The following is a 56,842-nucleotide window of genomic DNA, read 5'->3' as shown; positions in this document are numbered from 1 at the left end:
CTCGGCCAGGAGCGCGCCGAGGCCACCCGCATGCTGACCGAACTGGAGCGCAGCAGGGCCGCCGTGGGCCGCCACAAGCGCACGGTGGAGCGCAAGCTCGCCGACGCGCGGGCCCTGCTGAACTCCCTGCCGGACGCAGAGCGCGACGCCTTCGACCGGGCCTCGCGATCGGGCCGGGACGGCCTTCTGCCCCCGCTCTCCGGAGAGGCGGCCTCCCCCCGTGCGGCGGCCGCGGTGCGAGCCGCGATGTCGGCCGTCGGCAAACCGTACGTGTGGGGCGCCAACGGCCCCGCGGGCTTCGACTGTTCGGGCCTGATGCAGTGGTCGTACGCACAGGCGGGCGTCGGCCTGCCACGCACCTCGCAGGCCCAGCGCAACGCCGGACAACACGTCCCGCTGTCCCAGGCGCGCCCCGGTGACCTGGTCACCTACCGGTCCGACGCCAGCCATGTGGCGATGTACATGGGCAACGGGCAGGTGGTGCACGCGCCCTACCCCGGGGCCCGGGTGCGCTACGACCCCGTCGGCATGATGCCCGTCTCGGCGGTCACCCGCGTCTGACCGTACGATCGGGAGGATGGCGGGACGGAGACGGGCGGCGGCGGGAGCACCCGCGCGCGTCCTCGCGCTCGTCCTCACCGTCCTCCTGGGGCTCTGCGGGGGCCTCGGCTGTACGCCCCCGGCGGCGACGGACGACGCCACCGAGGACGGGATCGCAGCGGCGCTGGACCGGAGGGCCGCGGCCGTCCTCGACCGTGGCACCGGACCGCCGGCCGACCCGGCCGACCCGGCCGCCCGGGAGTTCGCGAACCTCGCCGACGTGCCTCTGGACTCCTGGTCGTACCGGGTGGAGCGGGTGACCCGACACGGCGACCGGGCCACCGTGCGGGCGGAGCTCGGGTACCGCATCGCGGGCCACGACAGCGGGCAGGTGACCAGCGGGCGCCGGCTGGAGCTGACCGAGCGGGACGGCCGGTGGCACGTGACGGCCGACCGGCCCGAGGAGGGCGCCGCGCAGCAGCTGTGGGAGCAGGGCCCCGTACGGGTCGTACGCGGTGAGAACAGCCTCGTTCTCGGCGTCGGCCAGGACCGGGTGCGGCTGGCGGCGATCGCGGCCATGGCCGACCGGGCCGTGCCCGCCGTGTCGGCCGCCTGGCCCGAGCGGTGGGCGGGGCGCGTCCTGCTCCTCGTGCCCGCCTCGCTGGACGCCATGGGCGCACTGCTGGGCGCGCCCGCCGCGGGCTACCGGGGGATCGCCGCGGTGACCACGGGCGCGAGCGGTGGCGGGGCCGGTGCGCCGGCCGACCGGATCGTGGTCAACCCGGAGGCGTACGGAACGCTGGGCGAGCCCGGGCAGCGGGTCGTCCTCACCCACGAGACGGCCCATGTGGCGACCCGCGCCCACACCACGCCCGCCACGCCCCTGTGGCTCTCCGAGGGCTTCGCCGACTGGGCGGCGTACCGCGCCTCGGGCGAGGAGGCCGCGCAGGCGGCCCCGGAACTGCGCGAGGCGGTCCGCTCGGGCGCGGCCCCGCCCGGGCTGCCGGAGGACCGGGACTTCGCCTTCAACGGGGACGCGGACGCGCTGGCCCGCGCGTACGAGGGCGGCTGGCTGGCCTGCGAGCTGATCGCCGAACGGTGGGGCGAGGAGAGGCTCAGGGCCTTCTACCGGGCCGTCGGGGCGCACGGCGCGCGGCCGGGCGCGGTGGAGAAGGCCCTGCACGACGTGCTGTCGACGACGCCGGACGACTTCACCGCGAGGTGGCGCGAGCACCTCCGGGCGAGGCTGGGGTGATCCTTCGTGCCCGCGTCGCGCTCCGGACGCGCCCGGGGCCGTCCGGTGCGGCGCGCCGGAAGCCCCGCGCGGTGGGGCACGGAGCCGTTCAGGAGCTGAGCAGCTCCCTGTCCCGGGCCGCCTGGGCGGGTACGTCCATGAGCTCGCGCCGCCGGGGCTCGGTGACCGTCTGGAGCCACAGCTGCCGGCAGGCGGTCAGCGTGGCCGCGACGAGCAGCCCGTTGCGCACCGTCAGCAGCAGCAGGCCCAGCGGGTCGCTGTCGACCACGTGCGAGAACCAGATCGGGAACTCCAGCAGTGTCACCCCGGTCGCCATCAGTACCAGCCGCGCCGCCTTGCGCATCCGGCTCGCCCGGAAGACCAGGCAGACGGCGGCCAGCCCGACCAGCCAGATCATGTACTGCGGGCTGATCACCCGGCTCGTCGTGGTGAACAGCAGCACGGCCGCGAACGCCGCGTCGGCCGGCGTCGTCGACCCGAACGCACGCGCCCGCAGCCGCCACAGCAGCAGCCACCCGAAGGCGGCCACGGTCAGCGCGAGGGCGGCCGCGGAGACGACCGGCACGTACGGCCCGAGGAACTCCACCGACCCGTAGTTCAGCAGCACCTCGCCCCGCCAGCCGAAGTGGCGGGCCACATGGAAGACCAGCGCGCCCAGGGACTCGACCTCGGTGCCCCGGTCGCGCTGGAACGACAGGAACGCCAGCGCCCCCGGCATCGCCGCCATGCAGAGCAGCAGCACCCCGGCCCCCGCGACCGCCGCCGTGATCCAGGACCGCAGGGTGGCGCTCCCGCGCCGGGTCCCCGCCAGCAGGAGCACCGGCCAGACCTTCAGCAGCGCGCCGAAGCCGACCAGTGCGCCCAGTATTCTGGGGTGCCGCACCCCGGCGAGCAGCGCGGCCACGGCGATGGCGGTGACCATCAGGTCGTAGCGCGCGTACGCCGTCGGCCCCAGGAGCGGCAGGCCCACGACCCACACCCAGGCGCCGGACAGGCACTTCCCCGGCCGCCGGCCCGCGTACAGCAGCAGGCCGAGGACGAGCGCGTCGCAGAGGCAGGCCAGCACGAAGAACGCGGAGGTGTACCCGAGGAAGGGCAGCAGTCCCGGGGAGAGCACCGCGAGCGCCGCGGCGGGCGGGTACTGCCAGGTGACGTCGTCCAGCGGGTACGTGCCGGTCCTCAGCACCTCGTACCAGCCCTGGTAGATCACCGAGATGTCGGTGGTGACGTCCGGTCCGGGCAGGACCAGCACCCGGTAGGCGCAGAGCAGCAGGAAGGCTCGGGTCAGGAGCCAGATGGCGATCGGGAGCCGGGTGCCGCTGGGGCCCTTCATGCGTACCTCGTCCGGTCGGGGCTGAGAGGGGATGGGGTGGTGCCGGGCGGGACTGTGCGTGAGCGGTGGTGCAAGGCCGTTCGGTACTGTCGGCAGCGATGTACAAGACCTTGATCGTAACCAACGACTTTCCGCCCAGACCCGGCGGTATTCAGGCGTTTCTGCACAACATGGCGCTCAGATTGGATCCCGAGCAGATCGTCGTCTACGCCTCCACCTGGAAGCGCGGACACGAGGGCGCGGAGGCCACCGCCCTGTTCGATGCCGGACAGCCGTTCCAGGTTGTCCGGGACCGTACGACGATGCTGTTGCCCACGCCACGCGTCACCGCCCGCGCCACCGCGCTGCTGCGCGAGCACGGCTGCGAGTCGGTGTGGTTCGGGGCGGCCGCCCCGCTGGGACTGATGGCTCCGGCCCTGCGGAAGGCCGGGGCGCGGCGGCTGGTGGCGACCACGCACGGCCACGAGGCGGGCTGGGCGCAGCTGCCGGGGTCGCGGCAGCTGCTGCGCCGGATCGGCGAGGGCACCGACACGATCACCTACCTCGGTGAGTACACCCGCTCGCGCATCGCGGCCGCGCTGACGCCGGAGGCGGCCGGGCGCATGGTCCAGCTGCCGCCCGGGGTCGACGAGAAGACCTTCCATCCCGGCTCGGGCGGCGACGAGGTACGCGCCCGGCTCGGTCTCGCGGACCGGCCGGTGGTGGTCTGCGTCTCCCGGCTGGTGCCCCGCAAGGGACAGGACACGCTGATCAGGGCCCTCCCCGCGATCCTGGCCAAGGTGCCCGACACCGTCCTGCTCATCGTCGGCGGCGGACCCTACGAGAAGGACCTGCGCGCCCTCGCGCAGGCCACCGGGGTGGCCGGATCCGTGCGGTTCACCGGCGCGGTGCCCTGGGAGGAGCTGCCCGCGCACTACGGCGCCGGGGACGTGTTCGCGATGCCGTGCCGTACCCGCAGGGGCGGCCTGGACGTCGAGGGTCTCGGCATCGTCTACCTGGAGGCGTCGGCGACCGGTCTGCCGGTGGTCGCGGGCGACTCGGGCGGCGCGCCCGACGCGGTACTGGACGGGGAGACCGGCTGGGTCGTGCGGGGCGGCCCCGAGGCCGTCGCCGCGGGCGAGGCCGCCGAACGGATCGTCGCCCTGCTGGAGGACCCCGGGCTGCGGCGCCGGATGGGGGAGCGCGGCCGGGCGTGGGTCGAGGAGAAGTGGCGCTGGGACCTGCTCGCGGAGCGGCTCAAGGCGCTGCTCTGAGGTGCGGCGGGCCGGCGCCGCCGGTGGCCGGGCCGCGCATGCGGCGGCCCGGCGGCCCCGGCGCGGCAGAACGGCCCGGTCCGGTTTCCCGGGGCCGGGCCGCATGGGCGCGAAGGGCACCGGGGGCTCCGGTGCGGGCCGCGACTACGAGCGGTAGATCGCCTCGATCTCGTCGGCGAAGTCCTTCGCCACCACGTTGCGCTTCAGCTTCAGCGACGGCGTGATGTGGCCGGCCTCCTCCGTGAACTGGGCGTTCAGGATGCGGAACTTGCGCACCGACTCCGCCTTGGAGACCGCGGCGTTGCCGTCGTCCACGGCCTGCTGGACGGCCGCCAGCAGATCCGCGTCCTCGCGCAGCGACGCCGCCGTGGAACCGGCCGGCTTGCCGTTCTCCGCGGCCCAGCGGCCCAGGAACTCCTCGTCGAGCGTGACCAGCGCGCCCACGAACGGGCGGCCGTCGCCCACCACCATGCACTCGGCGACCAGGGCGTGCCCGCGGATGCGGTCCTCGATCACCGCGGGGGCGACGTTCTTGCCGCCCGCCGTGACCAGGATCTCCTTCTTCCGGCCCGTGATGGCCAGGTAGCCGTCCTCGTCCAGGGTGCCGATGTCGCCGGTGTGGAACCAGTTGTCGGCCAGCGCCTCGGCCGTGGCGGCCTCGTTGTTCCAGTAGCCCGAGAAGACGTGCTCGCCGTGGACCAGCACCTCGCCGTCGTCCGCGATCCGCACCACCGAGCCGGGCAGCGGCTGGCCGACCGTGCCGATCTTCTGGCGGTCCCACGGGTTGAAGGCGGTGGCCGCGCAGGTCTCCGTCAGGCCGTAGCCCTCCAGCACCGTGAAACCGATGCCGCGGTAGAAGTGCCCCAGCCGCTCGCCCAGCGGGGCGCCGCCCGAGATGGCGAACTCGCCGCGGCCGCCCAGCACCGCGCGGAGCTTTCCGAAGACCAGCTTGTCGAAGACGAAGTGCTTCAGCTTCAGGCCGATCGACGGGCCCTGCGGGGTGTCGAGGGCGCGGCTGTAGGCGATCGCCGTGTGGGCGGCCTTGTCGAAGATCCTGCCCTTGCCCTCGGCCTGCGCCTTGGCGCGCGCGGAGTTGTACACCTTCTCGAAGACGCGCGGCACACCGAGGATCATCGTCGGCCGGAAGGAGGCCAGTTCGTCGGTGAGGTTCTTGATGTCGGAGACGCAGCCGAGCTTGATCGGCGCCATCGCCGGCGCCAGCGCGACCATCCGGCCGAAGACGTGCGCGGCGGGCAGGAAGAGGAGGACGGAGCTCTCACCGGTACGGAACAGCGGTTTGAGACGCTCCACCAGATTGCCGCACTCCGCGAAGAAGGCGCGGTGGGTGAGGACACAGCCCTTGGGGCGGCCGGTGGTGCCCGAGGTGTAGACGATCGTCGCCGGGTCGTCGGCCTTGGCGACGGCGCTGCGCTCGTCGACCGTCTCGTCCGGGATCTCCGCCCCGGCGGCGGTCAGCTCCTCGACCGCGCCCTTCTCGATCTGCCACACCCGGCGCAGTTCCGGCAGACCGTCGCGCACCGACTCGACGGCGGCGGCGTGCGCGTCGCTCTCCACGATCACGGCGACCGCGCCGGAGTCGCCGAGGATCCACTGGACCTGCTCGGCCGAGCTGGTCTCGTACACCGGCACGGTGATGGCGCCGGCGCTCCAGATGGCGAAGTCCAGCTGGACCCACTCGTAACGGGTACGGGACATCAGGGCGACGCGCTCACCGGGCTGCACGCCCGCGGCGATCAGGCCCTTGGCGGCGGCCCGCACCTCGGCGAGGAACCGGGTGGCGGTCACGTCCGTCCACGCGCCGGCCACCTTGCGGCCCATGACGGCCACATCTGGGTGCTGAGCGGCGTTGCGGCGGATGAGATCCGTCAGATTGCCGTCCGCGGGGACCTCGTACAGGGCCGGAAGGCTGAACTCGCGCAAGACTGCTGCTCCTCATCGGGCTCCGGCGCCACGGCTCTGTGTGATGCACCGGCTGCGGTCCAAGATCGGGCAGGTGCTCAGTGGGGGTGAGCACGACTGGACTGCCCGGACGTTACCCACCAGTACTCGGTTCCGGATAGGGGCCCTGGCCAGATGTTCTATGCGTCACACGTGATTGGCGGTGCTTCGCGCACAGTAGTCCACTCCCGTCACGACTCGAAAGTAACCGCAGGTCCGGCCCCTTGCGGACCGCTTAAGGTGGGGTCTCATGCGAGGCATGAGGGTCAACGTGATCAGTGACGTGCACGGGAACGCCGAAGCCCTGGTCAAGGCGGGGAACGGGGCCGACGCGCTCATATGCCTGGGCGACCTGGTGCTCTTCCTCGACTACGCCGACCACTCACGGGGCATCTTCCCGGACCTCTTCGGCGTCGAGAACGCCCACCTGATCGTCGAGCTGCGCACCGCCCGCCGCTTCGACGAGGCCCGCGCACTCGGCCGCAGGCTGTGGGCGGAGCTGGACATCGACCGGGACACCGCCATCGAGTCGGCGGTCCGCCGCCAGTACGCCGCGATGTTCGCCGCCTTCCCCTCCCCGACGTACGCGACCTACGGGAACGTCGACATCCCCGCCCTCTGGCCGGAGTTCGCCCGCCCCGGCACCACCGTCCTGGACGGCGAGCGGGTCGAGATCGGCGGGCGCGTCTTCGGCTTCGTGGGCGGCGGGCTGCGCACCCCGATGCGCACCCCGTACGAGATCTCCGACGAGGAGTACGCCGCCAAGGTCGAGGCCATCGGCGAGGTCGACGTGCTGTGCTCGCACATCCCGCCGGACGTCCCGGAGCTCACCTACGACACGGTGGCGCGGCGCTTCGAACGCGGCAGCCGCGCGCTGCTGTCCGCGATCCGCCGCACCCGCCCCCGGTACGCGCTGTTCGGCCACGTCCACCAGCCGCTGGCCCGGCGGATGCGGGTCGGCGCGACGGAGTGCGTGAACGTGGGACATTTCGCGGCGACGGGACGGCCCTGGACCCTGGAGTGGTGAGCGTCGCCCACGCGATAGCCTTCACACCACATACACCCCGTCGGCACCGCACCGGAGGAGCCACAGCGATGGCGGAACACACCAGCTCTAGCATCACCATCGAGGCGGCACCGGCCGACGTCATGGGCGTGATCGCCGACTTCGCGCGCTACCCGGAGTGGACCGGCGAGGTGAAGGAGGCCGAGGTCCTGGCGACCGACGAGGCCGGCCGCGCCGAGAAGGTGCGCCTGCTGCTGGACGCCGGTGCGATCAAGGACGACCACACGCTGGCCTACACCTGGACCGGTGACGACCAGGTCAGCTGGACCCTCGTCAAGTCCCAGATGCTCCGCTCCCTGGACGGCTCGTACAGCCTGGCGCCGCTGTCCGGCGGCGACCGCACCGAGGTGACGTACCAGCTCACGGTGGACGTCAAGATCCCGATGCTGGGCATGATCAAGCGCAAGGCGGAGAAGGTCATCATCGACCGCGCGCTGGCGGGCCTGAAGAAGCGCGTGGAGTCCGCCCCCCACGCCTGACGCCCCCACCGCCCGGCGGGCGGCGGCGTCCTCGCCGGTAGCGTGTCCTTCCATGCGCACCCTTCTCGTCACCGGCCCCGGCGGTGCCGGTCGGACCACGGTCGCCGCGGCGACCGCCTTCGACGCCGCCCGTCAGGGGCAGCGGGTCCTGCTGCTGACCGGCGATCCGGCCGACCGGTTCACCCCCGACGAGGAGGGCGACGGCCCCGTCGTCCGCCGCATCGACTCCGGCGCCCACTTCCGCGCCGAGATCCTCGCCTTCCAGGAGCGCGCGTCCGCCGCGCTCGACCTGCTGGGGGCCGCGCGGCTGGAGGAGGCCGAGCTCACCGAGCTGCCCGGCAACGACCGGTTCGCCCTGCTGCGGGCCCTGCGCGACGCCGCGGCCGAGGACGGCTGGGACCTGCTCGTCGTCGACCTGCCACCCGCCCTCGACGCCATCGCCGTCCTGGCCCTGCCCGAGCAACTCCGCCGCTACCTGCGCCGGCTGCTCCCGCCCGAGCGGCAGGCGGCCCGCGCGCTGCGCCCCATGCTCGCCCAGCTCGCGGGCGTCCCCATGCCCGCCGCCTGGCTGTACGAGACCGCCGCCCGCTGGGACGCCGAGCTCGCCGCCGTGCAGGCCCTGTTCGAGGCACCCGCGACCACCGTCCGGCTCGTCGTGGAGCCCGGACCCGCGGCCGCCGGCACGCTCCCCGCCGTCCGGGCCGGCCTCGCCCTGTACGGCCACGCCCTCGACGCGGTCGTCGCGAACCGGCTCCTTCCCACCGCCTCCCCCGACCCGTGGCTCGCCGCGCTCGCCGCCCAGCAGCAGACGCACCTCAAGGCGCTGTACGACGAGTTCGACGAGGTCCACGAGCTGGCGCACCTCGGCCGGGACCCGCGCACCCCCGGCGACCTCGCCCGGCTGGCCGTCCCCGGCCCCGCCGCGGCGCCCGTCACGGCGCCCGGCTGGAGCGTGGAGGACCGGCGCGGGGAGGACGGCGTGCTGGCCTGGCGCATCCCCCTGCCCGGCGCCGCCAAGCGCGACATCGGCCTGGTCCGCCGGGGCGATGAACTGCTCCTCACCGTCGGCTCCCTTCGCTCGTTCCGCCGGATCGTGCCCCTGCCGTCCGCCCTGCGCCGCTGCACCGTCTCCGGCGCGGGCCTGGCCGACGGGGTGCTGAGCGTCCGGTTCACCCCCGACCCGGATCTGTGGCCGCGCGGGCGCTGAACCCGCCGCGGGCGTTCGGGTAACGTCGTTGGTACAGAGCCAGAGCCAGGGCGGTGACGCAGCCCGTGCCGCCCGCCTTCCCGCAGGAGTACGCCATGAGCGATGCCACCGAGCGCCCCCCGCGCCCCGACGTCGACGCGGACGCCTGGGCGAGGGCCTGCGCCGAGGATCTGGAGGCCGAGAAGGCCCGCCGCCGCGGACCGGGCGCCCCGCCCCCCGGTGCCGCCGCCGAGGAGCTGCGCAAGCTCGTCGACGCGGTGGCCGAGAAGGTCTCCTCCCTGCGCGCCCCGCTGCTGGGCCTGGGAGCGCAGGGCGCCGTGCAGCAGCTCGTCGACCAGGCGAAGGCCGCCGTCGAACCGGTCATCGAGCGCAACCCGCAGGTCTTCGACCATCTCGCGGCCGCCGGCAACGAGCTGCTCGCCGCCTACCGCTCCGCCGTCGAGGGGCACGAGCGCCGCTGGACGCGGGGCCGGTCCGGGGCGCCCGGCGACACGGGCAACGACCCGCGCGCCGACGCCGGGAGCGACGGGAGGAAGAACGACGGGGGTCCGGAAGCCGGCGAGCACATCGACCTGGACTGACAGCTCCGTGCCCGCCCTCGGGTACGGTTGGCCCTAGCGGGGCTCGACCGAAAACTGAGGGACACATGGGACTCACCATCGGCGTCGACATCGGCGGCACGAAGATCGCGGCCGGCGTGGTCGACGAAGAGGGCACCATCCTGGACACTCACAACGTGCCCACTCCGTCCACGCCCTCCGGCATCGTCGACGCGATCTGCGCGGCGGTCTCCGAGGCCGGCCGGGGGCACGAGATCGAGGCCGTCGGCATCGGCGCCGCCGGCTACGTCGACGACAAGCGCGCCACCGTCCTCTTCGCGCCCAACATCGACTGGCGGCACGAGCCGCTGAAGGACAAGGTCGAGCAGCGCGTGGGCCTCCCGGTGGTCGTGGAGAACGACGCGAACGCCGCGGCCTGGGGCGAGTACAGGTTCGGTGCCGGCCAGGGCCACGAGGACGTCATCTGCATCACCCTCGGCACCGGCCTCGGCGGCGGCATCATCATCGGCAACAAGCTGCGGCGCGGGCGCTTCGGCGTGGCCGCCGAGTTCGGCCACATCCGGGTGGTCCCGGACGGACTGCTGTGCGGCTGCGGCAGCCAGGGCTGCTGGGAGCAGTACGCCTCCGGGCGCGCCCTCGTGCGGTACGCCAAGCAGCGCGCCAACGCCACTCCCGAGAACGCCGGGATCCTGCTGGGCCTCGGCGACGGCACGCCCGAGGGGATCCAGGGCAAGCACGTCTCGGAGGCCGCCCGTCAGGGGTGTCCGGTGGCGGTGGACTCGTTCCGTGAGCTGGCCCGCTGGGCCGGCGCGGGGCTGGCCGACCTCGCCTCGCTGTTCGACCCGTCGGCGTTCATCGTGGGCGGCGGTGTCTCGGACGAGGGCGAGCTGGTGCTCGACCCGATCCGCAAGTCGTTCCGGCGCTGGCTGATCGGCGGCCAGTGGCGTCCGCACGCCCAGGTCCTCGCCGCCCAGCTGGGCGGCAAGGCCGGGCTGGTCGGCGCCGCCGACCTGGCACGCCAGGGCTGACGGCCCCGTACGCACGACGGTGCCCGCCGCGTCCTCCCCGGACGCGGCGGGCACCGTCGTTCCCGGCCGGGAGACCCCGCCACGGATCGGGTCCGCCCGTTGCCCGTTGCCCGTTGCCCGTTGCCGGACCCGGCCGGTCCGGTCCGGGCCCGGTCGCCGGCCCGTACCCGCCGCGCTGCCCCCGTACCCGCCTGTCGCCCGCGATCACACGCGGCCGTCCCGTATGTTGCTGCGCATGGTGATCTCCCCGCTGCCCAACTCCCGGACCGAGCCGGACGGTTCGGCCGTGATCCGGGTGCTCGCCTACAACATCCGGTCGCTGCGGGACGACGAGGACGCAGTGGCGCGAGTGATCAGGGCCTGCCGGCCCGACCTCGTCCTCGTACAGGAGGCGCCCCGCTTCTTCCGCTGGCGCAAGCACGCCGCGCGACTCGCGGCGAAGAGCGAGCTGGTGGTGCTGAGCGGCGGCGCGACCGCCGCGGGGCCGCTGCTGCTCTGTTCGCTGCGGGCGACCGTCGAGCGCACCGAGGACGTACTGCTGCCCCTCACGCCCGGACTGCACCGCCGGGGCTTCGCGACGGCGGTGGTACGGTTCGGAGCCGCCCGCCTGGGCCTGATCAGCTGCCATCTGAGCCTTCGGGCCGACGAGCGGTACGCCCAGGCCGGGATGCTCCTCGACCGGCTCGCCGCGCTGGACGTGCCGCACGCCGTCGCGGCGGGGGACATCAACGAACGGCCGGGCGGACGCGCGTTCCGCCGGCTGGCGGCCGAGCTCCAGGACGGCTGGGCGGTACGGCCCTGGGGAGGTGAGAACACCTCGACCTCCGGAGACCCGCACCAGCGGATCGACGCGATCTTCGCGACCCCGGGGATCGAGGTACTGGGCTGCGGCGTCCCGCGGGGTCTGCCGGGCCTCACGGACGCCGACCTGAGGGCGGCGACGGACCACCTCCCGGTACTGGCGGCCCTGCGGGTGCCCGCCGCTCAGGTCTGAACCGTCCGGCGGGAATCAGACCACCGCGCCGCGGCCCGGGTCGTCGTCCTCGTCGTCGCCGTGCTGCATCCGGGCCACCAGGGTGGCGAAGCCGCCCAGGAAGCCGCCGATGCACAGCGTGGTGAGCCACCAGGTCATGTCCCACTGGAGCAGCACGGCCACCAGCATCAGGACCGGACCTCCGACCACCGCGAGCCAGGCGAACCTGGCGGTGGTGTCGGCCTCGGGAAGCGGCGGCGGCTCCGGGGGCACGAAGTGGCCCTCGTCGCTGTCGTCGTCGGTGTCGTCGCCGTCACCGGGCTGGGCGTCTCGCGCCTCTGCCAGGCTGTAGTCGCGCGGCCCGCCCATGCCGACGCCGGGCGCGAAGACGACGGAGCTGCCCAGCGGCTTTCCCGGCTCCCGGTCCTGCTCGCCGCCGTCCACGTCCTCGCCCCCTTCGGGGTGCGTGTCCTTCTTCTTGCGGCCCGCCCGGTTCTCCGTTCCGCCGTTGACGTCGCTCTCCAGCAGGGCCAGATCCTCGACGGGTTTGAACGGCTTCACGCCCGGCGGGTCGGCCGGCTCCTCGCCGTACCCCGCGACGATCGCCGCCCAGGCCGCCTCCTCGTCCACCGGCGGTCCGCCGCGCTCCTTGCGGGCGCCGAAGCCTTCCAGACCATCGACATTATCCCGTTTGTCCCGGTTGTCGCGATTTTCCTCGCGGTCCGAGTCATGCTGCTCAGCCACCGGCGGTGCTCCCCTTCTCTACGGCACTCGGAGCGAGCCGGCCGATGAACGCGTAACTCTCCTCGAAGATCCGCCCCGCATCGTGGTCCAACGTCGCCACGTGGTAGCTCTGTTCCAGCAGGATCTCCCGGACGTCCGTCGACGAAACCCGGCTGAGGACGCGGGCCGAGTCGGCCGGCGGCACGACATGGTCCTGCGGGCTGTGCAGCAGCAGGAGAGGCTGGGTGACCTGCGGCAGATCGGCGTCCACCACGCGCAGGAACTGCCGCAGCGCGTACGCCGCGTGCAGCGGAACGCGGTCGTACCCGAGCTCGGTCGCGCCCTCCTTGGCGATGTCGTTGGCCACCCCCCTGGTCGTGGGGACGAGATGACGGACGACGGGCAGCGCGTGCGCGGCCAGGCCGTGCACCTTGTTCGCCGGGTTGACCAGCGTGATGCCCTTGATCGCGTCGCCGTGCCTGGCCGCCAGCCGCAGGGCGAGCGCTCCACCCATGGAGAGCCCGAAGACGAAGACGTGGCGGCACCGCGCCACCAGCGACCGCAGCTCGCGGTCCACCTCGGCGTACCAGTCCTGCCAGTTCGTGACCTGCATGTCCTGCCAGCGAGTGCCGTGTCCGGGCAGCAGCGGCAGCGACACCGTCAGACCGCGCTCGGCCAGAAACTCGGCCCAGGGGCGCAGCGACTGCGGCGAACCGGTGAAACCGTGACACAGCAGCACGCCGACCTCGCCGCCCTCGTGGCGGTAGGGCTCGGCTCCAGGGAGGACCGGCACCGGGGTCTCCTGTTCGGGGGTTCGATGGGGCCGGGCCCTGACCGACCGTGACAGGTGTCGACCGAGACAGGACCCGGGGAAGGTGTACTTCACCGTACGCGACCGGGCTGACACCGACCAGAGCCGTCGCGCCCCACGGGACCGGGCGCGGGCGCCGTACGGGTTAAGGTCTCATCGACGGAACACAGGAGGCATTCGAGTTGATCTACGGCGCAATGAAGTTCTCCATCGGAGGGTCACTGAAGCTCGCCTTCAGGCCCTGGGTGGAGGGCCTCGAGAACGTTCCCGCCGAGGGGCCGGCGATCCTCGCGAGCAACCACCTCTCCTTCTCCGACTCCTTCTTCCTCCCCGCGGTCCTGGACCGCAAGGTCACCTTCATCGCCAAGGCCGAGTACTTCACCTCGCCCGGGGTGAAGGGGAAGCTCACGGCCGCCTTCTTCAAGGGGGTGGGCCAGCTGCCGGTGGACCGCTCCGGAGCTCGCGGGGCGGGCGAGGCGGCGGTCAAGAGCGGCATCGACGTGATCGAGCGCGGTGAGCTCTTCGGCATCTACCCCGAGGGCACCCGCTCGCCGGACGGCCGCCTCTACCGGGGCAAGCCCGGTGGCCTCGCGCGGGTGGCCCTGGCCACCGGCGCGCCCGTCATCCCGGTCGCGATGATCGACACCGAGAAGATCCAGCCGCCCGGCAAGGTGATCCCCAAGCTGATGCGCCCGGGAATCCGGATCGGCAAGCCGCTGGACTTCAGCCGCTACCACGGCATGGAGGGCGACCGTTTCATCCTGCGCTCGGTCACCGACGAGGTGATGTACGAGATCATGAAGCTCTCCGGCCAGGAGTACGTCGACATCTACGCCACCGCCGCCAAGCGCCAGATCGCCGACGCGGAGAAGGCGGCGAAGGAAGCCGCGAAGGAAGCCGCCAGGGAAGCGGCCAGGGCGGAAGCGAGGGAAGACGCCGGCACGGCGGGGCGCGAGCAGCCCCGCGCGTAGCCGCGGGCGGCCCACGGGCTCCGGCCCGCGGGCTCACGGACCGCCGTCGAGCGGTCGGGGCGGGGGCGTGCGCCCGGGGGACGCCCGTCCCTTCCGGCGCCTTCCGGCCGGCACGGGCCCGTACGGTTCGTACGGGCCCTCAAGGGGGTTTCTGCATTCGGGGGTGGGGAAGCGTGGCCGGACGCGAGCGCGTCGTACGCATGTCGGTCGAGCAGCCGTTGTGGCGTGCACTGACCGCCTATCGCGTGATCACCATGGCGTACGCCGTGCTGCTCTTCGCCTTCCACCGCGATCAGTACGAGCACCCCTGGGTGGCCGTGGGCTTCCTCGCGGCGCTGTGCGTCTGGACGCTCGCCACCCTCCCCAAGGTGGCCAACGCCGCCAGCTGCACCAGGCGCTTCCTCATCGCCGACCTCACCGTCGCCCTGGCGGGCATCCTGCTCACCCCGCTCGCCGACGCGCACGCCCAGGTCCAGGACGGCCCCACCCTGCCGTCGATATGGACCGCGGGCTCGGTCCTCGCGTACGCCATCAAGGGCGGCTGGCGCTGGGCGGCGTTCGCCTCCTCGCTGGTGGCCGCCGCCAACATCGTCGAACGCGGCCAGCCCAGCCGGGACACCGTCCACAACGTGCTGCTGGTGTGGGTGGCCTCCATCGCGATCGGCTACGTCGTGGAGGTCGCCCGGGCCTCCGAGCGCACCCTCGCGCGCGCCCTGGAGATCGAGGCGGCGACCCGCGAGCGGGAGCGCCTGGCCCGCGACATCCACGATTCGGTGCTCCAGGTGCTGGCCATGGTGCAGCGCAGGGGCACGGCGCTGGGGGGCGAGGCGGCGGAGCTCGGCCGGATGGCCGGCGAGCAGGAGGTCGCTCTGCGCACCCTGGTCACCGGCGGTCTGACGCGCCCGTCACTGGTCTCCGAGGACGAGTCGCAGGGCGCCGTCGTCCGCGTCGTGGAGGAGCCGGACGACGACGGGCCGAGCGATCTGCGCTGTCTGCTCGCCCCGCACGCCGGGGCGCGCGTGACCCTCTCGGAGCCGGGGGCGCCGGTGCTGCTGGCGCCCGACGCGGCGCGGGAGCTGGCGGCGGCGGTCGGTGCCGCCCTGGACAACGTCCGCAGGCACGCCGGCGATGACGCCCGGGCGTGGATCCTGGTCGAGGACTGGCCGGACGAGGTGATCGTGACGGTGCGCGACGACGGACCGGGCATACCGGAGGGCCGCCTCGCGCAGGCCGAGGGGGAGGGGCGCATGGGGGTCGCCCTCTCCATCCGTGGCAGGCTCCGGGACCTGGGGGGTTCGGCCGAACTCCTCTCCGTCCCCGGCCAGGGCACGGAAGTCGAACTGAAGGTCCCACGGGGGAAGGCGAACCGATGAGTGAGCAGCAGATCAAGGTCATGGTGGTCGACGACCATCCGATGTGGCGGGACGCGGTCGCCCGCGACCTGGCGGAGGCCGGGTTCGACGTGGTCGCCACGGCGGGGGACGGCGAGCAGGCCGTGCGCCGCGCCCGGGCCGTCCGCCCGGACGTCCTGGTCCTGGACCTCAACCTGCCCGCCAAGCCCGGCGTCCAGGTCTGCAAGGAGCTGGTCGGGGGCGACGCCGCGCCGCGGGTCCTGGTGCTCTCCGCCAGCGGTGAGCACGCCGACGTACTGGAGGCGGTGAAGTCCGGCGCGACCGGCTATCTGCTGAAGTCGGCCAGCACGGACGAGCTGATCGACGCGGTACGCCGGACCGCGGCCGGGGACCCGGTGTTCACCCCGGGCCTCGCGGGCCTGGTGCTCGGCGAGTACCGCCGGCTCGCCTCCGAGCCCGTACCCGCCGCGGAGACCGACGGGCCCAAGGCACCCCGGCTCACCGAGCGCGAGACCGAGGTGCTGCGGCTGGTCGCGAAGGGCCTGAGCTACAAGCAGATCGCCGAACGCCTGGTCATCTCGCACCGCACCGTCCAGAACCACGTCCAGAACACCCTGGGCAAGCTCCAGCTGCACAACCGGGTCGAGCTCGTGCGGTACGCGATCGAGCGCGGCCTCGACGACGCCTGATCCGGCGCCGGCCACGCCTCCGCCCGCCCGCGCGGGCGGACGGGGCGGGGCGGGGAGCGAGGGCCCGGGACGGGGCCGGAGTGGCCCCATCGGCCGCTCCCGCGCGGCGGGGCAGCGCCCCGGGCCGTATATTCGCGATGACCGGCCCATGACGCGCGCAGCTCGCTTTCAGGGGAGAAGTCGTGGAAATCCTGGCTTTCGGTGTACAGGCCGATGAGAAGGAGCTCATCGAGAGGGCCTTCGCGGGGCACCACGACGTCCGCTGTCTGAAGGTGTTCCTCACCGAGGAGACCGCGCCCGTCGCCGCCGGGTACGAGGCCATCTCCACCAGCGTCAACGCGGACCTCGGCGCCCGGGTGCTGCGCACCCTGGCGGCGGGCGGGACGAAGATGATCGCCCAGCGCTCCACCGGCTTCAACAACATCGACCTCGGCGTCGCCCAGAAAGTCGGCCTGACCGTCGCCCGGGTCTCGTCGTACTCGCCCTACTCGGTCGCCGAATTCGCCTGGACGCTGGCGATGGCCGTGAACCGCCGGATCGTCCGCGCCTCCCACCGCACCCGAGACTTCGACTTCCGCCTCGACGGGCTCCTCGGCCGCGACCTGCGCGGCCGCACGGCCGGCGTCGTCGGCACCGGCAGGATCGGCCTGGCCTTCAGCCGCATCGCCCGGGGCTTCGGCATGAACCTGCTCGGCTGGGACCTGTCCCCGAACCCGGCCTGCGCGGACCTGGGCATGCGGTACGTCGACAAGGACGAGCTCTTCGCCGAGTCGGACCTGATCAGCCTGCACGTCCCGCTGCTCCCCTCGACCCACCACCTGGTCGACGCCGCCGCCCTGAAGACCATGAAGGACGACGCGATCCTGGTGAACTCCAGCCGGGGCGGCCTGGTGGACACCGAGTCGCTGGTCACCGAGTTGCGCGCGGGCCGCTTCACCGGGGTCGGGCTGGACGTCTACGAGGCGGAGACCGGACTCTTCTTCCAGGACAGGTCCATGGAGGTCGTCGACGACGACACCCTGGCCCGGCTGATGACCTTCCCCAACGTCCTGGTCACCTCCCACCAGGCGTACTACACGGTCGAAGCGGTCACCGAGATCATCGAGACGACCGTGCGCAACGTCACGGACTGGGCGCAGGGCCGCCGCGGCGAGAACGTGCTGGTCCCCGCCGCGGACGTGGCCGACCTCAGCTCCGACTGACGCACACCCGCCCCACCAGCTCCCGCACGAGCGCCGCGCCGCGCAGCGTCAGCACCGACTCCGGGTGGAACTGGACGCCGGCGAAACCGGGGCCGCGCAGGGCGTGCACCTCGTCCGTCGCCGGGTCGCGGCAGACCTCGACCCCCTCCGCCGCCAGCGCGGCGGCCGTCGCCCCGTCGCACCGGGCGGTGAAACTGTTGTAGAAGCCGACCGTCTCCTCCGTGCCGAAGAGGTCGATCCGCAGCTGCGAGCCCTGGAAGGGGGTCCGCTTGCGGACGATGTCCAGACCCAGCTCGGCGGCGATCAGCTCATGGCCGAGGCAGACCCCGAGCAGCCCGTGCCGGTGCTCGCGCACGAGGGTGGCGGCGAGGGCGCGCAGCGCGCGCATCCTCGGATCGGCGAGGTCCGCCGGATCGCCCGGTCCCGGCCCCAGGACCACCGGACCCTCATGGGCCGCCACGGCCCCGGCCAGCCCCGGCTCGTCGAAGCGGCGCACGGTGACCGCCAGTCCCGAGGAGCGCAGCACGTGCGCCAGCATCGCGGTGAAGGTGTCCTCGCCGTCGACGACCAGGGCGTGCCCGGCCAGCCCGGCGGACCGCTCCTGCATCCGCAGCCAGAACGGCGCCAGGTCCGCGCGCCGGGCGTCCAGGGCCGCCCGCACCCGCGGATCGTCCGCGAGCCGCGGCCGCGTCGACTCCTCCCGCGGCCGTCCGGGACGGACCCCCAGGGCCGCCAGCACCCCCGCCGCCTTGGCGTGGGTCTCGGCGACCTCGCCCGCCGGGTCGGAGTGGCGCACCAGCGTCGCGCCGACCGGGACGCGCAGCTCGCCGTCGGCGGAGATGTCGGCGGTACGGATCAGGATGGGGGAGTCCAGGGTCTGCGCCCCGCTCCCGTCCGTGCCGATCAGGGCCAGCGCCCCCGCGTAGTACCCCCGTCCGGTGGGCTCGTGGCGCTCGATGACCCGGCACGCGTTCTGCACCGGCGACCCGGTGACCGTGGCGGCGAACATGGTCTCCCGCAGCACCTCCCGTACGTCCAGCGAGGACCGGCCCCGCAGCTCGTACTCGGTGTGCGCGAGGTGGGCCATCTCCTTCAGCCGGGGGCCGACCACCACTCCGCCCATGTCGCCGACGGTGCACATCATCTTCAGCTCCTCGTCGACCACCATGGAGAGCTCCTCGGTCTCCTTGCGGTCGGCCAGGAAGGCCAGCAGCCCCTCCGGCGTCGGGCCCCCGGCCGGATAGCGGTACGTCCCGCTGATCGGGTTCATCACGACCGTGCCGCCGGACATCCGGACGTGCGCCTCGGGGCTGGCCCCCACCAGGGTCCGCTCCCCGGTGTGGACGACGTACGTCCAGTACGCGCCCCGCTCACCGTCCAGCAGCCGCCGGAACAGTGCCAGGGCGTCCCGCCGCCCGAAGCCGTCGATCCGGCCGGTGTAGGTGCGGCGGATGACGAAGTTCGCGCCCTCGCCGCGCCCGATCTCGTCCTCGACCACCCGCCCCACGATCTCGGCGTACTCCTCGTCGCCGATGTCGAAGGCGCCGCCCTCCACCCGTACCTCATGGTCGGGCAGCGCCTCCAGGACCTCGGCGAGCGGCAGCGCGTACGACTCCGACGCGACCAGCACCGACAGCGGCGTGCCGTCGTCGCGCACGTCGAAGCCCCGCTCGCGCAGCTGCCGGAACGGCACCAGGGACAGGGACGGGCGCGGGCCGACCGGGATGTCGGCGAGCCGCCGTGCCTCGTGGACGTCGCCGATCAGGACCTCGACGGTGTCGTGGTCGCGGCCGGGGGTGCGTCGGCGCAGCAGGGCGAAGGGCGGGCAGGACTCGTCGAGCAGGCGGGTCAGATCCATGGGGGCGTTCCTTCCGGATGACGTGCGGGGAAGTGCAGGGAAGGAGGAACGGCCCGTGAAACGGAAGAAGGCCGCCCTCCGGGGCGGCCTTCGCGTCGATTCAGTCGCGCGAGCTGGGGTGTCTCCCCGCTCGAAGAGCGTGGGAAGGGGCCGCCGGTTGAGCGGTCCACCACCAGTTTCGGGTCGTCTGCGCGAACATGCCGGGAACCCTAGCGCATGGCGCCGGGCCCGGCCGCCCGGTGTGACGAATGCGGTCGTTCTGTCTCACCTGTCGGGCCTTGGGGTCCGGGACGGCGGGCGACCCCGTAATGTTGAGCCGTGACCGTGAACGCTGATTCCCACGCCGTTGCCGCCAAGGCGACCTGGCGAGACCTGCCCGCGGCGCAGCAGCCCGAGTACCCCGATGCCGAGGCTCTGCGCGATGTGATCGCGGACCTCGAGTCGTATCCGCCGCTCGTCTTCGCCGGCGAGTGCGACCAGCTGCGCGCCCGGATGGGGGCCGTCGCCAAGGGCGAGGCGTTCCTCCTCCAGGGCGGCGACTGCGCCGAGTCGTTCGACGCCGTCGGCGCGGACCACATCCGCGCCAAGCTCAAGACCCTGCTCCAGATGGGCGCGGTCCTGACGTACGCCGCCTCCGTCCCCGTCGTGAAGGTGGGGCGGATCGCCGGCCAGTACTCCAAGCCGCGCTCCAAGCCGACCGAGACCCGCGACGGGGTGACGCTGCCCACCTACCGCGGCGACTCCGTCAACGGCTTCGACTTCACCGAGAAGGCGAGGGTCCCGGACCCGGAGCGGCTGAAGCGGATGTACCAGGCGTCCGCCTCGACGCTGAACCTGGTGCGTGCCTTCACCACCGGCGGTTACGCCGACCTGCGACAGGTCCACGCCTGGAACCAGGACTTCGTGAAGTCGTCGCCGTCCGGACAGCGCTACGAGCAGCTGGCCCGAGAGATCGACAACGCGCTCAACTTCATGAAGGCGTGCGGCACCGACCCGGCCGAGTTCCGCACGGTCGAGTTCTACGCCTCGCACGAGGCGCTGCTGCTGGACTACGAGTCGGCGCTGACCCGGGTCGACTCCCGGACCGGCAGCCTGTACGACACCTCGGGCCACATGGTCTGGATCGGTGAGCGCACCCGCCAGCTCGACGGCGCGCACATCGAGTTCGCCTCGAAGATCCGCAACCCGATCGGCATCAAGCTCGGTCCGACCACCTCGGTCGACGAGGCGCTGACCTACATCGACCGGCTGGACCCCGAGCGCGAGCCGGGCCGGCTGACCTTCGTCGTCCGCATGGGCGCCGACAAGGTCCGCGACAAGCTCCCCGAGCTGGTCGAGAAGGTCACCGCGTCCGGTGCGACCGTGGCCTGGGTGACGGACCCGATGCACGGCAACACCTTCGAGGCGGCCTCCGGTCACAAGACCCGCCGCTTCGACGACGTGCTGGACGAGGTCAAGGGCTTCTTCGAGGTCCACAAGGCCCTCGGTACGCACCCGGGCGGCATCCACGTCGAGCTGACCGGCGACGATGTCACCGAGTGCGTGGGCGGCGGGGACGAGATCTTCGTCGACGATCTGCACCAGCGGTACGAGACGGCGTGCGACCCCCGGCTCAACCGGAGCCAGTCGCTGGACCTGGCCTTCCTGGTGGCCGAGATGTACCGCGACCAGTGATCTTGGCTTGAATTCGCCTTGACGTGAGAGTGGGGCGCGGATCCATGTGATCCGCGCCCCATCGTCGTATCCGGGACTTTTGCCGATCCCGGCATCCGGGTAAGGTTAGGTTAGCCTCACCCAGTCGGGACGGGCGCAACCGATCGATCCCGCAGGGAGGTGACCCGCGTGTACGTCTGCTCGTGCTTCGGCATCACGGAGAAGCAGGTCAAGGAACACGCGGAAGCCGGCGCGTGCACACCGCGTCAGATCGCGTCGGTCTCCAAGGCGGGGACGGACTGCGGGTCCTGTGTGCGCCGGATCCAGTCGATCCTCGGCCGTGGCGGCTGCCCCAGGCGCGAGCTGCTCGACAAGGGCGAGCCGGCGCTCGCGGAGCTGCCCGAGGCCGCCTGAGGCCACCGGTACGGCGCCGGCGGGCGCCCGGGAGTCCGGGCCCGGTGCCCGGGGTCTCTCCGGGATCAGCTCTCCGGCTGCTCGATCAGCTGGGCGATGTACAGCGCCTCGCCGAGCTTGCTGATCAGGTCGAGCTGGGTGTCGAGGTAGTCGATGTGGTGCTCCTCGTCGGCCAGGATCGACTCGAAGATGTTCGCCGAGGTGATGTCGCCCTTCGCGCGCATGACCTCGATGCCGCGCTTGAGGCGGTCGATCGCCTCCACCTCCACCTGTCGGTCCGCCTCGAACATCTCGCCGACCGACTGGCCCACCCTTACGTGGAAGAGCCGCTGATAGTTCGGCAGTCCGTCCAGGAAGAGGATCCGGTCGGTCAGCACCTCGGCGTGCTTCATCTCGTCGAACGATTCCGCACGGGTGTACTTGGCGAGTTTCGTCCACCCGAAGTTCTCCTGCATCTTGGCGTGCAGGAAGTACTGGTTGATCGCGGTCAATTCGGCGGTGAGCTGCTCGTTGAGGAACTCGATGACCTCGGGGTCGCCCTGCATCGCAGAGGCTCCTTCCACGTGTGTGACGGGTCACATTGGGCGCATCCTCGCACCGCTTCGGAGGGTCGTCCAGTAAGTGCATGCTTAGTAGGAGATGCCCGAATCGATGTGAGGCTGGTCATGACCACCCTTCCCGGTCTGTCACCATTGAGACATGGGTCAGCCGGATAGTGGGGAACACCGGGCAGCAGGGGAGTCCGCACTTCCGCCGGGACAGCGACTGCAGCGCGGCTGGCCGGTCACCCACTACGGACCCGTCCCCAAGTTCAGGCCGGAGCGCTGGGAGTTCCGGGTCTTCGGGGCCACGGCGGACGGTGACAAGCGTGGCTGGAACCATGAGGACTTCTCGGCCCTGCCGTTCTCCACGGTCGTGGCCGATCTGCACTGCGTGACGAAGTTCAGCATGCTGGGCGCCGAATGGGGCGGGGTTCCCGCCCGTACGCTCCTCGAACTGGTCCCGCCCGCGCCCGCCGTCACCCATGTGATGGTGTGGGCCGAGTACGGCTTCAGCGCCAATCTGCGGCTCTCCGACTTCGCCTCGGACCGTACGATTTTCGCCACCCACAAGGACGGTGAACTGCTCACCGCCGAGCACGGCTTCCCGCTGCGGCTGATCGTGCCCCACCTGTACGCCTGGAAGGGGCCCAAGTGGGTCCGGGGCGTGGAGTACATGACCGCCGATCGTCGCGGCTTCTGGGAGGAGCGCGGCTACCACAACATCGGCGACCCGTGGACCGAGCAGCGGTACTCGTACCAGGAGGAACCGGGGGACGGCCCGGAGCTGTGAGCCCCGTGCCCCGCGGGACGCTCAGTGGTGGTACCGATGGACCACGGCGTGGCCCTTGCCGCGCCCGATCATCCACTTGTTGACCGGTGTGGTGACGACGAAGGCCGCGAACAGGGCGATGGCGAGCACGCCCCAGAACATGCCGTCGGTGAGATGGGCGTCCATGGCGCCGGGCCACAGGGCGAGCACCCCGTTGTCGATCAGCTCCATCACGGCGATGGAGAGCGTGTCGGCCGCGAGGGCCACCCGGAAGGCGGTCCGGAAGCCGACGCCCGCCTTCAGTACGCCGCGCAGGGTGAAGGCGTAACCGAAGAAGAAGGCCAGGACGATCGCGAGGATCATCGTGGGGAGGTCGGCCCAGCCCAGGGCGGTGCCGATCACCATGCCGAGCACCTCTCCGATGGCGCAGCCGGTGAGGCAGTGGGCCGTGGCCCGGGCGGCCGTCGCCCAGGAGACCCGGCCGGCGGAGGGCCGGCGCCCACCGTGCTCACGGTGTTCGTGCCGCGTGGGGGGCTCGTTCCGGTCGGGGTGGGCGCGGTGCTCGTGCCCGGAGTGGCCGTGGTGCTGCATGAGGAGCTCCCGCCGTCAGGTGCCGGTTCCCGCGACTACGGCAAGCGTATACCCCCTCAGGGTATTCCTCCTTGAGGCTCGGCGCGTGTCAGCGCAGCGCCTTCAGGCGTGCCACGTCCGCCGCGTGCCCTTCCTTGCCGCCGGGTGTCTCGATGATCAGCGGCACGCCCTCCGTCGAGGGGTGGCGCATCAGCTCGCGGAACGGTTCGGCGCCGATGTGCCCCGCCCCGATATTGGCGTGGCGGTCCTTGTGCGCGCCCACGACGTCCTTGGAGTCGTTCGCGTGGATCAGCTTCAGCCGGTTCTCGCCGACCGTTTCCACCAGCAGATCCAGCGTCCGGCGCATGCCGTGCTCGCCGGCCAGGTCGTGCCCGGCGGCGAAGATGTGGCAGGTGTCCAGGCACACGCCCAGCTTGGGATGGGCGTCCAGCGCCTCGAAGTACGGGCCGAAGTCCCAGGTCCGCGCGCACAGCGAGGAGCCCTGGCCGGCCGTCGACTCCAGCAGCAGGAACGGGTCGTCCTCGTGCGTCAGCTCGTCCAGCAGCGGCAGCATGCGGGTGCGGACCTGGGCGAGCGCCACCTCGCGCGCACGGCCGCCGGTCGCGGAACCGGTGTGCACGACCACGCCCAGCGCGCCGATCTCCCGTGCCCGGCGCAGCGAGTGGCGCAACGACTCCACCGACCGCTCGACCGTCGCCTCGGTGTGCGAGCCGAAGTTGATCAGATAGGGGGCGTGGACGTACGCGGAGATGCCCTCCAGGGCGCACTCGGCCCGGAAGATCTCGTCCTGGGCGGGGTTCCCGGCGGGCGTGGCCCAGCCGCGGGGGTTGGCGACGAAGACCTGGACCGTCTCGGCGCCCAGCTCGCGGGCGTAGGCGAGGCCGGTCTTGGCGAGGCCGCCGGCCACGGGGACATGGCCGCCGACGGGGTTGCGCATCTGTCCTAGATTCCCTTGGTCTTGATGGTGATGGTGCTGCCCTCGGGGGCCTGCCGGCCGCCGTCCACCGACTGGCTCTCCACCGTGTCGCCGAGGAAGGGGAACTTCTTCTCCACCTTCACCCGGAAGCCCGCCGACTCCAGCTCGCGCGTGGCGTCGTCGACCTTCCGTCCGGTGACGTCGGGGACGTCGGCCATGCGCGGACCCTTGGAGACGGTCAGAGTGATCGTGTCGCCCCTGGCGGCCCGGCTGCCCTCGGCCACGGACTGCCGGGCGATGGTGCCGGCCTTCTCGGAGGAGAAGACCCGCTCCGGGGCGACCTTCACGGTGAGCCCGGCCTCCTCCAGCGTACGGGTGGCGCCGTGGACCGGGTCGCCGGTGACGTCCGGGACGTCGATCGGAGCGCCCTTGCTCACGACGAGGGCCACGGCCGAGTCCGGGGCGCGCTCGGTCCCGGGGTCCGGGTCGGTGCTGATCACCGAGCCCTGTGCGATCTCCTGGCTGAACGCCTTGGTGACCACCCCGGCGGCCAGTCCCGCCCCGGTCAGCTCGCGCCTGGCCTCGGCGAGCGGCTTGCCCTTCAGGTCGGGGACCTTCACGATCTCGGGACCGCGCGAGATGGTGAGCGACACGGAGCCGTTGCCCCGGATGCGCTCACCGGGCTTCGGTTCGGTCGCCATCACCGTGCCGCGCTGATAGGCCGTGCTGTAGTCCCGCTCGACGGCCTTGACGTCGAGGCCCGCGTCGGCGAGCCGCTTCTCGGCCTGAGCCTGCGTCTTGCCGAGGACGCCGTTGGGCACCCGTGTGAACTGGCCGGAATTGATGTACCAGACGCCTCCGCCGAGGCCCAGGACGAGCAGGACGGCGACGAGGCCGGCCAGCAGACCCCGGCGGGAGCCGCCGATGCCCGCGGTGGGGGAGCCCGCCGTACGGGAGAGGGTGGAGCGGCGCGGCGCGGACGCGCCGGCCGGCTCGGGCTGCGGCGGCATCTCCAGCCGGCTGGTGTGCTGGACCGGCTCCCGCTCGCCCGGCAGCGCGCGGGCGAGCACGCTCGTCGGCTCCTCGTCCCCGCCGGCGCTCCGGGGCCGCGCCTGCGGCGGGACCAGGTCGAGCTGGTCGTCGCCGAGGGCGGCACGGGTCGCGCGGGCCGCGGCGAGGAGGGCCACGGCGTCGTGCGGGCGGACCTCGGGGTCGCGGGCGGCGGCGAGCGCCACCAGCTCGTCCAGCTCGGCGGCCAGACCGGGCACGGCCGAGGACGGCGCCGGCACATCCGTGTGGAGGTGCCGGTAGAGGATCTGGGCGGGGGTGTCGCCGGAGTGCGGCTTGGCTCCGGTCAGCATCTCGTAGAGGACCACCCCGCACGCGTAGACGTCGGCGCGGGTGTCGGCGGTGCCGTGTTCGATCTGCTCGGGTGCCAGGTACGACACCGTGCCCAGAAGGGAGCCGGTGGTGTTGGTGGCCGTGCCGACGGCCCGGACCAGCCCGAAGTCGGCGACCTTGACCCTGCCGTCGTCCCCGATCAGGACGTTCTCCGGCTTCATGTCCCGGTGCACGAACCCGGCCAGGTGCGCGGCGCCCAGCGCCGCGAGCACCGGCTCCAGGATGTCGAGGGCGGCCCGGGGCTGGAGCGCGCCGCGCTCACGCAGGACGTCACGGAGCGTGCAGCCCGCGACGTACTCCATGGCGAGGTACACGTACGCCCCGTCGGCGCCCTGGTCGAAGACGCCGACGACGTTCGGGTGCGAGAGCCGCGCCACCGACTTGGCCTCGCGGATGAACCGCTCCACGAAGGTCGTGTCGGTCGCGAGGGCCGGGTGCATCACCTTGAGGGCGAGCACCCGGTCGAGCCGGGTGTCGACGGCCCGGTAGACCGTGGCCATGCCACCGACGGCGATGCGCGCGTCGACTCGGTAGCGGCCGTCGAGCAGCTGGCCGACGAGCGGGTCATGCAGGGTCGTATCCACCCGGCCGAGTCTACGAGCCCCCATGGACACCCCCGCAGCCCCGTGCGCGACGGCCCCGGGACTGCAGCCGAGCTGTAACACCCGGCCGCGGGGACGGCCCCGCCCGGCCCCGGGCAGGGCCCGCCGGGCCCCGGCCGGCCGGAACGCCGCCCGCTCCGGGGCGGGGTCCGTGGCGGTCAGAACGCGGGCCGCTCCGGGTCCAGGTCCGCGCGGCCCTCCGCCGGGGAGGACGCCTCGGCGAAGTGCCGGCGGGGGATGCGGCCCGCGCGGTGCGCCAGCCGGCCCGCCTCCACCGCGTGGCGCATCGCCTCCGCCATCAGCACCGGCTCCTGCGCCCGGGTGACCGCGGACGCCAGCATGACCGCCGAGCAGCCCAGCTCCATCGCGAGCGCCGCGTCCGACGCCGTGCCCGCCCCCGCGTCCAGGATCACCGGCACCCGCGCCTGTTCGACGATCAGCTGGAAGTTGTGGGGGTTGCGGATGCCCAGCCCCGAGCCGATCGGTGAGCCCAGCGGCATGATCGCCGCGCACCCGGCGTCCTCCAGCCTGCGCGCGAGCACGGGGTCGTCGTTCGTGTACGGCAGGACCGTGAAGCCGTCGTCGACCAGGATCTCCGCCGCGTCGAGCAGTTCGACGGGGTCCGGCAGCAGTGTCCGCTCGTCGGCCACCACCTCCAGCTTGATCCAGTCCGTGCCCAGCGCCTCGCGCGCGAGCCGGGCCGTGAGGACGGCCTCGCCCGCGGTGAAGCACCCGGCCGTGTTCGGCAGGACGCGGATGCCCAGCCTGCCCAGGACGGAGAGCACCGAGCCCTGGACGGTCGGGTCGAGACGGCGCATCGCCACCGTGGTGAGCTCCGTGCCGCTGGCCACCAGGGAGCGTTCCAGCACGTCGAGGCTGGGCGCCCCGCCCGTACCCATGATGAGCCGGGAGTCGAACGTGGTCCCGGCGATGGTGAGACGGTCGTCGGCCATGGTTCAGCCCCCCTGGACCGCGGTCAGGACCTCGACCCGGTCGCCCTCGCCGAGCAGGGTCCCGGCCCACTGGCCGCGCGGGACGACGGCCTCGTTCACGGCGGCCGCGACTCCGGACGGGGCGGTGGTGAGGGTGGCGACCAGCATGTCGAGCGTGGTCGGGCCGACGAGCCGGCGGGGTTCGCCGTTCACGGAGACGTTCATGACACTCCTGCGGGAGAGGACACGGGAGAGGAGAGGGGAGAGGCGGACGGGGCGGGGCCGGCCCCCTCGGGCGGAGGCGACGGGACCGGCGCGGGGACCGTGCCGTGGAAGCGGGCGGGCGCGAAGGCGCGGGCCTCCCGCGGCAGCTCGCCGTCGACGAGCAGCGTGGCCATCACGTCACCGGTGACGGGCGTCAGCAGGACCCCGTTGCGGTAGTGGCCGGTGGCCAGATGCAGACCGGGCAGCGCGGACGGCCCGAGCAGCGGGGCGTTGTCGGGCGAGCCCGGCCGCAGCCCGGCACGGGTCTCGGTCAGCGGCAGTTCGGTGATGCCCGGTACGAGCTCATGGGCGTCGCGCAGCAGCTCGTAGACCCCGCCCGCGGTCACCGTCGTGTCCCAGCCGAGCTCCTCGCTCGTCGCGCCCACGACCAGCTCGCCGTTCTCGCGCGGCACCAGGTAGACCTGGCTGCCCCGGACCACGGCCCGGACCGTACGGCTCAGGAAGGGCGCGTACCGGCGCGGCACCGTCAGTCTCAGGACCTGGCCCTTGACCGGCCGGACCGGCGGCAGCACACCGTCCGGTACGCCGCCGAGCCGGCCGCTCAGACTGCCCCCGGCCAGCACCACCTGATCGGCCCGCAGCTCGGTACCGCCGCCGGAGCCGCCCCCGGCCCCCGGCTCGGTACCGCCCAGGACGACGCCCGCCGCCCGGTCCCCCGCCAGCGTCAGCCGGTGGGCCCAGGCGTGGTGGAAGACCACCCCGGCCCGCTCGCAGGCCGTGACCAGGGCCGCCGCGAGGCGCCGGGGGTCGACCTGGTGGTCCCCGTCCACGCGCAGCCCGCCGCGCACCCCGGGGGCGAGCATCGGCTCCAGCCGGCGGCACTCGCGCCCGCTCAGCCACTCCGACTCCAGCCCCGATCGCCGTTGCAGCGCGTGCAGTTCCCGCAGGTGCGCGCGGTCGTCGGCGTCCAGGGCGACGGCCAGCGTGCCGCACGCGCGGTAGCCGACGTCCAGGCCCGAGGCCTCCTGGAGCTCGGCGACGAAGTCCGGATAGCGACGCGCCGAGGTCAGGTTCAGGCCCAGCAGGGTCTGCTCCCCGTAGTGGAGTTCGGTGACCGCCGCGAGCATGCCCGCCGCGACCTGCGCGGCGCCGCCGCCGGGCTCCGGGTCGACGACGGCGGTGCGCAGTCCGCGCTGCGCGGCACGCCAGGCCGTGACCAGGCCGATGATGCCGCCCCCGACGACGAGAACGTCCGACGCCGTCGGCGAGTGCGCCGCGGGTGAATGCGTCCTGCCTGAATGCATGGGCTTCCAGCCCCTCCCTTCGCCGGCATGACCCGGATCAGGTTCGTACGGTCGGAGGCCGTCCAGCCTCCCTCTCAGCCCGGTGCGTCCGGGCTCCCGCGAGTGCTCTAGGCGGCCAGCCTAACCCCACGCCCCCACGCGCGGTAGGAGCGCTTGGGGCACCCTGGGGGACACCAGGGATGACCAGCTACTTTCCTGACGTGTTGTCAGCTGCGTAAGGTGATCGGGTGAGCGAGCAGATGAGCGAGCAGAACGGCGCGCCGCGGAGCGAGCGGCACAGCGCGTGGGACACCGGACGGCACGGGGCGCCGGGCGACGGGCCGGACGGGGCGGCGCGACGCGTCGTGATCGTCGGGGCGGGCATGGCCGGGGTGCAGACCGCCGTGGCCCTGCGGGAGCAGAGCTTCACCGGGCCCGTCCTGCTGATCGGCGCCGAACCCCATCAGCCGTACGACAGGCCGCCGCTCTCCAAGGCGGTCCTGCTCGGCAAGGCCGAGGGTTCCGCCTTCGACGTGGACTTCGAGGCGCTCGGCATCGAACTGCGTCTGGGGGTCGAGGTCACCGGTCTGCGCCCCGACGCCCACGAGGTCGACACCGAGACCGGCCCCGTCCCGTACGACGTGCTGGTGGTGGCCACCGGCGCCCGGCCCGTCACGCTGCCCGGCTCCGAGGGGGTGCGCGGCGTCCATCTGCTGCGCACCCTGGACGACGCCGAGCGCCTGCGCCCCGTGCTGGCCGAGCAGCACGACGTGGTGGTCGTCGGTGCCGGCTGGATCGGCGCGGAGTTCGCGACGGCCGCCCGTGAGGCGGGCTGCGTGGTCACCGTGGTCGAGGCCGCCGACCGGCCGCTCGCGGGCGCCCTGCCCGCCGAGGTGGCCACGCCGATGGCCGAGTGGTACCAGGAGAGCGGCGCGGAACTCCTCACCCGCGCGCGCGTGGCGCACATCGAACCGGGCGAGGTCGCCCTGGACGACGGCCGGCTGCTGCCCGCGAAGGCCGTGGTCGTCGGCATCGGCGCCCGCCCCGCCACCGCCTGGCTGGAGGGCTCCGGCGTCGCGCTCGACAAGGACGGCGCGATCACCGCGGACGACCGGCTTCGCACCTCGGCCCCCGATGTGTACGCGGTCGGGGACTGCGCCTCCTTCCCCTCCGCGCGCTACGGCGAGCGGCTGCTCGTGCACCACTGGGACAACGCCCTCCAGGGCCCGCGCACGGTCGCGGCCGACATCGTGGGCGAGGCGCCGCGGGCGTACGACCCGGTGCCGTACTTCTGGTCCGAGCAGTTCGGCCGGTTCGTGCAGTACGCGGGCCACCACGCGGCGGCCGACACGACGGTGTGGCGGGGCGACCCGGCCGGCGCCGCCTGGTCGGTGGCGTGGCTGCGCGAGGGCGCCCTGGTCGCCCTGCTCGCGGTCGGGCGGCCGCGCGACCTGGCCCAGGGGCGCAAGCTCATCGAAGCGGGCACGCCGCTCGACCCCGAGCTCGTCGCGGACCCGGCCGTCCCGCTGAAGTCCGCGGCCGCCCGGACGCGGTAGCGGGAGTGCCGGCCCGGCGGTAGCGGAAGTGCCGGCCCGGCGGTAGCGGGAGTGCCGGCCCGGCGGTAGTGGCGGTCGCGCCGGGCCGTCGGGGCGGTGAACCGCCCGGGCCCGCGGGGGTCGCCGGGCCGGTGCGGGCCGGCCGGAGTGCCCCGGTGACGCCACCTGGCCCGGCCCGGGTACCGACTGTCCGTCCGGGATGGCACGCTTGTCCCGTGACCGAGATTGACGCAAACATCGATGCTCTCGTCCCCGCCTGGCTCTACCTCCCCGACATCGCGGAGCTCCTCGACATCGAGGTGACGCGCGTGCGGCAGCTGGTCAAGGAGGGCCAGCTGATCGCCGTGCGCCGGGGTGAGAACCGGGCGCTCCAGGTGCCTGCCGAATTCATCAAGGACGGCAAGGTCGTCAAGGGTCTCGCGGGGACCCTGACGCTCCTGAGGGACGACGGCTTCACCGACGAAGAGATGCTGGAGTGGCTGTTCACTCCGGACCCGACCCTGCCCGGCACCCCCGCGCAGGCGCTCAGCGAGAATCGTGGCACGGAGGTGAAGCGCCGCGCCCAGGCGCTCGCCGTCTGACGCGCCACATCTGACAAGACGCCGACATCAGACGGTGTACGGGCCACGGGCCGGGGCCACCCGTCGCCCGTGCCGTACACCGTCGCAGCCAGGGGGGAACCACCTCATGTCCACCGCACGCGCGCTCCTGTCCGACGCCCGGCTCTACCTGTGCACGGACGCCCGCAAGCGGCAGGGCGACCTCCCCGCCTTCCTGGACGCCGTGCTCACCTCCGGCGTGGACATCGTGCAGCTGCGCGACAAGGGCATGGAGGCCGGCGAGGAGCTGGAGCACCTGGCCGTCCTCGCGGACGCCTGCCGCCGGCACGGCAAGCTGCTCGCGGTGAACGACCGGGCGGACGTGGCGCACGCCATCGGATCGGACGTGCTGCACCTGGGCCAGGGGGACCTGCCGGTACCGGCCGCCCGCGCGATCCTGGGCGACCAGGTCCTGATCGGCCGCTCCACACACGCGCAGGCCGAGGTGGACGCGGCGGCCTCCGAACCCGGCGTGGACTACTTCTGCACGGGGCCGTGCTGGCCGACGCCCACCAAGCCGGGCCGGTACGCGCCGGGGCTCGGGCTCGTCCGGTACGCGGCGGCCAGGACCCAGGACCGGCCCTGGTTCGCCATCGGCGGCATCGACGAGGGCAACCTGGACCAGGTGCTGGACGCCGGTGCCCGCCGGATCGTGGTCGTCCGGGCGATCACCGGGGCCGACGACCCCGCGGCGGCCGCGGCCGCGCTCGCCAAGCGGGTCCGCGAGCGCGACTGACCCCGGGCGCGACTGACCCCGGGCGCGCACCCGGGAGACCTGACGCCGGCCGCCCGGTGCCGCCCCGCCGACGGAGGCCGGGGGAGGGGCTCGCCCCGGGTCCGCCGGGTCCGGGGGCTGTCCACGCAGGTGTCCAAGGGATGGACAACAAGCCGACAAATGCGGCATATGACTGTGCTCCGGTTGGGTGACCGGCCCACCGTGGATAACCTGCCCATATGGCCCTTGGCACACCTTCGACCAGGACGGATCGCGCCCGTACCGTGCGCGACCTGCTAGCGACCGGTAAAACGTCGTATTCGTTCGAGTTCTGGGCGCCCAAGACCGAGAAGGGCGAGCGAAACCTCTGGAACGCGCTGCGCCGGGTCGAGGCGGTGGCCCCGAACTTCGTCTCCGTGACCTACGGGGCCGGCGGCTCCACCCGTGCGGGGACGGTCAAGGCCACCCAGCAGATCGCGGCCGACACGACGCTCACACCCGTCGCCCACCTCACCGCGGTCAGCCACACGATCGCCGAGCTGCGCAACATGATCGGCCAGTACGCGGACGCCGGCATCAGGAACATCCTCGCCGTCAGGGGGGACCCGCCCGGCGACCCCATGGGCGAATGGGTGCCGCACCCCGAGGGCGTGCGGTACGCGGCGGACCTCGTCCGGCTCATCAAGGAGTCCGGCGACTTCTGCGTCGGCGTGGCGGCCTTCCCCGAGATGCACCCCCGCTCCACCGACTGGGACGAGGACGTCCGTCACTTCGTGGACAAGTGCCGCGCGGGCGCCGACTACGCCATCACGCAGATGTTCTTCTTCCCGGAGGACTATCTGCGGCTGCGCGACCGGGTCGCCGCCGCGGGCTGCGGGACGCCGATCATCCCGGAGATCATGCCCGTCACCAGCGTCAGGCAGATCGAGCGGTTCGCCCAGCTCAGCAACGCCCACTTCCCGCCCGGGCTGAAAGAGCGGATCCTCTCCGTCAAGGACGATCCGGCCGCTGTACGCTCCATTGGCATCGAGTTCGCAACGGAGTTCTGCGCACGGCTGCTCTCCGAGGGTGTCCCCGGACTGCACTTCATCACGCTGAACAACTCCACGGCGACGCTCGAGATCTACGAGAATCTCGGACTGCACGAGCAGTCCTGACCGGCCGTACCCGCCACCCGGGGCGCGACGGCGGTAGGAGAGGGGCGGGCATGGGCTGGACGGTCCTCTACATCGCGTTCGGTGTCGTCGCGCTGTGGCTGCTGGGTGAGGTACTGCTCCAGTACAAGGCACGGCTGCGCTGGCGGCTGCTCGCCTTCACCGGCTTCCTGGGCGTGGTGGTGGGCGTGCTGCTGCCGTCCGTCCTGGTGATCGCCGGCGGCGCGATCGCCTTCGCGATCGGCCAGACGTACGTCACGATGTCCTTCCGGAAGGGGTTCTCCACCGGCTGGGCGATCGGCGGCAGCCCCGGGGCGAGCCGCCGCCGCAAGGCCGCCTCCGCACCGGTCGGCGGGCCGACGCTGGAGGTCGGCGGCCTCGCGTACGAACCGGTGCCGCAGGAGGAGCCCGTCGAGACCACCTCGGTCTACGAGCCCCAGCCCCTGCCCGACGAGACCGGGCAGTACGGCATATACAGCGAGGCGGCGTACGAGGCCGGCCGTGCGTCCCAGCAGGAGCCCGCGGCCCCTTCCGACCGGACACCCCAGTACACCGGGGCCACCGACCCCGCCGCCGCGTACGGCGCGGGCTTCGACGGCTACGGCCAGGGCTACGGCACGCAGGACGGCTACGCCGCCCCGTACGACTACGGCACCGGCGAACAGCAGCAGCAGTACGCCGCCTACCAGGACCCGTACGCCGCGGCGGCCCCGGGCGGACAGCAGTACGACTCCTATGGCTCGTACGACGGTTACGTCGGCCAGCAGCAGTACCCCGACCCCTACGCGCCCCAGTACCCCGTCGACACCCCGCCGGGCGGCGTGTGGGTCCCGCACCAGCGCGACGGCGAACAGGTGCCCCCGCCGCCGCAGGAGCAGCCCTCGCCGTACGGCTACGACCAGAGCCAGGGGCAGGGGCCGGGCTACGGGCAGGGCGACCAGCAGTACCGCTACTGAAGCTGGCGCCGGGGCCCGTTCCGCTTGCCGGGGACCGGGCGGCCGCGCGCGTACCGCTCGTCGGGTCCGGGCGGCGCCCGCCGTGCCCGGCGCGAACGCCGGGCGTGCTCCTACTGCGAGCCGCGGAAGTCCGCGCCCTCCACGATCAGCCCGGCGACGAGCGCGCCCGACATCCCGGCGTGCGCCAGCCCGCCGCCCGGGTGCGACCAGCCGCCCGCGAAGTACAGACCGGGCAGCGGCGCCCGGTTGTCGGCGGGCAGCAGCGTGCCGCCCGCCCCCGCCAGCGCCGGACCGGGCACCTGGAACACCCCGGTGTCCCGGTAGGTGTCGGCGGGAGTCCGCACCTCGCGCCACAACAGCCGCTCGCGCAGCCCCGGCACGGCCGCCTCGGCGGCCTCGACCATCCGGTCGGCGAAGGCCTCGACGGCCTCCGGGGAAAGGGCGTCCGGCCCCTCCCCCCACGGGCTCTCCGACGGCCGGGCGCCTCCGGCCGGGACGGTCGCGGTGAGAGTGACCGATTCATGGCCGCCGTCCGGCCGAAGACTCCCGTCGTCGGGACGCAGCACCACGACGGTCGGCCGGTCGCAGGGCCTTCCCGCGCCGAACGACCTCAGCTCGCCGGCCCGGTCGGCGGAGTGCACCACCGTGCGGTGGACAGCGTCCGTGGGCCGTGCCCCGCGCAGCGCCAGGCACACCGTCACCCGGCCCGTGCGCACGGCCGACTGATGACGCGGCCACTCGTCCTGGGACTCCCACGGCAGGACCTGGTCCCGGTAGAGCGCGGGCAGGGGAGCGCCCGCGACCACGTGGTCCGCCTCGACCACCCGGCCCCGACCGGGGCCGCCGTCTCCGGACGTGCCCCCGCCCAGTTCCACGCCGACGGCACGGCCTTTCTCGACCACCACGGCGGTCACCTCCGCCCCGAGGACGAACTCGACCTTCCGGGCGAGGCACCGCTCGTGCACGGCGTCCGCGAGCGCGCGGATGCCGCCGCGCACGTACCAGGTGCCGAACGTCTGCTCCATGTAGGGCAGTACGGCGGCGGACGCCGGAGCGGTGGCCGGGTCGAAGCCGTAAGCCAGCGCGTAGGCGTCCAGCAGGGCCGCCAGGCGGGGGTCGCCGAGCTCACGCCGGCCCACCTCGGCCAGCGTCCTCGCCGGGCGCCGCAACAGGCCCGTCCGCGGCGCCGGATAGGGGTCCCGCGCGAAGGGGGACACATCGGCCGGCAGCGGCTCCTCCAGCAGCGGCCGGCGGGCACGGTCCCAGGCGTCCCGCGCGCGGCCCAGGAAGTCGCCCCACCGCGCGCCGGCGCCCGCGCCGAGCGCCGAGTCCAGGGCGGAGACGATCCCGGCCCGGGACGCGTTGGGCAAGGACACCGCCGTGCCGTCGGCGAAGACATGACGGCTCGCCGGATCGACCTGCGTCAGCCCGACGCACCGCTCCAGCGGCTCCCTGCCGGTCTTGACGAACAGGTCCCGGTAGACCGCGGGCAGATGCAGCAGACCCGGTCCGGTGTCGAAGGCGAAGCCGTCGCGCTCGAACCGTCCGACCGAGCCGCCGTACGTCGTCGCGCGCTCGTACACCGTCACCCGGTGGCCTGCCACGGCCAGCCGGGCGGCCGCCGCCATGGCGCCCATCCCGGCGCCGATCACCGCAATCCGTGCCATGTCAGGGACCTTATCGGCCCCCGCCGACAGCCGGCCGGGCGGCCCGCGCCGCACGGTCGAGGACGGCGGGACCCACGATGCCGCCCACGCCCGCCGGGCGTGTCGTGGGAACCGGACGGCGGGACCACGGCGCGGGCGTCGACCGTGCTCGCCGTCCGTGTGCGGGCAGGGGAGTACGGACACGGACGCGCTCGTGACCAGAGGGCGACCGGGCGCGTGGGGTTGAGCGCGGACGCCTGAGTATCCGTACCTAGGGGGTGAGATGAGTAGGTGCGCGGATGGGGCCGACCTGCGCAGACGGAAGAGTGGGGACCACGGAAGGGGCGCGGCGCCGGCACCGACGACACGGGGCGGCGGAACGGCACCGCGCACCTGCCGGAACGGGGAGCACGACGGAGGGCCCAACGACCAGGGGGGAACACGGGGGGCGGGTTCTCCCACGGGGGCAGGGGGACCGGGAGACCGGGAAGCCCCGGGGGGACGGGGACGGAGAACCCGGAAAGCGGGGGACCTGTTGACCCGGACACGGGGGACACGGGGGACACGGGGGATACAGGGGACACGGGGAAACACGCCGGTCCGGCGAGGCTCGGGGGGATCGAGCCTCGCCGGACCGGCTTTTCGCTGTGTGTGGCCCTTCGCCGAACGCGGTCGCGTGCCGCGTGCGGTGGTGTGCCGCGTGGGCCCTTGGAGGCCGTCGTGGGCGGCGACCGGCGGACCGGCACCACCGCCCGGAGACGGCCTAGCGTCCGCCCACGCGTCCGCGCAGCAGCAGGGACAGGGCCGAGTGCACGTCGTCGATGGACCGTTCGCGCTGGAACGCCTGCCAGTCCAGCGCGGCCACCAGCACCATTCCCACCAGGGCGGCGGCGGTCAGCGGGATGTCGATCTCCTCGCTCAGCTCGCCCTCCGCCACGGCCTCGCGCAGCACCGTCTCGACGACGGCCACCGCCTCCTGACGTACCACCAGGAGGGTCGACTGCCACGCGCGGTTGGTGCGCCAGAGCTCTGCCACGTAGAGCTGGGTGAAGGCCGGGTAGCGGTCGATGAAGACCAGCCCCGCCCTGATCATCGCGTCGAGCGCCTCGACCTTGGTCCCGCCGCGCTCCGCCGTCCCGTCGGCGGCGGCCCGCAGGGATGCCGTCAGCAGGCCGACGCCGTGCCGCAGCAGCTCCTCGAAGAGCTCGGTCTTGCTCTTGAAGTTGTAGTAGACGGTGCCCTTGGCCACCCCGGCGCGCTCGGCGATCTCGTCGACCGTCGTGGCCGAGAATCCCTGCTCGGCGATGAGGGTCACAGCGGCCTCGTAGAGCTTGGCCCGTGTGGCCTGCCGTCTGGTGCTTTGGGTGTCCATGGCGTCGATTCTCACAGGCTCAGCTCCGGGTGCAGGCGGTCGAGGCTCCAGACCTGCTTGCGGCGGGCGGAGAGGGCGGTCAGCGCCAGGGCGCCGACCGTGAAGGCGGTGAGGACCGCGCACGCCTGCCAGACGGGGCCGATGGCGCCGCCGGAGATGAGCAGGCGCAGCGACTCGACGACGTAGCTCATCGGCAGGAACGGGTGAATCGCGTTGAAGAAGCCCGGACTGGTCTGGACGGGGTAGGTGCCCCCGGCGGACGTCAGCTGGAGCATCAGCACGGCCAGGACCAGGATCCTGCCCGCGGCGCCGAAGCGGGCGTTCAGCCACTGGATGATCGCCGCGAAGCAGCAGGTGACCAGGGCGAGGAAGCCCACCGTTCCGGCGGCCCGCACCATCTGGAGGCCCAGTCCCCAGTGCAGGACCGACATCAGGGCGGTGACCTGGAGCAGTCCGATCGTGGCGACCGGCAGCCATCCCGCCAGGGCGATCCGCCAGGCCGAGGCTCCGGCGGCGAGCGCGCGCCGGTTGAGCGGCTGGATCAGCATGTACGCCACCATGGCACCCACCCACAGGGAGAGCGGAATGAAGTACGGGGCGAACCCGGTGCCGTAGTTGGGCGCCTTGTGCAGCGACTGGTTGGCGAGCTTGACGGGGTCGGCCATCACCTCGGTGCGGCGGTCCCTGGCGTCCTTGTCGTAGTCCGGGATCTTGTCGACGCCGTCGTTGAGGCCGGTGGCCAGCTCGGTGGAGCCGTCGGCGAGCTTGAACAGGCCGTTGTCGAGCTTCCCGGCGCCCTTCTTGAGCTTGCCGACACCGGTGTCGAGGTCGGTGGAGCCCGACTTGGCGCCGGTCAGGCCGGTGTGCAGCGCGTCCGCGCCCTTGGCGACCGCGTGGGCGCCGGTGTTGAGCTCGTTGATCTTGGTGACGGCGTACGCGAGGTCCTCGTCCAGGTTCGGGGCCCGCTTGGCGAGGGCGTCGGCCTTCGTCTGGAGGTCCTTGAGCTGCCCGTCGAGCTTCTTGAGGTCGCCGTTGCTGTCCTTGGACAGCTCGTACAGATCGTCGGCGATCTTCGCCACGTCGGCCGCCGCGATCTTCGCCTGCTTCAGATCGGGGCAGAACGCGGTCGGGAAGGCCAGGGTCACCTGCGGGGCGCCGGCCCCGGCGGTGTCACCGGACGAGCTCTCGCCCCCGCCCCCGCTCCCGCCGGAGCCCTCGCCCTTGCCCTCGCCCGAGGTGCTCCCGGTGGGCGCCGGGTTCGCGCAGTCCTTCTCGTAGAGGGCGGCCAGCTTGTCTGCCGACCTGTGGGCGCCCTGGCGCGCGTACGGACCCGTCTTGACGATGGCCGACAGGTTGTGGCGCGCGCCCGCCGACACGTCGGAGACCAGCCGGGCGGAGTCGCCGATCTTCTTGCCGTTGTCCTTGAGGTACGGCCGCACGTCCGCCGCCGTGCCGTTGACCCGGTCCGCGAGCGTCTGGGTGCCCTCGGCGACCTTCCGCGACCCGGTCTCCAGGTCCCCCGCGCCCTTGTTCAGCTTCTTCAGCCCGCCGGCCAGCTTGCCGCTGCCGTCCTTGGCGTCCGTGAGGCCGTCGGCGAGGTCCTTGGAACCCTTCTTCGCGGTCCCGACGCCCTCCTTGAGCTGGTCGGCCCCCTCCGCCGCCTTCTCGGTCGCGTCGTGGATGTCGGAGAAGGAGATGAAGATCTTGTCGAGGAACGTCCGCGACGACTTGGTCGAGGCCGCCGTGCGCACCTCGGAGAAGACCGTGCGGGAGATCTGCCCGACGATGTAGTTGTTGGAGTCGTTCGTACGCACCTGGAGCGCGCCCGTCTCGGGGGAGTCGCCGGAGCTGGAGGCGATCCGCCGGCTGAAGTCACCGGGCATCGTCAGCGACAGGTAGTACGTACCGTCCTCCACGCCCCGGCGCGCCTCGGCGTCGCTCACCTCGTGCCACTCGAAGACCGCGCTCTCCCGCAGGTTCTTGGTGATCTCGTCACCCGCGGCGATCTTCTTGCCGTCGGCGGTGGCGCCCTTGTCCTCGTTGACGAGTGCCACGGGTATCCGGTCGAGCCGGCTGTACGGGTCCCAGAAGGACCACAGGTACAGCGCGCCGTACAGCAACGGCAGCAGCAGGATCGCCACCAGGGCGGCGCGCGGCAGCTTGCCCCGGCCGAACCGCTTCAGCTCAAGCGCGGCCAGTTTCGGCGAGCGCATCGGCCGCCCCCTCCTCGTTGGTACGGATGGTGATCGTGTTTCCGGGAGCCTCGCTGCACACCGCCAGTACGGTCGTGCCGCTGTCGGCGATCGACCGCAGCAGGGCCCATGCCTTGGTCCGCTCGGCGTCCGAGAGCTTGAGGTCCATGTCGTCGACGGCCAGCAGCCGCGGCTCGCCGATCAGGGCCAGCGCGACCGACAGGCGCAGGGCCTCCAGCCGCTCCAGGTCGCGCACGGACGTGCGTCCCGCCTTGGGCAGCGCGTCCACGTCCAGGCCCGCGGCCGCCAGGGCGGCCTCGATACGGCTCCGGGACGCGGCGGCCCGCTCGGCCCGGGGGCGCAGCAGGGCGAGCGGCGAGCCGTCGAACCGGCGCTGGAGCAGGGCCCGCTCGCGCAGGTGCTCGTCGACGGTGAACGCCGGGTCGAGGTCGCTGACGCCCGTCACGGGCCCGAGCGCGGTGATGCGCCGCACGGCGGCCATCTTCCGGGGCAGCGGCAGCCCGGCGACCTCGGCCTGCCCCTCGGTGGGACGCATGCGGCCGGTGAGTGCCAGGAGCAGACAGGTGCGGCCGGAGCCGGAAGGGCCCTCGATGGTGACGACCGCCCCCGGTGCGGCGTCCACCGTGACGCCCCGGAAGACCCAGCCGCGGGGGCCCTTCATGCCGAGACCCTCGGCGACCAGGGCGGCGCCGCGCGGCTGGTCGTCCTGCCGGGGTCCCCCGCCGGTGCCGGACGCCCCGGGGGCGGCCGGGGTCCCGTCGGCCCCGTCGGCCGTGCCGGTCGCGTCGGCTGTGCCGGTCGCGTCGGCCTTGTCGGCCGTGTCGCTCCTGTCGGCCGTGCCGGCCGGCTCGGCTTCTCCGGCCGCTGTGGCGGGGGACCTGCCGGCCCTGCCCGCCTTCCCGGCCCTCTTCGTCCTCCGGGCCTTCCCCGCCTCCGCCGCCCCGGCCACCTGGCCGGCGGCGGCCGGAGCGGCCTCGGTGGCTTCGGCGGCCTTGGTGGCCTTGTCGGCCTCGGTGGCGCCGGCAGCGGTCTGAGCGGGCGCAGTGCCCCCGGCAGCCGCGGCGGACTCCGGGAGCCCACCCCCATCGGCCCCGCCGCCCCCGGCGACCTCCGCCTCGGCGGAGGCCCCCCGGGCGTCCCCTTCGGTGCTGTCGGTGCTGTCGGTGCTGTCGGCGTTCCGGCCGCCCCCGGCGACGCCCCCGGCGTCGGTGCGCGCGGTGGTCCCGGCGCTCCCGCTGTCCACGGAGCCGTCGGCCGAACCGTCTGCGGAACCGTCCACGGACCCTCCCCCACTATTTGAACTGACTAGTCAGTTCAAAAACTACTCCGAACCCGCGATCGAAGCAAAGCCCCAGGTCAGGGCGATTGTCAGTGGCGCGCTGCACGATGGACACATACGGCCACAGTGCCGTCACGCGACGACAGGAGGTTCGTCATGGCCGGTTCCCGCGCAGCAGCCGGACACACCAGCGGCGGCTCGGTCGGCCCCGCCCCCGCACCTCACAACGCGGCGGCCGACATCCACCCCGTACTGCGCCGCTCCTCCGCCCCGCCCGCCGCTCTCGACCTGCTCGCCCAGGCCCGCACCGGGCTGGACGAGGCGAGCGTCCTGGAAGCCCCCAACGAGCGGTACGCCGCGGCCCACCTGGCCGCCCTGCGCACCGCCGCGGCCGTGCTCGCCGCCCGTGGCCGGCCGGAGAGCACGCCGCGCAAACGACAGCAGATCCGCAGCGCCTGGGAGGTCCTGCCCGAGACGGCGCCCGAGCTGGCCGAGTGGAGCGCGCTGTTCGCCTCCGGCGCCGCGCGCCGTGCCCGTGCCGAGGCGGGTATACCGGGCGCGGCGAGCGCCCGCGACGCCGACGACCTGATCCGCGATGTGGTGATGTTCCTCGGCCTGGTGGAGCGGCTGCTCGTGCTCCGGCCGGTGATGCCGCAGCCCCGGGCAGGTGAGCCGGGTCAGGGGGACATGGCGGAATGAGGGGGGAGGGTGCGCGAGGCCATAGGGTGGGGGCGTTCGCAACCGTCGCCGAGGAGTCAACTGCCGTGTCGGACCCGCTGCGCCCCCGCGCCTCCCTTCGTACCGCCGTGGTGTGGGACGTTCTCGAGGACGCCCTCGACCGCCGGGTCAAGGCGACCGGGAAAGACGCCCTGGACGTCCTCGACACGGGCGGCGGCAGTGGGAACTTCGCCGTGCCCGTCGCCCGGCTCGGCCACCGGGTCACCGTCGTCGACCCCAGCCCCAACGCCCTCTTCGCGTTGGAGCGGCGGGCCGCCGAGGCCGGAGTGGCCGACCGGGTGCACGGTGTCCAGGGCGACATCCACGGCCTGTTCGACGTCGTCGACCGCGGCGGCTTCGACGCCGTGCTGTGCCACGGCGTCCTGGAGTACGTGGACGACCCGGCCGAAGGCGTGCGCAAGGCCGTCGAGGCGCTCCGCCCCTCCGGTGCGCTCAGCCTGCTCGCGGCCGGGCTGGGCGGGGCCGTCCTGGCCCGGGCCCTCGCCGGGCACTTCACCGAGGCCCGGCACGCGCTGGCCGATCCGGCCGGCCGCTGGGGCGAGGGCGACCCCGTGCCCCGGAGGTTCACCGCGGAGCAGCTCACCGAGGCCGTCGAAGCCGCCGGGGTGACGGTCGGCGCGGTGCACGGTGTGCGGGTCTTCGCCGACCTGGTCCCCGGCGTCCTGGTGGACACCGAGCCCGGCGCGCTCGACGCGCTTCTCAAGCTGGAGGCGGCAGCCGCCGAACTGCCCGCCTTCCATTCGGTCGCCACCCAGCTGCACGTCCTGGGCGAAAAGCGCGGCTGACCCCTACAAGCGGGCTGATCAGGGGCGCAGCCGCAGATGGAGTACGCCACAGGCCCCCCGATCCCGCGCAGATCCCCGTATGATCGAGGGACACCATCCGGCATGACGGATCGGAGGACGGGGAATCTACGCCTCACCAGCCGGACCGGCATGGTGGCCGACTGGTGAATGGGCGTAGAGGGCGGGTTTCACGGGGGCGAATCCCTGCCTATCCTGAAGGGGCCGCATACCGGTCGCCCCCCGCGACCGACGACGAGGAGGACTCCGTGCCGCTCTCGGAGCACGAGCAGCGAATGCTCGAGCAGATGGAGCGAGCGCTGTACGCCGAAGATCCCAAGTTCGCGACAGCGCTCGAGGGAAGCGGGCTGCGTACGTACACCCGGCGACGGGTGTACCAAGCGGTCGCTGGCTTCCTGGTGGGTATCGCGCTCCTCATGGCCGGAATGGTCGCCCAGCAGATCTGGATCAGCGTGGTGGGGTTCCTCGTCATGCTCGGGTGCGCGGTCCTGGCAGTGACCGGCTGGCGCAAGGCGCCGAAGCCGGGCGAGCAGCAGGTCCCCGCCACAGGCGCGGCCCCGGGCCGGCAGACCAGGCAGCGCCGCTCGATGATGGACCGTATCGAACAGCGGTGGCAGCGCCGCCAGGACGAACAGGGCCACTGACCGGACCGCACCCGGGGCGGCGGACGCCTCCGGGGGACGCGAAGTCCCGCGCACGCGCCTCGCCATGGGCGCCGACGAGACCCCGGAACGAACGACGGGTGGCCGTGAGGCCACCCGTTCGACGTGAGCACGGCGAGGCACAGGGCGGCTGGGGAGCGACCAGGAACCGCGGGGGCGGAGCCGGGTGCGCCGGACCGACGTCCTGAACACCATCGACGTCCTCAACACCATGGCGTCCTCGACACCATCGGCTCATCCTGAGCACCATCGGCATCCTGAGCACATCGAGAGCGGGCCCGGCCCACGGGCGACACGGACAGCGCGGTACGGGTGAGGGGCGACCACTTCGCAGTGGTCGCCCCTCACCCGTACCCGTACGCTCAGCCGCGCTGCTTCGACGGCCGCCGCAGCGCCGCCGTCACCCGCTCGGTGATCCGCAGGCGATGCTCCGCCCACCGCTGCGAAACGGCGGTCCAGCGCTCCGAGACGGCCCAGCCCACCCGGACGGCCGAGCGCGGAGCGAGAAGCGCCCGCAGTCTCGTGGCCCGGCCGGCCGCCGCTCCCAGACCGGCCCGAACCCGGTCGGCGTCCTGCGCCTGCCCCGCCGACGGGCGCGGCGAGGGAGCGTAGAGCACCTGCTCCACCGCCTGGGCCACCCGGTGCACCGCCTCGGCCGAGACGCCCTCCAGCTTCCCCGCCCGGATGATCCGCTCGGCCGTCTGGCGCGGCGTACGGGACTCCTCCGGAACGATGCCGTGGTCCCAGGCCGTGTCGATGATCTCCTCCCAGACCGCCAAGGTCCGGACCGGGACGTCAGCGTCGGTGCGCCCGGCCGCGCCCAGGCGGCGTGCCCGTACTCGGACCCGCCACAGCATCGGCAGGAACGGAAGCGCCAGCACGGCCGCCACGGCCAGGGTGCTCAGCAGGATCGTCCGCAACGGCGGACCGGAGTCGGCGGGCGGCTCCGCGCCCTGCGGCACGAGGTCCCCGCACTCGCCGAGGCGGCGGGCCTGCGGCGTGCAGCTCTCCTCGGCGGAAGGTGCCGCGGACGGCGTGCCCGAGGCGCTCGCCTCGGGCTGCGCCGGGCTGGTCGCCCCGCCCGACGGGGCCTCGGGACGGGAGTACTCCGGCACCGAGCCGCGCGTCGGCGTCGGCTCGAACCGGGTCCACCCCACACCCTCGAAGTACAGCTCCGGCCATGCGTGGGCGTCGCGGATGCCCACCGACATGGTGCCGCCGGCCTGCGGGGAGCCCGGCGTGAAACCGACCGCCACCCGCGCCGGAATGCCCAGGGACCGGGCCATCGCGGCCATCGAGAAGGAGAAGTGGATGCAGAAGCCCTCCTTGTCCTTCAGGAACCGGGAGATCGCCGTGACGCCCGTCCCCGACGACACCCGGGTGCTGTAGGTGAATCCCCCCTCCACGGCGAACCAGTCCTGCAACCGCACGGCCCGCTCGTAGTCGTTGGCCGCGGCTCTCGTCACCCGGACCGCCGTCGACCGCACGTCCTCGGGCAGCGAATCGGGCACCTTGGTGTACTCGCGCAGCACCGCCTCGGCGGGCTCCGGGGCATTGGCCAGCTGTGCCGCCGTCGGGTTCACGGCCAGGCTGCTCACGGCGTACTGCGTGCCGCGCGTGGTCTGCCGGTCGTCCCCGACGAGCATCCGCCCGGCCGGTTCGTAGCGCCAGCGGCCCTCGATGTCGACCTTCGTCGCCGGGTAGGGCAGCGGCAGCCACTTCTGCTCGTAGGAACCGGAGGCCGAGATGTTGGTCCGGATCTCCGTCGTACCGACGGCGCCGCTCAGGCCCTCCGGCGGCGGAAGCCGCTCGGGCACGTCCTTGACCTGGCGCAGTGAGGACTTCCACGACGTGCCGTCGAACTGGTCCAGGGCCACCAGCCGCAGATACAGCCCGGAGGTGTCCTCGGCGTCGGTGCGGTAGCGCAGCACCTCGCGGTCCTCGGGCTGGTTCAGGTTCTCCTGGAGCGAGACCAGCGGATTGACCGCGGAGATCGTGCCTCCGCCACCCTGGCCGTCGCCCTTGCCCGTGGTGCCCAGCAGCCCGCCGCTCAGCGTGGGCAGCCCGGCGGGCACCACCAGCGCGATGCCCAGCGCGACCACACCGATGCGCCGGCCGGTGCGGACCGGGGAGCGCGCGGCGCCGCCCGAGCGCTCAGGCCAGGGCAGGCCCAGGCCGCGTGCCGGCGGCGGCGCGCCGCCGAAGACCCGGCCCCACTGGGAGAGCCGGTCACGGCCCTCGGCGAGCAGGAGCAGCAGATAACCGGAGGCCGCCAGCAGGAACCACAGCCAGCTCGCCCCGCCGCCGGACAGCCCGGCGGCGACCGAGTACAGGGCGAGCAGCGGCAGCCCGGCCGGGGCGGCGCTGCGGAACGTCACCGCGAGCGCGTCCACCGCCAGTCCGATCACCAGCGCGCCGCCCACCAGCATCAGCCGGATCCCGTCGGTCGCGGGCGCCGGTATCGCGTACCGCCCGACGTCCTCCGCCCCCGTGGTCAACAATTCACCGACGTGCAGGAACGCGTCCGGACCGGGCAGGACGCCGGCCAGTGCCTGCTCCCGGGCGAAGACCACGGTCAGCGCCAGCAGCGTCACGAGGGCCTGGACGGCCACGGTCAGCGGCCTGGCCAGCGGTACCCTTCGCGCCAGTGCCCCCACACCGCTCTGGATCGCCACCAGGAACGCCGCCTGGACGTACCAGGTCGCCGGGTTCACCAGCGGAATCAGCGCACCGGACGCCATCAGCGTGGCGGCGAAGGCGCACAGCGCCAGCCTCGCGCTCCCGCTCATGACCAACCCCCCGAGAACCCTGTCGGACCGCCTCCCGGCGCGCCCGACTCCGAATGCGACCGGCCGGCGTGCCGCCACAGCTCGGGGAGCGAGGCCCCCGGCGCCACGGCCACCGCCGTCCACCCCGCCTCGCGCAGTCGCCGCAGCGTGAGCTCCACCGGCCCGGCCACCGCGCCGGCCGTCAGCCATGAACCGCTGTCCAGGACGAACGCGACGGCGGCGCCACTGCGCCGGCGCATCCGGGCGGCCACCGCCGCCTGCTCCTCGTCCAGATCGCCGACGAAGGCGACGAGCAGCCCTTCGTTCCCGCCCCGCAGCACGTCGTAGGCGCGCGAGAGACCGGCGCCGTCGGAGTGCTCGACGACCGCGAGCATGTCCATCATCAGTCCCGCGGAGTCGGCGGAACCCTGCGTCGAACCGGCGAACCCGTCGGGTCCCTCGCCCGGCAGGGCGGCCCCCGTGTCCGTCAGCAGGCGCACCGCGAAACCGCGCTCCAGCATGTGCACGACGACCGACGCCGCTCCCGACACCGCCCACTCGAAGGCCGAGTCGGGGCCCGTGCCCTGATAGCCCCCCTGCCGGGTGTCCAGCAGCACCGTGCACCTGGCCCGCTGCGGCTGCTCCTCGCGGCGCACCATCAGCTCGCCGTAGCGCGCGGTGGAGCGCCAGTGGACCCGGCGCAGATCGTCACCGTGGCGGTAGCCGCGCGGGATCACGTCGTCCTCGCCGGCCAGTGCCAGCGAACGCTGCGTCCCGTCGCCGTAGCCCGACGCCTCGCCCGCGAGCCGCACCGGCGGCAGCGGCTCGGTCCTGGGTATGACGGTGAGCGTGTCGTACGCGCCGAAGGAACGGGTCAGCTCGCACATTCCGAACGGATCGAGGAGCCGCAGCTGCAACGGCCCCAGTGGATAGCGGCCCCGCAGGTCGGACCGGACCCGGTACGACACCTCGCGGCGCCCGCCGGCCTCCACCCGGTCCAGCACGAACCGGGGCCTGGGCCCCAGGACGTAGGGCACGTGGTCCTGGAGCATCAGCAGTCCGGTGGGCACCCGCGAGACGTTGTCCATCCGCAGGTGCACACGCGCCTCGGCCCCGGCGGACACCCGCCGTGGCGTGAGCCGCCTGCTGCCCGCGACGCGGTGTCGCGTGCGGTACAGCACCGCCACGCACACCAGCGGCAGCACGGCGAGCAGCAGCCCGACCCGCAGGAGATCGCCCTGTCCCAGGACATAGGCGCAGATCGCCGCCGCGACGCCGGCCGCGAGAAAGGACCGGCCCCGTGTGGTCAGCCCTCCCAGGGCGGCCCGCACACCGCCCTTGCCCTCGCCGTCCGGGGCACCGGCCTCCCCGGCCGTCATCACAGCCGCCGGGCGCCGGGCGGCTGCTGGCCGTACCGCGGGCCGCCGGGCTGTGCCGTGGCGGGCACCGGCGTGCGCTGGAGTATGTCGACGACGACCTGCTCCGCCGTGCGCCGGTTCAACTGGGCCTGGGCGGTGGGCAGCAGCCGGTGCGCCAGTACCGCGACCGCCAGCGACTGCACGTCGTCCGGCAGCGCGTACTCTCGGCCGCTCAGCGCGGCGGAGGCCTTCGCGGCGCGCAGCAGGTGCAGCGTCGCCCGCGGCGAGGCGCCGAGTCTGAGGTCCGGGTGGCTGCGGGTGGCGGAGACCAGGTCCACGGCGTACCGCCGGACCGAGTCCGCGACGTGGACCGTGCGGACCGCGTCGATCAGATTGACGATGTCATGGGCGTGCGCCACCGGTTGCAGATCGTCCAGCGGCGAGACCGAGCCGTGGACGTCGAGCATCTGCAGCTCGGCCTCGGGGCTCGGGTAGCCGATCGAGACGCGGGCCATGAAGCGGTCCCGCTGCGCCTCGGGCAGCGGATAGGTGCCCTCCATCTCGACCGGGTTCTGCGTGGCGATCACCATGAAGGGACTGGGCAGCTCGTAGGTCTGCCCGTCGATGGTGACCTGGCGCTCCTCCAGCGACTCCAGCAGCGCCGACTGCGTCTTGGGCGAGGCGCGGTTGATCTCGTCGCCGATCACGATCTGCGCGAAGATCGCTCCCGGCTTGAACTCGAACTCACGCCGATGCTGGTCGTATATCGACACACCCGTGATGTCCGACGGCAGCAGGTCGGGCGTGAACTGGATACGCCGGACCGAACAGTCGATGGACCGTGCCAGCGCCTTGGCCAGCATGGTCTTGCCCACGCCGGGGACATCCTCGATCAGGAGGTGTCCCTCGGCGAGCAGCACGGTCAGCGAAAGCCGTACGACCTCAGGCTTGCCCTCGATCACACCCTCCACCGACCTGCGGACACGCTCCGCTGTGGTGGTCAGATCTGTGAGGCTCGCTCGATCGTCATAGGTCGTCACCCGGCCCTCCTCGGCCCGTTCCGTGGGCCGATGCGCGGCTGACGGCCCGGCCCACCCCGAAACACGGACACCGCTCCCGGACGGTTCCGGAAAGGGTGTCACCCCCGCATTCTTGTTGGCGTTGCCGCTTGGTGTCACTTGCCTGTGGATAACCCTGTTCGATATGTCGGGGGTTGCGGCATTCGAGGTGGTGCCGAGCCTGGAGAAGGGGGCCGGACGGTCAGGCGGCGGCGTCCACCTCGCGCAGGAGTCCGGTCTTCACGTCGAAGACGAAGCCGCGGATGTCGTCGGTGTGCAGCAGGAAGGGGGAGGTGCGCACCCGCTGCATCGACTGCCGGACGTCCTGCTCCACGTCACGGAAGGCCTCCACCGCCCAGGCGGGGCGCTGGCCGACCTCCTGCTCCAGTTCGTGGCGGAACTCCTCGGTGAGTGATTCGAGGCCGCAGCCGGTGTGGTGCACCAGGACCACACTGCGGGTCCCGAGCGCCCGCTGGCTGATGGTGAGTGACCGGATGACGTCGTCGGTGACCACGCCGCCCGCGTTGCGGATGGTGTGGCAGTCGCCCAGCTCGAGGCCGAGTGCGTCGTGCAGGTCGAGCCGGGCGTCCATGCAGGCGACGACGGCGACCTGAAGAACAGGTCGCGCGTCCATCCCGGGGTCCGTGAAATCGGCGGCGTAGCGCTTGTTCGCCTCGACGAGACGGTCGGTGACCGTAGCGTCGGGGCTGATCGCGCCGGTCGAGGAATGCGCGGAAGTCGACATGGCTATGACGTTAATGGTCACGTGGCGTGAAAGCCTGCCGTGAGACGGGACAAAGAACGTCAATAAGGCTTGTTGTGAGGTAACCCACAGTCGTGGGTGTCGCGCACCCATATGGGTGAGATATCCCGATTGATCCCCTTGCGTGGACGCCCCGTGCGACGCGCTGGCCGGTTGATTGACCGGGCGGGGGAGTGGACTAAAGTGGCGCGAAGTTCACGGAGACATTGAGCAGTTTCCGCAGTTTCTCCCCACGTGCGCGGCGGTACGTACGGCTCGGCCTCCTCCCGCTCGCCGGTCGGCCGATGCCCTTTCCGGCGCCGGCGGACCTCCCCTCCGCGGGAGCCCCCCCGGCGTCCGCCGGGGAGAGGGCCGGGGCCGGGCGGTACGTATGGTCGCGCCCGACCTGAGAGGGCGCATGAGCCAGACCCGACACGTCCCGGTGATGCTCCAGCGGTGCCTGGACCTGTTGGCCCCCGCGCTGACCGAGCCGGGTGCGGTGGTCGTCGACTGCACCCTCGGCCTCGGCGGCCACAGCGAGGCGCTGCTGACCCGTTTCCCCGAGGCCCGGCTGATCGCCCTCGACCGCGACAAGGAGGCGCTGCGGCTCTCCGGGGAGCGGCTCGCCCCCTTCGGCGAGCGCGCCACCCTGGTGCACGCCGTGTACGACGAGCTGCCCGAGGTGCTCGACCGGCTCTCCGTGCCACGTGTCCAGGGCGTCCTGTTCGACCTGGGCGTCTCCTCCATGCAGCTCGACGAGGCGGACCGGGGCTTCGCCTACGCCCAGGACGCCCCCCTGGACATGCGCATGGACCAGACCACCGGCGTCAGCGCGGCGGAGGTCCTCAACACCTACCCCGCCGGCGAGCTGGTCCGGATCCTGCGCGCCTACGGCGAGGAGAAGCAGGCCAAGCGGATCGTGTCGGCGGTCGTCAGGGAACGGGAGAAGGAACCGTTCACCAACAGCGCCCGCCTCGTCGAGCTGATCCGCGACGCCCTCCCGCAGGCCGCCAAGCGCACCGGCGGCAACCCGGCCAAGCGGACCTTCCAGGCGCTGCGCATCGAGGTCAACGGCGAGCTGACCGTCCTGGAGCGGGCGATCCCCGCGGCGGTCAAGAGCCTCGCGGTCCACGGCCGCATCGCGGTGCTGTCCTACCACTCGCTGGAGGACCGGCTGGTCAAGCAGGTGTTCGCGGCGGGTGCCGCCACCACCGCACCGCCCGGCCTGCCCGTCGTGCCCGAGCGGTACCAGCCCAGGCTCAAGCTGCTGACGCGCGGTGCCGAACTCCCCACCGAGGAAGAGATCGCCGAGAACCGCCGGGCCGCCCCGGCCAGGTTCCGGGGCGCCGAACGGATCAGGGAGGACACGTGACGAAGGCAGGGCCCTTGAAGGGGCGTGCCGCGCGGCTCGCGCGGCTGATGCCGTCCGGGCCCAGCACCGCGGCCCGCACCCCCTTCGTCCTGCTGGTCGTGCTGCTCCTGGGCGGCGGACTGATCACCCTCCTGCTGCTCAACTCCTCCCTCAGCCAGGGATCCTTCAAGCTCAGCGAGCTGAAGAAGAGGACCACCGAACTCACCGACGAGGAGCAGGCGCTCCAGCGGGACGTGGACGACCACTCCGCCCCCGACGCCCTGGAGCGCCGCGCCCGCGAGCTCGGCATGGTGCCCGGCGGCAGCCCCGCGTTCCTGGACCCGGACGGCACGGTCCGCGGGGTGCCCCGCGAGGCCACGGCCGAGCCCGCCGCGGAACCCTCGGCGCCCGCGGCCGGCGCGGTCGTGCCGCAGACCGCCGGGCCCGCCGCCCCTGCCGCTCCCTCCGCCCCGACGACCTCCGGCAGGTGACGCAGTGCCCCCCAAGGAAGAGCCGCGCCGCCGCGTGCCAGGGCCCGCCCGGGCGCACCGCCCGGTCCCGCGCCGTCCGCGCCAGGCCCCCCGCACACCCGCCAGGGCCCGCACCATCCGGCTCGGCAGCCACCGCCCCCGGCTGCGGCTGGTCAGCCTCGGGCTGACCCTGGTCATGCTGGCCTTCGTGGTGCGCCTGCTCCAGGTCCAGGCCGTCGACGCCAGCGCGTACGCCGCCAAGGCGGAGAAGAACCGCTACCTGAGCCACAAACTGGCCGCCGAGCGGGGCGAGATCACCGACCGCGCCGGCGTCGCCCTGGCCGCCAGCGTCGACGCGTACGACATCACCGCCGACCCCAAGATGTTCACCCCACAGGAGAGCAAGGTCGCCGACGCCCCCGAGCAGGCCGCCGCGCTCCTCGCCCCCATCCTCGGCAAGCAGCCCGCCGAGCTCGCCGAGAAGCTCAGGACGCCCAAGTCCCGGTACACCGTGCTGGCCCGCCGCCAGACGCCCCAGGTGTGGAACCAGATCAAGGACCTGAAGAAGGTCTTCGCCGAGAAGGCCCGCGCCGGGAAGGCCCAGGGCGGCACCGGCGTCAGCGTGCTCGCCGGCGTCTTCAACGAGACCAGCAGCAAGCGGGTGTACCCGAACGGCGAGCTGGCCGCCGGGATACTGGGATACGTCAACGCCGACGGCCGTGGCGGAGGCGGCCTGGAGACCATGCTCGACAAGGAGCTGGCCGGCAAGGACGGCGAGATCACCTACGCCCAGTCCGGTGGCCGCCGGGTGCCCACCGCGGGCGCCCGCGAGACGCCCGCGGTCCCCGGCTCCGACATCGAGCTGACCATCGACCGGGACATCCAGTGGGCGGCGCAGCAGGCCATCACCGAACAGGTGGCGGCCTCCGCCGCGGACCGCGGGTACGTCATAGTGCAGAACGCCAGGACCGGCGAGGTCCTGGCCATGGCCAACGCCCCCGGATTCGACCCCAACGACCTCTCCGAGGCCAACTCCGCCGCCATGGGCAACGCCGCTCTCCAGGACGCCTACGAACCCGGCTCCACCAGCAAGGTCATGTCGATGGCAGCCGTCCTGGAGGAGGGGGCCGCCACCCCCGGGACCCACGTCGTCGTGCCCAACCGGCTCCACCGCGGCGACCGGCTGTTCAAGGACGACATCGACCACCCCACCTGGTACCTGACGCTCAACGGCGTCCTCGCCAAGTCCAGCAACATCGGCACCATCCTGGCCACCGGCCAGCTCGGCGCCACCCAGGCCGAGGCGAACAAGGTCCTCCACTCCTACCTGCGCAAATTCGGCATCGGCAGCCCCAGCGGCCTCGGCTACCCCGGCGAGACCTCCGGCATCCTCGCCGAACCGCAGGACTGGTCCACCTCGCAGCAGTACACGATCCCCTTCGGCCAGGGCCTCTCGCTCAACGCCATGCAGGCGGCCTCGGTGTACTCCACCATCGCCAACGGCGGCGTACGCGTCGAGCCCACCCTGGTCCGCGGAACCAAGGGGCCGGACGGCCGCTTCACCCCCGCCCCCGCCCCCAAGCAGACCCGGGTCGTCAGCGAGAAGACGGCCAGGACCCTGGCGGCGATGCTGGAATCGGTGGTCGGCAACGAGGAGGGCACCGGGACCAAGGCCGCCATCCCCGGCTACCGGGTCGCCGGCAAGACCGGTACCGCCAACCGCGTCGACCCGGTCCTGGGCCGCTACAAGGGCTACACGGCCTCCTTCGCGGGTTTCGCGCCCGCCGACGACCCCCACATCACCGTCTACTGCGCCATCCAGAACCCCACCAAGGGCAGCTACTTCGGCGGTCAGATCTGCGGACCCATCTACAAGAAGGTCATGGAGTTCGCCCTGAAGACCCTGCAAGTCGCGCCGACCGGCAAGGAACCGGCTCGTCTGCCGGTCACGTTCGAACCCGGCGAGTGAGCCGGCGGGAGCCCCCAGTGACAACGATCACCCCCGACCCCGGGAACCGTCCGGACAGCCACGGCACACCCGCTGCCCGCACGCCCTCATTTAGCCCGATGGCGGGTACGCCCGGTACGCTCACCGCCGTGCCACACGCTGATCAGTCCCGTACCGCCCAGAAGGACGCCCCCGCGAAACACCCGGGAGCGCCCCGTCCGGCCCAGGTCCGCCCCACACCCCTCGGTGAACTGGCCGCCAGGCTGGGGAGCCCGTCCCCGGGCAGCGGCGAGGTGACCGGGATCACCCACGACTCACGGGCGGTCCGCCCGGGGGACGTGTACGCCGCGCTGCCGGGCGCCCGCTTCCACGGCGCCGACTTCGCCGCCCAGGCCGCCGGTCTCGGCGCGTCCGCGATCCTCACCGACCCGGCGGGCGCCGAGCGCGCCGCCGGGACCGGCCTCCCGGTCCTCGTCACCGAGGACCCGCGCGGCCGGATGGGCGATCTCGCCGCCGAGATCTACGGACGGCCGGGCGCCGGCCTGCTCCAGATCGGCATCACCGGAACCTCGGGCAAGACCACCACGGCCTACCTCGTGGAAGGGGGCCTGCGCGCCGCGCTGCCGGCCCGCGGCGGCAGCGGGGAAGGGGAGCGCACCACGGCGTCCGGCACCCGGACCGGCCTCATCGGCACGGTCGAGATGCGCATCGGCGACGAGCGCATCAAGTCCGAACGCACCACCCCCGAAGCCACCGACCTCCAGGCCCTGTTCGCGGTGATGCGCGAACGCGGTGTCGAGGCGGTCGCCATGGAGGTCTCCAGCCACGCGCTGGTGCTCGGCCGGGTCGACGGCTGCGTCTTCGACGTCGCCGTCTTCAACAACCTCAGCCCGGAACACATGGAGTTCCACTCCGACATGGAGGACTACTTCCAGGCCAAGGCGCAGCTGTTCACACCGCTGCGCTCGCGCCGGGGAGTGGTCAACCACGACGACGAGTACGGACGGAGGCTGGTCAAGGAGGCGTCCGTGCCGATCGTGACCTTCTCCGCCGAGGGCCACCCGGACGCCGACTGGCGGGCCGAGGACGTCGACATCACCGCGGTCGGCTCCACCTTCACCGTCGTCGGCCCCCAGGGCGAGCGGATCCGCGCCGCGGCCCCGCTGCCCGGCCCGTTCAACGTGGCCAACACCCTCGCCGCCGTCGTCACCCTCGCCGTCGCCGGGCTCGACCCGCAGACCGCCGCCGACGGCATCGCGGCCGTCCCCGGCGTGCCGGGCCGCCTGGAGCGGATCGACGCCGGCCAGCCCTACCTCGCGGTCGTCGACTACGCCCACAAGACGGACGCCGTCGAATCGGTCCTGCGCTCCCTGCGCAAGGTCACCGAGGGCCGGGTGCACATCGTGCTCGGCTGCGGCGGCGACCGGGACGTGACCAAGCGCGGGCCGATGGGCGCCGCCGCCGCGCGGCTCGCCGACACCGCCGTACTGACCTCCGACAACCCCCGCTCGGAGGACCCTCTCGCGATCCTCGCCGCGATGCTCGCAGGCGCCGCCGAGGTGCCCGCGCACGAGCGCGGCGACGTGCTGGTGGACGCCGACCGGGCCTCGGCCATCGCCGCGGCCGTCGCGCGCGCCCAGCCGGGCGACACGGTGCTCGTCGCGGGCAAGGGCCACGAGCAGGGCCAGGACATCGCAGGGGTGGTCCGCGCCTTCGACGACCGCCAGGTCCTGCGGGAAGCCATCCAGAACAGTCAGGGATGAAGTAGTGATCGCCCTCTCCCTCACCGAGATCGCCGAAATCGTCGGCGGGCAGCCGTACGACATACCGGATCCGGCCGCACTGGTCACCGGCTCCGTCGTCATCGACTCCCGTCAGGTCGAATCCGGCAGCCTCTTCGTCGCCTTCGAAGGCGAGCGCGTGGACGGCCACGACTACGCGCGGGGCGCCGTCGACGCCGGTGCCGTGGCCGTGCTGGCCGCCCGGCCCGTCGGGGTCCCCGCCATCGTCGTCGACGACGTCCAGGCGGCCCTCGGCCGGCTGGCCCGCACCGTCGTCGAACGGCTCGGCACCCAGGTCGTCGCGCTGACCGGCTCGGCCGGAAAGACCAGCACCAAGGACCTGATCGCCCAGATCCTGGAGCGCAAGGCCCCCACCGTCTGGACGCCCGGCTCGCTCAACAACGAGATCGGACTGCCCCTCACCGCACTGCGCGCCACCACGGACACCAGGCACCTCGTCCTGGAAATGGGAGCGCGCGGAATCGGCCATATCCGCTACCTCACCGAGTTGACCCCCCCGACGATCGGACTCGTCCTGAACGTCGGCACCGCCCACATCGGCGAGTTCGGCGGCCGCGAGCAGATCGCCCAGGCCAAGGGTGAGCTCGTCGAGGCGCTGCCCGCCGCCGAAGCGGGCGGCGTGGCCGTGCTCAACGCGGACGACCCTCTCGTACGGGACATGGCGACCCGTACCAAGGCGCGGGTGACCTTCTTCGGGGAGACCCCGGAAGCCGCCGTACGCGCCGAGAATGTCCGGCTCACAGACAACGGACAGCCCTCTTTCAGGCTTCACACACCCACCGGGTGCAGTGACGTGACCTTGCGCCTGTACGGTGAGCACCACGTGTCGAACGCGCTCGCCGCGGCCGCCGTCGCCCATGAGCTGGGCATGTCCGTCGACGAGATCGCCACCGCGCTCTCCGAGGCGGGCTCCCTCTCCCGCTGGCGCATGGAGGTCACCGAGCGTCCGGACGGTGTGACGATCGTCAACGACGCCTACAACGCGAACCCCGAGTCCATGCGAGCCGCCCTGCGCGCGCTCGTGGCAATGGGCAAAGCCTCACGGGCACAAGGGGGTCGCACGTGGGCGGTGCTCGGCCGGATGGCCGAGCTCGGCGACGAGGCGCTCGCCGAGCACGACGCGGTCGGACGGCTCGCCGTCCGGCTCAACGTCAGCAAGCTCGTCGCAGTCGGGGGCAGGGAAGCGTCCTGGCTGCAACTGGGCGCATATAACGAGGGTTCGTGGGGTGAGGAGTCGGTGCACGTGTCCGACGCGCGGGCGGCGATCGACCTGTTGCGCAGTGAACTGCGTCCGGGAGATGTCGTGCTGGTGAAGGCGTCCAGGTCGGTCGGGCTGGAGCAGGTCGCCCTGGCACTGATCGAGAACACCCCTGCGTCTTCAGAGGGGCAGGTCTCCGGCCGATGAGGCAGATCCTCTTCTCTGGAGCCATCGGGCTCTTCCTGACCCTGATCGGCACGCCGCTGCTGATCAAGCTCCTGGCCCGCAAGGGCTACGGGCAGTTCATCCGGGACGACGGCCCGCGGACCCACGGCAGCAAGAAGGGCACGCCCACCATGGGCGGCATCTCCTTCATCCTCGCCACGATCATCGCGTACGCCCTGGCCAAGGTCATCACCGGCGAGGACCCGACGTACTCGGGCGTGCTGGTGCTCTTCCTGATGGCGGGCATGGGCCTGGTCGGCTTCCTCGACGACTACATCAAGATCGTCAAGCAGCGCTCGCTCGGCCTGCGGGCCAAGGCGAAGATGGCCGGCCAGCTGATCGTCGGTATCGCCTTCGCGGTGCTGGCCCTGCAGTTCGCGGACAAGCGGGGCCAGACACCGGCCTCCACCAAGCTCTCGTTCATCACCGACTTCGGCTGGACGATCGGCCCGGTGCTGTTCGTGGTCTGGGCGCTGTTCATGATCCTGGCCATGTCGAACGGTGTGAACCTGACGGACGGCCTGGACGGCCTGGCCACCGGCGCCTCCGTGATGGTCTTCGGCGCGTACACCTTCATCGGTCTCTGGCAGTTCCAGGAGTCCTGCGCCAACGCGATGACCCTCACCAACCCGAACGCCTGCTTCGAGGTGCGGGATCCGCTCGACCTCGCCGTCGTCGCCTCCGCGCTGATGGGTGCCTGCTTCGGCTTCCTGTGGTGGAACACCTCGCCCGCCAAGATCTTCATGGGCGACACCGGCTCGCTCGCCCTCGGCGGCGCGCTGGCGGGCCTCGCCATCTGCTCCCGCACGGAGCTGCTGCTGGCGCTCCTCGGCGGTCTCTTCGTCCTGATCACCCTCTCGGTGGTCATCCAGGTCGGCTCCTTCCGGATGACCGGCAAGCGGGTCTTCCGCATGGCGCCGCTCCAGCACCACTTCGAGCTCAAGGGCTGGTCCGAAGTCCTCGTGGTGGTCCGCTTCTGGATCATCCAGGGCATGTGCGTCATCGTGGGCCTCGGCCTCTTCTACGCGGGATGGGCAGCCGACAAGTGAGTACCTCCTGGCAGGGCAAGCACGTCACCGTCGCCGGTCTGGGCGTGAGCGGCATCCCCGCCGCCCGCGTCCTGCACGGCCTCGGGGCGATCGTCACGGTCGTCGACGACGGCGACGACGAGCGCTCCCGCACGCAGGCCGCGCAGCTGGAGGCGGAGGGCATCACCGTCCGCCTCGGCGACGGGGCGACCCTGCCGGAGGGCACCGAACTGATCGTCACCGCGCCCGGCTGGCAGCCCGGCAAGCCGCTGTTCGCCGCGGCCGCCGAGGCGGGCGTGGAGGTCTGGGGCGACGTCGAGCTGGCCTGGCGCCTGCGCGGCCTGGACGGCAGGGAGCCGGCTCCCTGGCTCGCGGTCACCGGCACCAACGGCAAGACCACGACGGTCCGGATGCTCGCCTCGATCCTGGAGGCCGCGGGGCTCAGGACCGCCGCCGTCGGCAACATCGGAGTCTCGCTCCTCGACGCCGTGCTCGGCGAGGAGAAGTACGACGTGCTCGCCGTCGAGCTGTCCAGCTACCAGCTGCACTGGGCGCCCAGTCTGCGCGCCCACTCCGCCGCCGTACTCAACCTGGCGCCCGACCACCTCGACTGG

The 56,842-nt window shown here is 72.9% G+C and carries 52 protein-coding genes and 1 riboswitch (2 of these 53 only partly in view); of the genes, 31 read left to right on the top strand and 21 right to left on the bottom strand.

From position 1 onward, the window contains the following. Window positions 1-561 carry the 3' portion of a C40 family peptidase gene (locus PUR26_RS22130; protein ID WP_329874184.1) on the top strand. 468 nt of this gene lie to the left of the window's left edge, so the window shows 561 of its 1,029 coding nt (coding positions 469-1,029); its start codon lies beyond the left edge, outside the window; the stop codon is at window positions 559-561. Window positions 562-577: 16 nt separating this feature from the next. Next, window positions 578-1,795 (top strand): hypothetical protein, encoded by a 1,218-nt coding sequence (locus tag PUR26_RS22125; protein ID WP_329874183.1) that lies wholly within the window; start codon window positions 578-580, stop codon window positions 1,793-1,795. Between the two features lie 88 nt (window positions 1,796-1,883). On the opposite strand, the gene PUR26_RS22120 is transcribed toward PUR26_RS22125, so the two are convergent. Next, on the bottom strand, window positions 1,884-3,128 hold the full coding sequence (locus tag PUR26_RS22120) for a glycosyltransferase family 87 protein (protein ID WP_329874182.1): 1,245 nt from the start codon (window positions 3,126-3,128) through the stop codon (window positions 1,884-1,886). A gap of 98 nt (window positions 3,129-3,226) precedes the next feature. On the opposite strand from PUR26_RS22120, the gene PUR26_RS22115 reads away from it, so the two are divergent. Then, complete coding sequence (locus PUR26_RS22115; protein WP_329874181.1) at window positions 3,227-4,381, top strand: glycosyltransferase family 4 protein; 1,155 nt, start codon at window positions 3,227-3,229, stop codon at window positions 4,379-4,381. Between the two features lie 144 nt (window positions 4,382-4,525). Here PUR26_RS22115 and PUR26_RS22110 read toward each other — a convergent pair whose 3' ends face one another. After that, window positions 4,526-6,322 carry an AMP-dependent synthetase/ligase gene (locus PUR26_RS22110; RefSeq protein ID WP_329874180.1) on the bottom strand — a complete coding sequence of 599 codons (1,797 nt, stop codon included), beginning with the start codon at window positions 6,320-6,322 and terminating at the stop codon, window positions 4,526-4,528. 277 nt (window positions 6,323-6,599) lie between these two features. Between PUR26_RS22110 and PUR26_RS22105 the strand changes: the two genes are divergently transcribed. From PUR26_RS22105 to PUR26_RS22080, 6 genes are all read left to right on the top strand, one after another. Further along, window positions 6,600-7,367, top strand: coding sequence for a metallophosphoesterase family protein (locus PUR26_RS22105; protein ID WP_329874179.1), 768 nt, complete (start codon window positions 6,600-6,602; stop codon window positions 7,365-7,367). 68 nt (window positions 7,368-7,435) lie between these two features. Beyond that, window positions 7,436-7,885 (top strand): SRPBCC family protein, encoded by a 450-nt coding sequence (locus PUR26_RS22100; RefSeq protein WP_329874178.1) that lies wholly within the window; start codon window positions 7,436-7,438, stop codon window positions 7,883-7,885. 52 nt (window positions 7,886-7,937) lie between these two features. Continuing rightward, entirely contained in the window at window positions 7,938-9,092 is a 1,155-nt protein-coding gene (locus PUR26_RS22095; RefSeq protein WP_329874177.1) for an ArsA family ATPase, read from the top strand. 95 nt (window positions 9,093-9,187) lie between these two features. Further along, window positions 9,188-9,673, top strand: a complete 486-nt coding sequence (locus PUR26_RS22090; RefSeq protein WP_329874176.1) for a DUF5304 domain-containing protein — start codon at window positions 9,188-9,190, stop codon at window positions 9,671-9,673. A 65-nt stretch (window positions 9,674-9,738) separates the two neighbouring features. Further along, complete coding sequence (locus PUR26_RS22085) at window positions 9,739-10,680, top strand: ROK family glucokinase (protein ID WP_329874175.1); 942 nt, start codon at window positions 9,739-9,741, stop codon at window positions 10,678-10,680. Window positions 10,681-10,915: 235 nt separating this feature from the next. Beyond that, window positions 10,916-11,674 (top strand): endonuclease/exonuclease/phosphatase family protein, encoded by a 759-nt coding sequence (locus PUR26_RS22080; RefSeq protein WP_329874174.1) that lies wholly within the window; start codon window positions 10,916-10,918, stop codon window positions 11,672-11,674. Window positions 11,675-11,689: 15 nt separating this feature from the next. On the opposite strand, the gene PUR26_RS22075 is transcribed toward PUR26_RS22080, so the two are convergent. Both PUR26_RS22075 and PUR26_RS22070 read right to left on the bottom strand, forming a co-directional pair. Next, window positions 11,690-12,325, bottom strand: coding sequence for a hypothetical protein (locus PUR26_RS22075; RefSeq protein ID WP_443077136.1), 636 nt, complete (start codon window positions 12,323-12,325; stop codon window positions 11,690-11,692). Window positions 12,326-12,389: 64 nt separating this feature from the next. Next, window positions 12,390-13,169: an alpha/beta hydrolase gene (locus tag PUR26_RS22070; protein WP_329874172.1), complete on the bottom strand. Its 780-nt coding sequence runs from the start codon at window positions 13,167-13,169 to the stop codon at window positions 12,390-12,392. Window positions 13,170-13,384: 215 nt separating this feature from the next. Here PUR26_RS22070 and PUR26_RS22065 point away from each other — a divergent pair, with 215 nt between their 5' ends. From PUR26_RS22065 to PUR26_RS22050, 4 genes are all read left to right on the top strand, one after another. After that, on the top strand, window positions 13,385-14,158 hold the full coding sequence (locus PUR26_RS22065) for a lysophospholipid acyltransferase family protein (RefSeq protein ID WP_329874304.1): 774 nt from the start codon (window positions 13,385-13,387) through the stop codon (window positions 14,156-14,158). A gap of 173 nt (window positions 14,159-14,331) precedes the next feature. Then, window positions 14,332-15,531 carry a MacS family sensor histidine kinase gene (gene macS / locus PUR26_RS22060; protein WP_329874171.1) on the top strand — a complete coding sequence of 400 codons (1,200 nt, stop codon included), beginning with the start codon at window positions 14,332-14,334 and terminating at the stop codon, window positions 15,529-15,531. After that, entirely contained in the window at window positions 15,528-16,199 is a 672-nt protein-coding gene (locus tag PUR26_RS22055) for a response regulator transcription factor (RefSeq protein WP_329874170.1), read from the top strand. The genes macS and PUR26_RS22055 overlap by 4 nt, the downstream gene beginning before the upstream one ends. 182 nt (window positions 16,200-16,381) lie before the next feature. Then, window positions 16,382-17,401: a 2-hydroxyacid dehydrogenase gene (locus PUR26_RS22050; RefSeq protein ID WP_329874169.1), complete on the top strand. Its 1,020-nt coding sequence runs from the start codon at window positions 16,382-16,384 to the stop codon at window positions 17,399-17,401. Here PUR26_RS22050 and PUR26_RS22045 read toward each other — a convergent pair. Continuing rightward, a complete protein-coding gene (locus PUR26_RS22045; RefSeq protein WP_329874168.1) occupies window positions 17,388-19,259 on the bottom strand; it encodes an anthranilate synthase family protein in 1,872 nt (623 codons plus the stop codon). The two genes, PUR26_RS22050 and PUR26_RS22045, sit on opposite strands and share 14 nt — an antisense overlap. 100 nt (window positions 19,260-19,359) lie before the next feature. After that, window positions 19,360-19,458 carry a trp operon leader peptide gene (locus tag PUR26_RS34725; protein WP_443077134.1) on the bottom strand — a complete coding sequence of 33 codons (99 nt, stop codon included), beginning with the start codon at window positions 19,456-19,458 and terminating at the stop codon, window positions 19,360-19,362. Window positions 19,459-19,577: 119 nt separating this feature from the next. On the opposite strand from PUR26_RS34725, the gene PUR26_RS22040 reads away from it, so the two are divergent. Beyond that, entirely contained in the window at window positions 19,578-20,933 is a 1,356-nt protein-coding gene (locus PUR26_RS22040; protein ID WP_329874167.1) for a class II 3-deoxy-7-phosphoheptulonate synthase, read from the top strand. Between the two features lie 159 nt (window positions 20,934-21,092). Further along, complete coding sequence (locus PUR26_RS22035; protein WP_329874166.1) at window positions 21,093-21,326, top strand: (2Fe-2S)-binding protein; 234 nt, start codon at window positions 21,093-21,095, stop codon at window positions 21,324-21,326. Between the two features lie 65 nt (window positions 21,327-21,391). Here the strand turns inward: PUR26_RS22035 and bfr are convergent, their stop codons facing one another. Further along, window positions 21,392-21,871: a bacterioferritin gene (gene bfr, locus PUR26_RS22030; RefSeq protein ID WP_329874165.1), complete on the bottom strand. Its 480-nt coding sequence runs from the start codon at window positions 21,869-21,871 to the stop codon at window positions 21,392-21,394. A gap of 154 nt (window positions 21,872-22,025) precedes the next feature. Between bfr and PUR26_RS22025 the strand changes: the two genes are divergently transcribed. Next, on the top strand, window positions 22,026-22,658 hold the full coding sequence (locus PUR26_RS22025; RefSeq protein WP_329874164.1) for a sulfite oxidase-like oxidoreductase: 633 nt from the start codon (window positions 22,026-22,028) through the stop codon (window positions 22,656-22,658). Between the two features lie 21 nt (window positions 22,659-22,679). Here the strand turns inward: PUR26_RS22025 and PUR26_RS22020 are convergent, their stop codons facing one another. The 6 genes from PUR26_RS22020 to thiO form a co-directional block, all read right to left on the bottom strand. Beyond that, entirely contained in the window at window positions 22,680-23,228 is a 549-nt protein-coding gene (locus PUR26_RS22020; RefSeq protein ID WP_329874163.1) for a DUF4396 domain-containing protein, read from the bottom strand. 88 nt (window positions 23,229-23,316) lie between these two features. After that, entirely contained in the window at window positions 23,317-24,165 is an 849-nt protein-coding gene (locus PUR26_RS22015; RefSeq protein WP_329874162.1) for a deoxyribonuclease IV, read from the bottom strand. 5 nt (window positions 24,166-24,170) lie between these two features. After that, complete coding sequence (gene pknB, locus PUR26_RS22010) at window positions 24,171-26,129, bottom strand: Stk1 family PASTA domain-containing Ser/Thr kinase (protein ID WP_329874161.1); 1,959 nt, start codon at window positions 26,127-26,129, stop codon at window positions 24,171-24,173. A gap of 176 nt (window positions 26,130-26,305) precedes the next feature. Then, the gene (locus PUR26_RS22005; RefSeq protein WP_329874160.1) at window positions 26,306-27,100 is read right to left on the bottom strand and encodes a thiazole synthase; all 795 of its coding nucleotides are present in this window, start codon (window positions 27,098-27,100) and stop codon (window positions 26,306-26,308) included. 3 nt (window positions 27,101-27,103) lie between these two features. Continuing rightward, window positions 27,104-27,304: a sulfur carrier protein ThiS gene (thiS, locus tag PUR26_RS22000; protein ID WP_329874159.1), complete on the bottom strand. Its 201-nt coding sequence runs from the start codon at window positions 27,302-27,304 to the stop codon at window positions 27,104-27,106. Beyond that, window positions 27,301-28,608, bottom strand: a complete 1,308-nt coding sequence (thiO, locus tag PUR26_RS21995; RefSeq protein ID WP_329874158.1) for a glycine oxidase ThiO — start codon at window positions 28,606-28,608, stop codon at window positions 27,301-27,303. Before thiO ends, thiS begins: the two co-directional genes overlap by 4 nt. Further along, window positions 28,606-28,718, bottom strand: a riboswitch (TPP riboswitch). It overlaps the preceding gene by 3 nt. A gap of 117 nt (window positions 28,719-28,835) precedes the next feature. On the opposite strand from thiO, the gene PUR26_RS21990 reads away from it, so the two are divergent. The 5 genes from PUR26_RS21990 to PUR26_RS21970 all read left to right on the top strand — a co-directional run bounded on the left by PUR26_RS21990 (window position 28,836) and on the right by PUR26_RS21970 (window position 33,567). Further along, the gene (locus PUR26_RS21990) at window positions 28,836-30,143 is read left to right on the top strand and encodes an NAD(P)/FAD-dependent oxidoreductase (protein WP_443077133.1); all 1,308 of its coding nucleotides are present in this window, start codon (window positions 28,836-28,838) and stop codon (window positions 30,141-30,143) included. 215 nt (window positions 30,144-30,358) lie between these two features. Continuing rightward, the gene (locus tag PUR26_RS21985; RefSeq protein ID WP_329874157.1) at window positions 30,359-30,724 is read left to right on the top strand and encodes an Rv2175c family DNA-binding protein; all 366 of its coding nucleotides are present in this window, start codon (window positions 30,359-30,361) and stop codon (window positions 30,722-30,724) included. Between the two features lie 106 nt (window positions 30,725-30,830). Continuing rightward, window positions 30,831-31,478 carry a thiamine phosphate synthase gene (gene thiE, locus PUR26_RS21980; RefSeq protein WP_329874156.1) on the top strand — a complete coding sequence of 216 codons (648 nt, stop codon included), beginning with the start codon at window positions 30,831-30,833 and terminating at the stop codon, window positions 31,476-31,478. Between the two features lie 218 nt (window positions 31,479-31,696). Beyond that, entirely contained in the window at window positions 31,697-32,614 is a 918-nt protein-coding gene (metF, locus tag PUR26_RS21975) for a methylenetetrahydrofolate reductase [NAD(P)H] (RefSeq protein WP_329874155.1), read from the top strand. A gap of 50 nt (window positions 32,615-32,664) precedes the next feature. Next, entirely contained in the window at window positions 32,665-33,567 is a 903-nt protein-coding gene (locus PUR26_RS21970; RefSeq protein ID WP_329874154.1) for a hypothetical protein, read from the top strand. 110 nt (window positions 33,568-33,677) lie between these two features. Here PUR26_RS21970 and PUR26_RS21965 read toward each other — a convergent pair whose 3' ends face one another. The 4 genes from PUR26_RS21965 to PUR26_RS34720 form a co-directional block, all read right to left on the bottom strand. Further along, on the bottom strand, window positions 33,678-35,234 hold the full coding sequence (locus PUR26_RS21965; RefSeq protein WP_329874153.1) for a phytoene desaturase family protein: 1,557 nt from the start codon (window positions 35,232-35,234) through the stop codon (window positions 33,678-33,680). Window positions 35,235-35,976: 742 nt separating this feature from the next. Continuing rightward, complete coding sequence (locus PUR26_RS21960) at window positions 35,977-36,585, bottom strand: TetR/AcrR family transcriptional regulator (RefSeq protein ID WP_329874152.1); 609 nt, start codon at window positions 36,583-36,585, stop codon at window positions 35,977-35,979. An 11-nt stretch (window positions 36,586-36,596) separates the two neighbouring features. Further along, the gene (locus tag PUR26_RS21955) at window positions 36,597-38,798 is read right to left on the bottom strand and encodes a YhgE/Pip domain-containing protein (protein WP_329874151.1); all 2,202 of its coding nucleotides are present in this window, start codon (window positions 38,796-38,798) and stop codon (window positions 36,597-36,599) included. Then, window positions 38,770-40,077: an ATP-binding cassette domain-containing protein gene (locus tag PUR26_RS34720; protein WP_443077132.1), complete on the bottom strand. Its 1,308-nt coding sequence runs from the start codon at window positions 40,075-40,077 to the stop codon at window positions 38,770-38,772. The genes PUR26_RS21955 and PUR26_RS34720 overlap by 29 nt, the downstream gene beginning before the upstream one ends. Window positions 40,078-40,233: 156 nt before the next feature. On the opposite strand from PUR26_RS34720, the gene PUR26_RS21945 reads away from it, so the two are divergent. The 3 genes from PUR26_RS21945 to PUR26_RS21935 all read left to right on the top strand — a co-directional run bounded on the left by PUR26_RS21945 (window position 40,234) and on the right by PUR26_RS21935 (window position 42,262). Next, window positions 40,234-40,776 carry an SAV_6107 family HEPN domain-containing protein gene (locus PUR26_RS21945; RefSeq protein ID WP_329874150.1) on the top strand — a complete coding sequence of 181 codons (543 nt, stop codon included), beginning with the start codon at window positions 40,234-40,236 and terminating at the stop codon, window positions 40,774-40,776. Between the two features lie 65 nt (window positions 40,777-40,841). Next, a complete protein-coding gene (locus PUR26_RS21940) occupies window positions 40,842-41,600 on the top strand; it encodes a methyltransferase (RefSeq protein ID WP_329874149.1) in 759 nt (252 codons plus the stop codon). Window positions 41,601-41,866: 266 nt separating this feature from the next. Further along, the gene (locus PUR26_RS21935; RefSeq protein WP_329874148.1) at window positions 41,867-42,262 is read left to right on the top strand and encodes a DUF3040 domain-containing protein; all 396 of its coding nucleotides are present in this window, start codon (window positions 41,867-41,869) and stop codon (window positions 42,260-42,262) included. Window positions 42,263-42,642: 380 nt separating this feature from the next. Here the strand turns inward: PUR26_RS21935 and PUR26_RS21930 are convergent, their stop codons facing one another. The 4 genes from PUR26_RS21930 to PUR26_RS21915 form a co-directional block, all read right to left on the bottom strand. After that, a complete protein-coding gene (locus PUR26_RS21930; protein WP_329874147.1) occupies window positions 42,643-45,069 on the bottom strand; it encodes a transglutaminase TgpA family protein in 2,427 nt (808 codons plus the stop codon). Continuing rightward, window positions 45,066-46,427: a DUF58 domain-containing protein gene (locus tag PUR26_RS21925; protein ID WP_329874146.1), complete on the bottom strand. Its 1,362-nt coding sequence runs from the start codon at window positions 46,425-46,427 to the stop codon at window positions 45,066-45,068. Before PUR26_RS21925 ends, PUR26_RS21930 begins: the two co-directional genes overlap by 4 nt. Beyond that, window positions 46,427-47,446 (bottom strand): AAA family ATPase, encoded by a 1,020-nt coding sequence (locus tag PUR26_RS21920; RefSeq protein WP_329874145.1) that lies wholly within the window; start codon window positions 47,444-47,446, stop codon window positions 46,427-46,429. The genes PUR26_RS21925 and PUR26_RS21920 overlap by 1 nt, the downstream gene beginning before the upstream one ends. A gap of 220 nt (window positions 47,447-47,666) precedes the next feature. Beyond that, on the bottom strand, window positions 47,667-48,209 hold the full coding sequence (locus PUR26_RS21915) for a beta-class carbonic anhydrase (protein WP_329874144.1): 543 nt from the start codon (window positions 48,207-48,209) through the stop codon (window positions 47,667-47,669). Window positions 48,210-48,624: 415 nt separating this feature from the next. Between PUR26_RS21915 and rsmH the strand changes: the two genes are divergently transcribed. The 7 genes in view from rsmH to murD are tightly spaced (at most 17 nt apart) and all read left to right on the top strand, a layout consistent with a single transcriptional unit that may run on beyond the window. Next, complete coding sequence (gene rsmH, locus PUR26_RS21910; protein WP_329874143.1) at window positions 48,625-49,578, top strand: 16S rRNA (cytosine(1402)-N(4))-methyltransferase RsmH; 954 nt, start codon at window positions 48,625-48,627, stop codon at window positions 49,576-49,578. After that, window positions 49,575-50,048, top strand: coding sequence for an FtsB family cell division protein (locus tag PUR26_RS21905; RefSeq protein ID WP_329874142.1), 474 nt, complete (start codon window positions 49,575-49,577; stop codon window positions 50,046-50,048). Before rsmH ends, PUR26_RS21905 begins: the two co-directional genes overlap by 4 nt. A 4-nt stretch (window positions 50,049-50,052) precedes the next feature. Beyond that, window positions 50,053-51,996, top strand: a complete 1,944-nt coding sequence (locus tag PUR26_RS21900; RefSeq protein WP_329874141.1) for a peptidoglycan D,D-transpeptidase FtsI family protein — start codon at window positions 50,053-50,055, stop codon at window positions 51,994-51,996. Window positions 51,997-52,013: 17 nt separating this feature from the next. Further along, window positions 52,014-53,738, top strand: coding sequence for a UDP-N-acetylmuramoyl-L-alanyl-D-glutamate--2,6-diaminopimelate ligase (locus tag PUR26_RS21895; protein ID WP_329874140.1), 1,725 nt, complete (start codon window positions 52,014-52,016; stop codon window positions 53,736-53,738). 4 nt (window positions 53,739-53,742) lie between these two features. After that, window positions 53,743-55,182, top strand: a complete 1,440-nt coding sequence (locus PUR26_RS21890; RefSeq protein ID WP_329874139.1) for a UDP-N-acetylmuramoyl-tripeptide--D-alanyl-D-alanine ligase — start codon at window positions 53,743-53,745, stop codon at window positions 55,180-55,182. Then, window positions 55,179-56,249, top strand: a complete 1,071-nt coding sequence (gene mraY, locus PUR26_RS21885; protein WP_329874138.1) for a phospho-N-acetylmuramoyl-pentapeptide-transferase — start codon at window positions 55,179-55,181, stop codon at window positions 56,247-56,249. Before PUR26_RS21890 ends, mraY begins: the two co-directional genes overlap by 4 nt. Beyond that, on the top strand, window positions 56,231-56,842 hold the start of the coding sequence (gene murD / locus PUR26_RS21880; RefSeq protein ID WP_329874137.1) for a UDP-N-acetylmuramoyl-L-alanine--D-glutamate ligase. The gene runs 828 nt beyond the window's last position; 612 of the gene's 1,440 nt are visible here — the first part of the coding sequence; it begins with the start codon at window positions 56,231-56,233; its stop codon lies beyond the right edge, outside the window. Before mraY ends, murD begins: the two co-directional genes overlap by 19 nt.

Source organism: Streptomyces sp. SP18CS02, from assembly GCF_036322365.1.
Taxonomy (GTDB): domain Bacteria; phylum Actinomycetota; class Actinomycetes; order Streptomycetales; family Streptomycetaceae; genus Streptomyces.
The sequence above is the reverse complement of the archived record's forward strand: the minus strand, read 5'-3'. Positions and strand labels throughout refer to the sequence as shown.

Bases quoted from the DNA above. Each gene is read 5' to 3' on its own strand.
- PUR26_RS22125 (WP_329874183.1), top strand. From the start codon at position 578: ATGGCGGGACGGAGACGGGCGGCGGCGGGAGCACCCGCGCGCGTCCTC.
- PUR26_RS22120 (WP_329874182.1), bottom strand. From the start codon at position 3,128: ATGAAGGGCCCCAGCGGCACCCGGCTCCCGATCGCCATCTGGCTCCTG.
- PUR26_RS22115 (WP_329874181.1), top strand. From the start codon at position 3,227: ATGTACAAGACCTTGATCGTAACCAACGACTTTCCGCCCAGACCCGGC.
- PUR26_RS22105 (WP_329874179.1), top strand. From the start codon at position 6,600: ATGAGGGTCAACGTGATCAGTGACGTGCACGGGAACGCCGAAGCCCTG.
- PUR26_RS22100 (WP_329874178.1), top strand. From the start codon at position 7,436: ATGGCGGAACACACCAGCTCTAGCATCACCATCGAGGCGGCACCGGCC.
- PUR26_RS22095 (WP_329874177.1), top strand. From the start codon at position 7,938: ATGCGCACCCTTCTCGTCACCGGCCCCGGCGGTGCCGGTCGGACCACG.
- PUR26_RS22090 (WP_329874176.1), top strand. From the start codon at position 9,188: ATGAGCGATGCCACCGAGCGCCCCCCGCGCCCCGACGTCGACGCGGAC.
- PUR26_RS22085 (WP_329874175.1), top strand. From the start codon at position 9,739: ATGGGACTCACCATCGGCGTCGACATCGGCGGCACGAAGATCGCGGCC.
- PUR26_RS22080 (WP_329874174.1), top strand. From the start codon at position 10,916: ATGGTGATCTCCCCGCTGCCCAACTCCCGGACCGAGCCGGACGGTTCG.
- PUR26_RS22065 (WP_329874304.1), top strand. From the start codon at position 13,385: ATGAAGTTCTCCATCGGAGGGTCACTGAAGCTCGCCTTCAGGCCCTGG.
- PUR26_RS22055 (WP_329874170.1), top strand. From the start codon at position 15,528: ATGAGTGAGCAGCAGATCAAGGTCATGGTGGTCGACGACCATCCGATG.
- PUR26_RS22045 (WP_329874168.1), bottom strand. From the start codon at position 19,259: ATGGATCTGACCCGCCTGCTCGACGAGTCCTGCCCGCCCTTCGCCCTG.
- PUR26_RS34725 (WP_443077134.1), bottom strand. From the start codon at position 19,458: ATGTTCGCGCAGACGACCCGAAACTGGTGGTGGACCGCTCAACCGGCG.
- bfr (WP_329874165.1), bottom strand. From the start codon at position 21,871: ATGCAGGGCGACCCCGAGGTCATCGAGTTCCTCAACGAGCAGCTCACC.
- PUR26_RS22025 (WP_329874164.1), top strand. From the start codon at position 22,026: ATGGGTCAGCCGGATAGTGGGGAACACCGGGCAGCAGGGGAGTCCGCA.
- PUR26_RS22020 (WP_329874163.1), bottom strand. From the start codon at position 23,228: ATGCAGCACCACGGCCACTCCGGGCACGAGCACCGCGCCCACCCCGAC.
- PUR26_RS22015 (WP_329874162.1), bottom strand. From the start codon at position 24,165: ATGCGCAACCCCGTCGGCGGCCATGTCCCCGTGGCCGGCGGCCTCGCC.
- PUR26_RS22005 (WP_329874160.1), bottom strand. From the start codon at position 27,100: ATGGCCGACGACCGTCTCACCATCGCCGGGACCACGTTCGACTCCCGG.
- thiS (WP_329874159.1), bottom strand. From the start codon at position 27,304: ATGAACGTCTCCGTGAACGGCGAACCCCGCCGGCTCGTCGGCCCGACC.
- thiO (WP_329874158.1), bottom strand. From the start codon at position 28,608: ATGCATTCAGGCAGGACGCATTCACCCGCGGCGCACTCGCCGACGGCG.
- thiE (WP_329874156.1), top strand. From the start codon at position 30,831: ATGTCCACCGCACGCGCGCTCCTGTCCGACGCCCGGCTCTACCTGTGC.
- metF (WP_329874155.1), top strand. From the start codon at position 31,697: ATGGCCCTTGGCACACCTTCGACCAGGACGGATCGCGCCCGTACCGTG.
- PUR26_RS21970 (WP_329874154.1), top strand. From the start codon at position 32,665: ATGGGCTGGACGGTCCTCTACATCGCGTTCGGTGTCGTCGCGCTGTGG.
- PUR26_RS21965 (WP_329874153.1), bottom strand. From the start codon at position 35,234: ATGGCACGGATTGCGGTGATCGGCGCCGGGATGGGCGCCATGGCGGCG.
- PUR26_RS21960 (WP_329874152.1), bottom strand. From the start codon at position 36,585: ATGGACACCCAAAGCACCAGACGGCAGGCCACACGGGCCAAGCTCTAC.
- PUR26_RS21955 (WP_329874151.1), bottom strand. From the start codon at position 38,798: ATGCGCTCGCCGAAACTGGCCGCGCTTGAGCTGAAGCGGTTCGGCCGG.
- PUR26_RS21945 (WP_329874150.1), top strand. From the start codon at position 40,234: ATGGCCGGTTCCCGCGCAGCAGCCGGACACACCAGCGGCGGCTCGGTC.
- PUR26_RS21930 (WP_329874147.1), bottom strand. From the start codon at position 45,069: ATGAGCGGGAGCGCGAGGCTGGCGCTGTGCGCCTTCGCCGCCACGCTG.
- PUR26_RS21925 (WP_329874146.1), bottom strand. From the start codon at position 46,427: ATGACGGCCGGGGAGGCCGGTGCCCCGGACGGCGAGGGCAAGGGCGGT.
- PUR26_RS21915 (WP_329874144.1), bottom strand. From the start codon at position 48,209: ATGTCGACTTCCGCGCATTCCTCGACCGGCGCGATCAGCCCCGACGCT.
- rsmH (WP_329874143.1), top strand. From the start codon at position 48,625: ATGAGCCAGACCCGACACGTCCCGGTGATGCTCCAGCGGTGCCTGGAC.
- mraY (WP_329874138.1), top strand. From the start codon at position 55,179: ATGAGGCAGATCCTCTTCTCTGGAGCCATCGGGCTCTTCCTGACCCTG.